This is a genomic window from Cohnella rhizosphaerae, assembly GCF_029525575.1.
Lineage (GTDB): Bacteria > Bacillota > Bacilli > Paenibacillales > Paenibacillaceae > Cohnella > Cohnella rhizosphaerae.
Genome location: NZ_JAPDIA010000007.1, coordinates 1 through 57,671, shown reverse-complemented (window position 1 = coordinate 57,671; position 57,671 = coordinate 1). Strand labels below are relative to the sequence as shown.

Below are 57,671 nucleotides of genomic sequence, written 5' to 3'. Positions count from 1 at the left end.
TGAGCACCGTCTTCGCTCTTCCCCAGTCCACCTTCGCTCCCCCTTTCCAAGGAAATTGCCTTTGCAGCCCGGATCAGTCGGCAAGGCGTACTTCGCCGCTTGCCATGCGAATCGCCCATACCGGATCCAGCGCCAGCTTGTCCTGCGCCAAAGTCGTTCGATATGCCGGGAACAGCGCATCGACCTGCTGCCCTCCCGCCGCTTGACGGATTTTAACCAGCAGCTGATTGCCTGAAATCAGGTTATACGGCTGCGCCGTCCCGACTTTGTCCCCCAGTACGAGCAGCGACCGTTCATAAGAGCTGACGACGCCCTGCTGCACGGCAAGCTGCATATAACCGAACCTGAATTCGCCTTCGGAGAGGAGCGGTACATCGCCGTAATATTGCTGGAACCGTATCGACGGGTCGGCGTCTTCCGCCCCGGTCGTGCCCGGCGCTTGCGTCAGGCGAAACGTCCCGTTCCATCCCCCCGTGCTGATTGACGAATTGGACGGCCGACGTGATGTTCTCGGCGGGATCGTCCCGCCCTTCGGCCCGCGCGACCGGATCTTTGTAGGACAGCCAGCCGCCGCCCTGCTCGACCTTGAGCCCGCGTTTGGTGTCCGTATAAATCTGCGCGCCGTCCTGGCTGTCCTCCATCATCTTCGTCGTCGTCGGATCGATGAACAGATTGCGCTTCATCTGATCGGCCGTATATTTGGTGAAGCTCACCTCCACACGGCTCAGCGCGAGCGACTGGTCCGGCACGTAGACGCCGTTCGCCCAGTAACTGAACGGCTTCCAGTACTGGCCGAAGCCGACGCTTTGCTCGACGTCCTGCGCGGTCAGATCGACCTGTGCCGCCTCGTACACTTCGGTACCGTCGGCGTTCAGGAAGAAGCTGCGCACCTCCCCCGCTGTCCGGACGCGCGAAGATCCAGATCCGGTCAACTTCGCCCTCCGAGAGGAGCGCCTCGCCGTCGATGCCTTTGAACGCGCGCTGGAGCATCGGGAAAGGGATATCCCGCCCGAAGCGGATCTCGATGCCCTCGTCCTGCCGACGCACCTGCTCCCAATCGATCGCGCTCGCCTCGGCCCGCTGAAAGCTTTTAAACTCCCTGCTCGACAGCTTGTCCAGCACCATTCTGTAGAAGGTATCGTGCGGATAGAAAACGGTGTGCTTGTCCTGCCCCATATGAATAACGAGCGACTCCGGGAAGAGCAGGTTCTCGACCTTTTCCTCGGGGCCGAGCTCCTCAGTCTTGACGTAGTCCTGCTCGGTCTTTACCTGCGTCTCCAGGTTCGGCATGCTATAGGCCAGGAAGTAGCTCTGCACCAGGCTGAGGACGACGAGCAGCGCGAGCGCGACGGATTTGACTTTATCGATCAAGCATACTCACTTCCTTCCTGCACCATCGGAAGCGTGACCGTCACGATCGTGCCCACCCCCGGCTCGGAATCCAGGAGAATGCTGCCGCCGTTGGCGCGGACGATTTCCCGGGCAATCGACAGGCCGAGTCCAGTGCCGCCCATATTGCGCGAGCGCGCCTTGTCCACGCGGTAGAAGCGGTCGAAAATATGCGCCAGATCTTTTTTGGGAATGCCGATGCCCGTATCGCGTACGGCGATCGAGAGCTGACCCGATTCGGTGGGGCCGGCGGTCAAGCGAACCGATCCGCCGTCGAGGGTGTACTTGATCGCGTTGGAAACGACGTTGTCGAGCACCTGGTCGATGCCGTCGCGGTCGATCCATACCTTGGCCAGGTTCGGATCGACCTCGACCTTGACCGTGATCGCCTTCTGCCGCAGTTGCAGCGAAAAGCGATCGACGACGTCCTCCATCATCTCGCCGACGTCGGTCATCTGGCGACGGAGCTGCGCCTGCTTGGAGTCGAAGCGCGACAGATGGAGCAGGTCATTGACGAGCCGAATCATGCGCTCCGTCTCGCTCCGGATGACGCCGACGAAGCGCTCCGCGAGCGGCGGCTCGGCGAGCGCGCCGTCGTCGAGCGCTTCGGTATAGCTCTTGATCGTCGTAAGCGGCGTGCGCAGCTCATGCGAGACGTTCGCGACGAACTCGCGCCGCGAATTGTCGAGCTTCTCCGCCTCGGTGACGTCGTGCAGGACGGCGATGACGCCGACCACGCCCTTGTCCCTGCGCCGGATCGGCGTGAGCGACGCGCGGAAGACGAGCTCTTCCTCGCTGACATCCTGCGCGCGCGAGATGAGGCGGGTCGACTCCTTGCCTTCGAGCGTGCCGGCGATGGCGGCCTTGTCGATGGCCAGGCACTCGGACAACGTCATTCCTTCGATTGCCTCCTGCCCGAGCATCATACGGGCTCGGCGGTTGGCGACGATGACGCGTCCGATCTCGTCCGTGGCCAGCACGCCGTCGTTCATGTTCGAGAGAATGGACGAGAGCTTCTCGTTCTCCTCTTCGTTAATGGATAGCGCCTCGCTAAGCCGCTCGGTCATCTCGTTGAACGCCGAACTGAGCTGTCCAATCTCGTCGTTGCCCAGGATCGGCACGCGCTCGTCGAAGCGGCCTTCGGCTACGGCGGTCACTTGCAACGTGAGCGCCTTGATCGGGGACGTGATCGTGCCGGACAGCAGAATGCCCAGCACCGCCGTCAATCCGAGCGCGAGCAACATCCCGGAGACGAAAATGCGGTTGATTCGCTCCACCGTATCGTAGAGATCGGACATGGCGGCAACGACGTAGACGGCGCCGATCACCCTGTCGCCGCTGAGGATCGGCTTGGCGATGACCTTTTTTGCGGATGCGGTCCTCGTCGATCAGCTCGCCGGTATTGTCGCTGATGCCCTGGAGCGCGCGGCTCACGAGCAGCGACGTATTTTTGCGTCCGATATAGCTCTGATGGGACTCCAGCGAGGTGGAGAGCACGCGACCGCTGGCGTCGAGCACCTGGGTCTCGGTTCCGTTTTGGTTGAAGAGGCTGCCGACCAGCTGCTTGAGCGACTCGATGGCTTCGTCGGAGCGGTTGCCCTCGCCGTCCTGCTTGGCGAACTCGCCCGTGCCGAGCATCAAGGCGAGCAGCTGCGCCTGCGTATTGATATTGGACGTGAAGCTGTCGATGAGCGACTTCTTCATCGTGCTGATAAAGTAAACGCCGATTAACTGCACCGCGATAAGAATGAGCAGGAGCACCATCATGATCAGCTTCGCCTGAATCGTGCGCAGCGGCGCGAACAGCTTCATCCCCCCGTACCCGCCCGCCATCTTGGGACTGCGCATCAGATAGCCGAGGCCTCTGCGGGTCATGATCAGCTCAGGCTTGCTCGGATCGTCCTCCAGCTTCTCTCTGAGCCGCCGGATCGTCACGTCTACCGTCCGTACGTCGCCGAAGTATTCGAAGCCCCATACGGCCTGCAGCAGATGCTCGCGCGTCATGACCTTGCCGCTGTTGCGCGCCAGATAGTGCACGAGCTCGAATTCGCGATGCGTGAGGTCGAGCGGCTGGCCGTTCTTGTAGACGACGTACATATCCGTATCGATAAAAAGATTGAACAGCTTGAGTCCCTGCCGCTCCGGCTCCGCCTCTTGCTCCGCTCCCCCCGCGCGGCTCGTCCAGCTTGCGCTGGCGGCGCAGATGCGCCTTGACGCGCGCGAGCAGCTCCCGCGTGCCGAACGGCTTGGTCACGTAGTCGTCCGCGCCGAGTTCGAGACCGAGCACCTTGTCCAGCTCGGTATCCTTGGCCGTCAGCATGATGATCGGCGTCGACAGCCGGCTGCGCACCTCGCGGCAGACGTCCATGCCGTCCTTGACCGGCAGCATCAGGTCGAGGAGAATCAAGTCCGGGTCGTGCTCGAACGCGAGCTGCACGGCCTCTCCGCCGTCAAAGGCGCAGATGACCTCGTAGCCCTCTTTTTCCAGGTTGAACTTCAATATATCGGCGATCGGCCGCTCGTCGTCCACGACCAGAATTTTGCCCGGCATGCGCTGGCCTCCGTATCCCTGTCCCGCTTCCTCGGATCTCAATCGTCCGGCGGCTATGATTAGCCTTATTTTAACATACCCTCGGTTTCTGCCCAACAGCGAACGCCCTCCGAAACGTGCGTTTCGAAGGGCGTTTCTATGGGTAAATGTTTACAAATAATCCGCGGGGTTCTTCAGCTTGCCGTTCAAGTAGACTTCGAAGTGCAGATGCGTGCCGAAGGAATGGCCCGTATTGCCCATCACGCCGATGGCTTCGCCCTGCTCGACGACTTGACCGGCCTTGACGTTAATCTTGCTCAGATGACCGTACAGCGTCTTATAACCGTTGTTATGATTGATAATGATGGCATTGCCGTAGCCGCTCATGCTGTCGTCCGCGAGCTCGACGACGCCGTTATCGGCGGCCTTTACGCTGCTGGAGCCGACCATGTCGAAGCCCTTGTGCAGCCTTCCCCATCGTTTGCCGTAGTAGCTCGTGATTTTGTGGCCCGCTACCGGCCAGATGAACTTGCCGGAGCCTTCGCTCGGCGTCACCTTCGTGCCCTTCAGCATGACGGTGGAGAGGGCGGGCGTCACCACCTTGGTCGATACCTGCTCTTCTTCGACGACGAGCCCGTTGCGCCGAAGCAGCTTGTAGGTGACGATCCGCTTGCCGTCGGACCCGGGTCTGACGATCTTCGATATGCCCGCTTTGAGCTCGTCCGTCTTGCGAATCTCGAGCGGCGCGTCGATCGTCTCCGTCTGCGTCACGGTCTCTTCCGAGCGGACGTTCAAGAGCGGCTCCTGGACGGTCAGGTTCAGTTGGTCGCCGATCTTGATCTTGTCGTTCTCGATCCAAGGATTGTTCTGGTAAATCACATCCTCGGATACCTGCTGCTCGTCCGCGATGCAGCCGATGCAATCGCCGGCCTTCACCGTGTAGACGCGCTGCACGGTATGTCCCGCGATCAGCCGTTTGACGAGCGCTTCGTCGTCTTCGACCTGGCCGGCGTCGATCTCGGCCGGCTCTCCGATGGCGACCGTCTCCTCGAAGGTCGCGCTGGCATCGGCCGCTGGCGCCGCGTCCTCGCCAGGCGCCGTCGCTTGTCCGCCGCTCGCAGCGGAAAGCTCGTCGCCGGTCGCCGAAGATCGGGCGCCGAAGGACAGCGACTGGACTTCCTTGGGAGCCGCCTTCTTCGCGTTTTTCGCGGCTTGCCGCTGCCGGAGGGGCCGGCGCATAGTGCGCCTTGATCCGCTCCAGGACGCGCGCGGCCGTCGCTTGATCCCGAACGACCGCGATCGCCTTGCCGTCGACCACCAGCTTGACGCCGGTCGGATGCGTCTTCAGCTTGGCGCCTACCTCGGCGGCGACTGCCGCGTCGTCGAGCTCTTTGCCGTAGGCTTCGGCATCCTTGTACGTGATTTGCCCGTCATCAATTTCGTACAAAATATCGCCGCCAGCTTGCGCCAGTTCGGCCGCCTTCGCGGCGACGCTGCGTTCGATGACATTGCGGTCGCCGACGTCCCCGATGTGCTCGCCGCCGATCCATACTTCCGAATATGACAACGTGTGGGCCTCGATATGCTGCTTGACGAGCACCGTGCCTCCGCCTGCCGCGACGACCGCCGCGCATAAGGCGATCGCGGTCTTGCGTCCCGCCCGGCGCTTGATCCAGACGGCCGCTCCCTTGACGGCTCCCGCAATCCGCTTGCTTCTGCTGCCGTTAATCATAGATAACTCCTTGATCGCTATGTAAGATGGATGGCCGCTTTACAAAAAGCGACATCTTCAACACTGTAGCATAGCGTCTAGCGGGCTATCAATGAAACGGCGCTTAGAATTCTCTCATCTGAAAAACTATTGCGCCTGCGGCGCCTTCAGCGCCTCCATCATCGTGGCGTATTCTTCGTCGCTCAATATGGGCTTAAACAGCGCTTCCAGTTGGGGCACTTCCTCGGCGGTCAGGCCGTTGCGAATCAACCCCGTGAGCTGGGCCAGTTGATCGCTGGTCAGCTTGCTGACGACGACAGAGTAAATCTGCTGCTTCTCCTCGTCCGACAGTCCGGAGACGGCCGAGGCGCCGTCGTCTCCATTCCACACAGGCATCGCCCCGTCGCCTTGCAGTTCGCCTTCGTTCGTTCCGTCCGGCGAGGCCCCCGCTTGCCCATTCGCTTGTCCGTTCGTCACCGAACCGCTGGGCTCCGGTCCCGGCTCCGGCGAAGGCACGCTCTCCGACTGGTCGCCTGGCGTTGGCGTCGCCGCGTCGATCCCTGCAGCCGTTCCCGTATCGGTTGAGGCTGTCGCTCCCTCGTCGCTCGGCGTTGTTCCCGCAGCTGCTTCGGGCGTCTCCGTCGGTGCCGGCGACGTGCCGGACGCCTGCGCGTCGGCGTCTCCGCCGGCTTGCGTCCCCGTTTCCTCCTGCGCCGCGTTCTTCTCGCCGTCCGCCCCCCACAGCTTGCCCCATACGCCGCTCATCGCGAACGGTTGCTCGTCAAGCGTAACGCCGTAATCCTTTAACGCCGTTTGCACGTAGCTCGTCACGATATAGCCCGTCGTCCAGATGCTCAAGAAGCTGACGAGCAGCGCCGCTCCGATCAATTGTCCCGCCCAACCGACCCACTTCCACATGATGCGCCCTCCTACTCTATGAAGATTCATAGCATCAGTATGGGCAACCCGCGGGATCGGCATTCCGCCCGGGACAAATAATAGCGCCGCAATGCGTTTGAACGGTATCCCCTTCGGTCAGGAACAGTCCCTTTGCAGCGTTTGAACGGTATCCCCTTCGGTCAGGAACATGGCCTTTTCGCACCTTTTAACGGTATCCCCTTCCGTCAGGGGTTCGGCGATTAACGGACTCTGACGTAAATACCCGGCATTTTATATTCGCGCGTGGGAGGCGGACCGAGGAGCCTTTATTCTTGTTTAAATCGCCATTCGCCCCATGCTTGCGGACTCAGCGGACGCTATTGCAGGGTTTCCAATGTTTTTAGACTTGATCCCGGTTTTTAAGGTCCCTCCAGTCCGAACCGACCGCAATAGAAACCTGTTTTTACGAAATAGCGCCCCCTGGGTCCGGTTCCCCAGTCTAACTTGCTTTCAACGGCTACTGTCAGTTGTAATTTGCACCAACCTACTAATCTTCCCTCCTACCGTCCCCGTAAGATTAATGCAGCCTGTAATTTGTGATGTTTATACTATACATTCATCTTAATCAAAAAAATCCCCTTCACCAGCCGCGGAAACCCGTGTCCTGACCGAAGGGGATATCGTTTAAAAGGCGTAAACCGGCTAATCTTCCCGCGTGCGCGAGGCACGTTTAGTACTTGAAACGTAAGCGCAGCAGCTTGCGCATGATCCATACGCTCAGCACGCAGCCCAGCACAAACCCGATGTCGTAGCCGATCCGTTCGCCCGCGCTTAGACCGAACCATTGCATGCCGAGCGTGCCCGTCAACATTGAAGCGCAGAGGATGAAGCCCCACCGCAATACCGACTCGCCGCTTTTAAATAACATCAGCTTGCCGTTGTTCTCCGTCGGATTGCGCTTGTACGCGAAGAGGCCCCCCGGCAAAGCTCGCGATGGTGATAACCAGCAACGACAGTGCTTGTGACCACGTGATCGCCTCGTATTGCACTGACGTATAACTAAAGAAGTTAAACCATACTCGCAGAAAATCTCCCCACATGAGCGGCGAATAGGATTCGGACCCGCCTTGTCGAGACATATAAATCCCATGCGCCTGCAACGAAAAATCGAGCAGTTCGATGAATAAGATCGGAAACGCGACCAATGCCCAGGTCAGAATCGTCTGGGAGGCGACACTTCCCGTAAACGCTCCGATGAGCAGCGCAAAGGAGTAGCCGGCCAACACGACAAGCAACGAATAGCTGAACTGAATGGCGAAGTAGTCGAGACGCCAGTAGTGCGAAGCGGGCGAGGCAGCCACGACGACGGCGTCAATCAGCGTATTCGCCAGAAGCGAGCCTCCGAACAACGCAGCGCCGAAGAGCCACTTGGCTAAAAAAGATGCGGCCGCGCGCGTACGGGAGGGAGAATAGCAGCTCCTGCGATCCGTTGCGCCGCTCCACGCCGAGCTGTACGAGCGCGAGCACGAAGGCGGCCAGCAACAGCCAGAATCGTCCCGCCACTTCGTGAATGCCATAGTTATAAATATAGCTATATACACTGTGACCATTGTGTACCGAGACCTTCACCATTCGGGGCGTATCCGCGCTCCATGACCAGCGGTTCATACGCTGCAATCCCAGCGTCAGAAAGTGTACGATCGGCACTGCAAAGATAAATAGCCGCGCCTGCGCATATTCTCTGCCGAGGAGCGGCCGCATGCTATGAAGCCAGGCATTCGCTTTAATCCACATTCGGTTCGCCTCCAAGCTTCCACACGTACAAATCTTCGAGCCGTACGGCCAGCGGCTCGATCAGCAGCGGATTCATCGCCTCCAGCTCGGCGACGGCGACACTGCCGGAAGCGCCGTTCAACAGCAGCGTATAGACGCGTCCGATATGGTCGAGCACCCGCACGTCTGGCGATCGCAGCCACGCTTCGGGCGCCTCGCCCTGAAAGACAACCTGCAGCTTCGTCACGATACCTTCGGCGACGCTTTCCGAGGCATGCGTCTCTACGCTGCCCGATCTCATAAGCAAAATCGTATCGGTCATCCGCTCCAACTCCTCAAGCAGATGCGACGAGACGATGAGCGACATACCGTCCGCCGCCGCCTCCATGAGCAGGGTGAGTACCTGCTTTTTGGCAATCGGATCAATGCCGTTGGTCGGCTCGTCCAGCAGTACGAGCTTCGCGCGCGTAGACAAGCCCAGCGCGGTGCTGAACATCATCCGCATGCCTTTGGAGAAATGGCGAATGTTGCGTTCGAGCGGCAGGCCGAACCGGATCATCGTCTCTTTGAAGTACAAGGGATCGAAGCGGGGATAAATCTGGCCGAACATATAAGCGGCTCCCCAACCCGTATAGCCGTACCATGCCTCAGGCGTGTCCGGAATGAAAACCAGCTCGCGCTTGACTTCCGGCTCCCGGTGGACGGACCTGCCTTCGAATATCACCTCTCCGCCGTCGGGGTCGAGGATGCCGGACAGCACCTTGAGAAGCGTCGTTTTGCCAGCGCCGTTGCGCCCGATCAAACCGGCTACCCGGCCCTCTCCGAGCTCGAAGCTAACGTTTGTCAGCACCGGTTTACCGTCAATCCTCTTGCGTAGATGGCTCGCCTCGAGCATCTCGATCCCTCCCGTATTGTTGCATTTCTTCCGTCAGCCATGCCAGCAGACGATCGCTTCCGACACCCAGATGATGGGCCTCGACCGCGATGCGTCGTAGTTCGTCCCTTAACCGCAGCAAGCGCTCCCGCTCCATGCCGGGCTCCTCCGCGGCCTTCGCCACGAACGCGCCTTTGCCCCGCAGCGACACGATGACGCCCTGGCGTTCGAGCTCCTGGTACGACTTGGCCACCGTGTTGTGATTGACGAGCAGCGTCGCCGACAGCTCCCGTACGGAAGGGATGCGATCGCCTTCCGCCAGCGCGCCCTTGGCGATCAGCGCTTTGAAGCTCTGCACGATCTGCTCGTAGATCGGCGTCGGACTTCTCTCATCGATGCGTATCATAGGCCAAGCGGGTCAGCTCCTTCATGTATGCCATTTCATCGTGTACCACTTTAACTAGTACACATTATACAATTATAAAAAATGGCATGCAAACCTCTTCCGGGAAATCAAAAAGCTCTCTCGCCCATCCGCGAGGGAGGGCAAGAGAGCTTTAATATCGCCAGGGGTTATGGCAGCTTGGCGCTTGCGATTATACGTAAATCTCCGCGACCTGGTTCGTCTGCTCGCGGTTGCGCCCGACGGAGAAGATCGCGATCGGGATGCCGGTCAGCTCGGAGACGCGCTGCACGTAGCGGCGGGTATTCTCCGGCAGATCCTCGAGCGTCTTGGCGCCCGTGATGTCTTCGCTCCAGCCCGGGAGCTCCTCGTAGACCGCTTCGCACTCGGCGAGCATCTTGAGGTTGGCCGGATAGTGCTCGATGATCTGGCCGCGGTAGTTGTAGGCGGTGCAAATCTTCACCGTCTCGAGGCCGCTCAGCACGTCGAGCGAGTTCAGCGACAGGCCGGTGATGCCGCTCACGCGGCGGGCGTGTCGGACGACGACGCTGTCGAACCAGCCGACGCGGCGCGGACGACCGGTGACGGTGCCGTACTCGTGGCCCTTGTCGCGGATCCACTGGCCAAGATCGTCATGCAGCTCGGTCGGGAACGGACCGTCGCCGACGCGGGTCGTGTACGCCTTGGCGACGCCGATGACCTGCTGAATCTTCGACGGGCCGACGCCCGACCCGATGCATACGCCGCCCGCGGACGGGTTGGAGCTCGTCACGAACGGATACGTGCCTTGGTCGATGTCGAGCATGACGCCTTGGGCGCCTTCGAAAAGCACCTTCTGACCGGCGTCGATCGCGTCGTTCAAGACGACGGAAGTGTCGGTCACGAGCGGGCGAAGCTCTTCGGCGAGCTTGAGGTACTCGGCGATGATCTGCTCGGCGTCCAGCTTGTCGCCGCCGTACATTTGCTCGATCACCTGGTTCTTCTCCTCGACGAGACGGCGCGTCTTGAGCGTGAACTCCTCGGCATCCATCAGGTCGGCGATGCGAATGCCGTTGCGGGCGGCCTTGTCCATGTAGCACGGTCCGATGCCCTTGCGCGTCGTGCCGATCTTGTTGTCGGCCTTGCGGTCCTCTTCGAGTGCGTCGAGGACGAGATGGTACGGCATAATGACGTGCGCGCGGTCGCTGATGCGCAGGTTTTCCGTGCTGAAGCCGTTGTCGCGGATATATTGGAGCTCCTCCACCAGCGCGGCCGGGTTGATGACCATGCCGTTGCCGATGACGCACACCTTATTTTCGTTAAAAATGCCCGAAGGAATCATGGTCAGCTTATACTTTTTGTTCTGAATGAGGATCGTATGTCCGGCATTGTTGCCCCCCTGGTAGCGGGCGACGACGTCTGCCTTTTCCGCCAGGAAGTCCGTGATCTTGCCTTTGCCTTCGTCTCCCCCACTGCGTTCCTACAACGACTACTGTAGACAATGCAATCCCTCCATCCGGCGTATCGGCGCTTGGCCAGCCGGCATGATAAATGCCGCCCGCACGGATGCGAGGATGCCGGGGGCGCTTCGTTCGAGCGCACGCGACAACGCACCGGAAGGAGTCATCTCCCCCCGATGGACGGCAAATGGCCGCTATCGCGGCATTGTCTAGTTTAGCAAGCTAAAGCGTTCAAGTCAAATAAAAAAAACCGAACGATCAGGAAAGACGATTCATGATCGTTCGGAAATGTTCGGTTTTTGGTCATCAGGAAGCGCTGCCGACCATCGCTTCCCCGTGCGCCCGGTCCAGACTGACGAACTTGTTGAAGTTTTTCAGGAAGACGAGCTCTACGGTGCCGACGGGTCCGTTACGCTGCTTGGCGATGATAATCTCGATGATGTTCTTTTTCTCCGTATCGTGGTTGTAGTAATCGTCCCGGTACAGGAACGCGACGATGTCGGCGTCCTGCTCGATCGAGCCGGATTCCCGAAGGTCGGACATCATCGGCCGCTTGTCCTGCCGCTGCTCGACGCCCCGCGACAGCTGCGACAGCGCGATGACCGGCACCTCGAGCTCCCGCGCGATCTGCTTGAGCGTACGCGAGATCTCGGAGACCTCCTGCTGCCGGTTCTCCCCGGCCTTGCCGCGGCCCTGGATCAACTGCAGGTAGTCGATCAGGATCATGCCGAGCCCCTTCTCCTTCTTGAGACGGCGGCACTTCGCGCGGAGCTCCGCTACGGTAATGCCCGGCGTATCGTCGATATACACTTGCGCCTCGGACAGCGAGCCGATCGCCATCGAGAGCTTTTCCCAGTCGTCGCCTTCAAGGAAGCCGGTCCGCATGCGGCCGGCGTCCACGTTGGACTCCGCGCAGATCATCCGCTGGACGAGCTGCGCGGCCGACATCTCGAGACTGAAGATCGCGACCGTCTCCTGCGCGCGAACCGCCACGTTCTGGGCGATATTGAGCGCGAAGGCGGTCTTGCCGACCGAAGGGCGGGCGGCCACGATGATCAGATCGTTGCGCTGGAAGCCCGACGTCATCTTGTCCAGGTCGATGAATCCGCTCGGGATGCCCGTGGTGCCGCCCTTGTGGTTGAACAGAAACTCGACCCGCTCGAACACGTCCATGAGCACGTCGCGGATGCTGATGAAGCCGTGCGCGGCGCGGCGGTTGGACAGCTCCATGATACGCGCCTCGGCGTCGTTCAGCAGCGCGCCGACGTCGTCCTCGGAGGCATAGCCGCTGGATACGATCTGCGTCGCCGTGCGGATGAGCCGGCGCAGCATCGCCTTTTCCTCGACGATCTGCGCATAGTAGTCGACGTTCGCGGCCGTCGGCACCGCGCTCGCCAGCTTGGCGAGATACGAGACGCTGCCGACTTCCTCCAACTGACCGCGATCGCGCAGCGTCGCCGTGATCGTGATGAGGTCCATCGGCTGATTGTCCTCGTTCAGATCGACCATCGCCTCGAAGATCCGCTGGTGGGCGACGCTGTAGAAGTCCTCCGTGTTCAGCCGCTCCATCGCCGTGATGAGCGCTTCGGATTCGAGCAGGATCGCGCCGAGTACCGCCTGCTCCGCTTCGAGGTTCTGAGGCGGTACGCGATCGAACGTCAGTTGATCGCCGCGTTCGCTCATGCCGTCATTCCTCCGTGACCTGCACGTTCAGCGTACCCTTGACGTCCGGATACAGCTTGAGCGGCACCTGGGTGACGCCGAGCGTGCGGATCGGTTCGTCGAGCTCGATCTTGCGCTTGTCGACCGTGATCTTCTGCTTCTCGAGCGCTTCGGCGATCTGCTTGCTCGTGATGGCGCCGAACAGGCGGCCGCCTTCGCCGGCCTTCGCCTTGATGACGACGGTCATCTCGCCGAGCTTGGCCGCGAGCGCCTTGGCGTCTTCTTTCTCCTGCGCCTTTTTCTTGTCGACGGAAGCCTGAATCTGGTCGAGCGTCTTCTTGGCGCCGTCGGTCGCGATCTGTACGTAGCCCTTCGGTAGCAGGAAATTGCGCGCGTAGCCTTCCGACACTTCCTTGACCTGGCCCTTCTTGCCTTGACCCTTGACGTCCTGCAGGAAAATTACTTTCATTCGAAAAGACCCTCTTCCCCGTTAATATCGTTCAGCACTTTCTTAAGCTTCGCCGCGACCTCCTGAACGGTACCCTGCGCCTGGCAAGCCGCGTTCGTCAGGTGGCCGCCGCCGCCGAGACGCTCCATGACGACCTGCACGTTCATCTGGCCGAGCGACCGCGCGCTGACGCCGACCGTGCCGTCCGGACGCTGGGCGATGACGAACGACGCCTTGATGCCCGTCATATTGAGCAGCGTATCCGCCGACTGCGCGATCAGCAGCTGCGGCACGGGCTTCGCCGGGTCTGCGACCGCGATCGCGATATAGTCGTAGTACGTCTCCGCGTTGCGGATGATCTCCGCTTTCTTGATATACTCTTCCAAGTCTTCCTTTAGCATCTTCTGTATAAGTGCCGGGTCGGCGCCGTTGCGCCGGAGGAACGAAGCCGCCTCGAACGTCCGCGAGCCGGTGCGCATCGCGAAGCTCTTCGTATCGACCGTGATGCCGGCGAGCAGCGCCGTCGCTTCGCGCACGTCGAGCACGACCCGCTCGTGAATGTACTGCAGCAGCTCGGTCACCAGCTCGCACGTCGAGGAGGCGTACGGCTCCATGTATACGAGCACCGCGTCCTCGATGAACTCCTCGCTGCGCCTGTGATGGTCGACGATGACGATCCGGTCCGTCTGCTGGAGCAGCTTGGGCTCGGCGACCATCGACGCCCGGTGGGTGTCGACGACGACCGCCAGCGAGCGCTTGCCTGTGAGCTGCGACGCCTGCTCGGGCGTGATGAAGCGGCGGATCAGCTTCTCGTCTTCCTTGAGCATGTGCATCATCCGCTGAATCGCGGGATTCACGCCTTCGAGCACGATGAAAGCTTCCTTGCCGACGTGCTGCGCCGCCTTGAGCACCCCGATCGCCGCGCCGATGGAGTCCATATCGGGCATCCGGTGGCCCATGATGATGATATGGTCGCTCTCCTTCATCAGGTCGCGCAGCGCGTGCGAGATGACGCGCGCGCGCACGCGGGTGCGCTTCTCCACGGCGTTGCTCTTGCCGCCGTAGAAGCTCTGCCGCTGGCCGAACTTGACCACCGCCTGGTCGCCGCCGCGGCCGAGCGCGATATCGAGGCTGCCCTGCGCCAGCTGGCCGAGCTCCGCGATGTTATCCGCGCCCGAAGCGAAGCCGATCGACAGCGTCATCGGCAGCTTCAGGTTCATCGTGATCTCGCGCACCTCGTCGAGAAGCTCGAACCTCGACTGCTCCAGCTGCTTGAGCGCCGCCTGGTTCGCGATGACCATATACTTGTCGGACGACAGCCGGCGCAGGAACAAGCCGTACTTCTGCGCCCACTCGTTGATCTCGCCCGTCACCTTGGACAGCATGAGCGCCCTTTGCTGTTCGTCCATGCCCTGCGCGACTTCTTCGAGATTGTCCATCATCACGATGCCGATGGCGAGCTTCTCGTCCTCGTAGCGCTTCGACAGCGTCCAATGCTCGGTCACGTCCGTGACGAACAGCATGCGCTCCGTCGGGCGGAACAGCAGCTCATACACGCGGCCGTTCAGCGTCGTCTCCCACCGGCCCAGCGTCTTATCCTTTTCCTTCGCCTGCTGAATGCCGGGGAACAGCTCCGACAGCGGCGCGCCGACGGCGGACGTCCGCTCCACGATGCCGGATATAAAGCCGTTGTGCCATTCGACCTCGCGGTCTTCGTTATAAAGAATGATGCCGAAGGGCAACCCGCCGACGACTTCCGTGCCGACGCCCCGGATGCGGGAGGAAAGCGTCAGCACGTAGTCGTTCCATTCCTTGCGAAAGGCCCGCTCCGCAACCAGCGAGAAGACGCCGACGGCGCCTCCAGCCGCCAGCGCGACGATCCCGAGCGGCCAGTAGAACCAGGTCAGCGCGGCCGTTAGCAAGAAGATGAGAGCGAGCGCCCAGACATTGTGCATGCCGTGCCACCGCTGAACGAGAAATTTGGGCATTGTCGCTTCGCTCCCCTACTTCTTGTCGAAATACCGGCGCAGCGGAAACGCCGTATCCAGCAGACCGATCAAATACAACGGTTGAATGAGAAACAACGGGATCGCGATCAGAACGGGCACGACGTTCGACCACTTCTTCTGATGCGCCAGGTAAAAGAAGAACGCGAGCGCCTGAATGCGGAACAGGAAGTCCAGCACGGGCACCGCATTGTCCGATGCCACCGCCCAGAAGTTGGAGCTGCCGGCGGGCATGGAAAACTGAATGATCCAGACGATCACGTACAGCAGCACCGTGCTCTTGGGCAGCATCCAGCTGCGCATCGGCGTCAGTCCGGACACGACGATGCCGGACCAGGCGAGCACCTTGCGGGAGATGCCGTGCGTGACGATCGCCAGCAAAAACGAGCAGAGCATGAGCAGCATCGGCAGCAGGCGCACCACGGCCTCGCCGAATGCCTGCGCGGTGCCCGTCCAGTCCCCCGTCAGCATGTCGCTGGCCTGAAGCTGCTGGATGCGCTCGTCCAGGAAGGATGCGAGCTGCGCGGTGAAGTCGATGTCGTACTGGATCGAGAACAGCGTCAGCTCCGTCACCAGCTGCGCGAGCAGGATGATGAAGCCTACGGTGACGACGGTCTTGGCGGCCACCCGCTTTTTGTATAAATGCCCCATGACGATCGAAGGCACGAGAAAGAAAAATCCGAACGTAAGCGCCAGCGCCCCGGAGCTGCCGAGGATGAGAAAAGCCAGCACGGCAATGCAAGCGATATGGACGGCAAACGAAACGGGCCGCAGCATCGTATAGAGCACGACCATCGGCGTCATCAACAGAAATATCGTAATACCGCTCAACGGGGTAGCGACGCTGAGCAGCATCAGCAGCGCCACGGCACTCCAGGCCAGCGACTTCAAGGCCGAGTTCAACGAGTTTTCACCTCTTGCGAATGTGTTCTTCCAACGCCGAGAGGTCGCGGTACTGCTCCTCCAGCTGATGTCCCTCCTGCTTCAGGCGGCTAAGCTTGTCTTCGACCGCCTTGTCGAGGTCGCGGTAGGAGATGCCCAGCCGGCGTCCAAGAATATAAGCGCTCGCGATAAGTCCTGACAGACTGTCGGTGATACGCGCGGCGCTGCCCTCCCACATGGCCTTGAACAGGCGGGACACCTGATCCAGCACCTCGCTCTTAAGCCATTCGATAGACCGGGCTCGCCCGGCGACATCCAGATTCTGATCGATTGAAGACAAGTCGTGTCCCTCCTCCGAAAAAATCCCTGTCTGACGGCTGCCGCATGCGAATATCGCGCCAAAGCTGTATCCATCATTATAGCACATAAACTCGCCGCTCCAACAATGGCATTTGCTAGTCGGACCGGCGCGAAGGCACACGATAAATTTACATCCCCCCGTGAAAATTCCGGTAAAATAATCGTTATGAAAACCATCCAATTTATCGTCGCGCCGCCCCCCCGATTCGTTAAGCCGGGATATCGAATGCTTTCGGATCGCCGAATATGCAGGCAATCGTCCGCTGGAAGTCAAGGTTTGTCCGAGCGGATACCCCGGCATGGTGTACCAGATGGCCGCGGACCGGACTGCCGCGATCGACATGATCGCCATTCGTTCCGGTCAAGCCGCGGATCTTCCCGCTCTGTTTCTTCACGGACAAGGCTCGGAGCCGAGCATCATGCGGTTTAAAGCGAAGCCGTACACCACGATCCAGGTCGTGTTCAAGCCCCATGCGCTTTACAGCCTGTTCGGGTGGGATGCGGGCGGTCATCTCCAGCGTCTGTTATTTCCCGGCCAGTTCGGCGCGTCGGAACTGGAGCGGGCGCTCGTCGAAGCGGCTTCGAACGAAGAACGTCTCGGCCTGCTCCATCGTTTCCTCGCAGGCAAGCTGGAGCTGAGCGGCAGACGGGACGAGCTTGTCGAGCGATCTCTCCGCATGATCCGCGAACAGATCGGCACGATCGCCGTACAGGATCTCACGACTTCGCTATCCATCTCCGAGCGTCAATTTCAAAAGCGCTTCGCCCGCGTCGTCGGCATGCCGCCGCATTTGTTCATTCGCGTCAGGCGCGTCAACGAAGCGCTGCGAATGATGCACTCGGGGCAGTACGAACGGTTGGCGGACGTCGCTTACGCGCTCAACTACTATGACCAGTCTCATTTTATCCGCGACATGAAGCTGTTTTCGTGGGTGAGCCCGAAGCACATCGCGATGAAGGTAAGCGAATTCCACCACGATCTCGCCGGCTCCTCTTATTTATAAAATGGACGGTTTTGTCCAATTTTTTTATCGCCCCGGCAGGTATGATTCCCTTATCCCCCACGGGAACCATAACCCGGCCGCGAAGGAGCGATGACGCATGCGCAAAATCAAAATGTTAAACCGGATATCGATCGACGGCTATTTTGCCAGCCCGAACGAAGAGAACTTCGGAATGGACTGGTTCGTCCACGATCCGGAGGTCGATCGAGCCGCCCATGAGATGGGGGGCAGCATGAATACGCTGATGTTGGGAGGCGCCACTTTTCGAGGTTTCGAGCGCTACTGGTTGCCTGTCCTTCACAATTCGCACGCGCCATCCCACGACAGGGAGATCGCCGCCGAGCTGGCGGGCATGACGAAGATCGTATTTTCCAGAACGCTGGCCGCATCGGAATGGGCGAACACGCGATTCTACGACCAATCTCCGTCGGAGGTCGCCAGGCAGCTCAAGCATAGCGCCGATACGGACATTCTTGTGCTGGGCAGCGGCTCGATCGTGCGGCAGCTTGCGCGCGACAAGCTGATCGACGAGTTTATTTTTATCGTCACGCCTGTGGTAGCGGGCGCGGGCAAGACGTTATTTCCGGACCGGGCGCAGATCGGACTCACGCTGATCGAGTCGCGGGCGTTCGAATCCGGCAATCTGCTGACCAGTTACGCCCTCGACCTTGAAAGGTGACGGAGCATCTTCGCCGGCCCGGGCTGCGCGCGCAGCCCGGGCCGGCCTCCCGCTACGCCGTCGGCCGGACGGTCCATGCGTCCGGTCCCTTCGGCTGCGCGCGCAGCCCCATCTCTTCCAGCACGGACAACGGCATAAAGTCTCCGTTATCGATCGATAGCAGCTCGACGCTTCCGCCGTTCCAGACCAGCCGATGTCCGCGTTCGAGCATGAGTTCGCCCGGCTGCGGCCCCGTCCGCGACGAGAACGGCGGCATTGCTTCCCGGATTTTCTTGCCGGCCTCGAGGTTCGATCCTTCCATGCGGGCTGCCTGCCCGGTCTCCCCGCGTTCGGCCGCCAGCGTATGCGTCCTGACGTCCCAGCTCAATGCATAACCCAACGCCTCCAGCACCCTTACGTCCGCATAAGTCCGGCCGCGATAAGCGACTGCCGGCACGGCCGCCAGCTTCGCTCCTTCTGCCGATTGCAGCGTGAGCGCGCCCGCTCCCCCCTGCCGGCACGCGGACGAACGCGCTGCGGATCGGCTCGCCGGCGCGAACGCTCTTGTGCAGCCCTAGGCCGTCCAACGCGATCCGGCCGCCGATCAGCACGTAGCGGATGCCCGCGGACGGCAGCTCCGGCCGCTCGACCGTGGACCGGTCTCCGATCTTCGCATAGTCGAAGATCACGATGTCCGCGTCCATTCCGCGCGCGATCCGCCCCTTTTTCCGCAGCGCCGGCGCTTGCCGTTCGAGACGCTTGGCCGGCATCAGCGACATCTTCGCCACGGCGTCCATGAGCGAGATGACGCGATGCTCGCGCGCGTACAGGCCGACCGTGCGGGCGAACGTGCCCGAAGCGCGCGGATGATTGTTGTTGCCCGGCTCCAGAATGGCATCGCTGCCGATCATGACGAAGGGCGCGGCCAGCGAATCCTCGATATCCCGCTCCGGAATGGCGTAAGCGACCGCGAGTTTTCCCTCTTTTTTTGAACGTGCCGAACGTCGTCTCCGTCAGGCGCTCCGACGTCCCCGCGATCTGCAGGTCCTTGTAAGTGATTCCGAAGCGCTCCTGCCAGCCCGCGTCGAACCGCGCCGAATTGAGATACGTCCCCCAATAGTCGTATGGATACGTGCAAGCGGTGATATCGAGCCCCTCCGCGCGCGCCTTCGCCAGCATGTCCAGCGACTGCTTCATGGAGAAGGTGCCGCCCGTGCTGTTGATGTGGTCGACGTGGACGGATGCGCCGGTCTCCCGCGCATAGCCGATAATCTCGTTCATCGCGTCGATGTTCGTGCCCGGCTCGGTCATGTCGGAGTATCTGGCGTGAAAATAGACCGGCACGTTGTACTTGTATGCGAGCCGCATGAGCGGCAGCACTTCTTCGGCGCCGATGCCCGGCACGTACTCCAGGCTGAACGAGATGCCGAGCACGCCGTCCTGCAGCGCCTGTTCCGCCTCGGCCGCAAGGCGACGGGTCTGCTCGGCCGTCGCCGGCGTGTACAGGCCGATGCCCTGCTTGTTGCGCGCCTTCGTATAGAAGAAGGAGGCGCCATAGTGGAGTGGCGTCTTCGCGCGCGCATAGTACGGGTACCACTTGCGGGGCGCGTCCGTGCCGCCGTGCATGGCGATATTGGACGTGACGCCGTCGGCGATCTTGTTCCAGACGCCGAGCGGGTTCGGGTCGTAGGACAGATTGTCGATAAAGCCCGGCGCGACCACCAGCCCGCGCGCATCGATCGTGCGCCGCCCTTTGACCGGCCGCTCCGTCACCAGCGCGATGCGGCCGCCTTGAACGGCGACGTTGACGCCGCTGCGGTCGAGGCCCGTCTCCGGATTGATCACCCTGCCGCCCGCGATGACAATGTCGTACACGCGACCCAGCTCCGTTGCGCTCGGCTCGTCCAAGGCAGATGCCGGCTCCGTCCTTTCGGCCTGCCATGTGCTTGCGCTCCCAGCCGCCGGCGCCGCTTTTTCCGGACGACTCAAAGAAGCGGCGTACCGTCCCGGATACCCGAACGGACTGCCGCTTCCTCTAACAGCCGCGGCAGCGACCGAGGCTGCCGCGAGGAGAGCGATCGAATAACCGACCGCTCTCCAGCGTTTTCTTTTATTCATGCGGGATTCCTCCAAGGTAGCTTCGAATGGCGTCCGCTGCTTGCGATGCCATCCTTTTCCACCTTTAAGCTTCCCGTTTTACCTTCTTATCATCCGTGCCGTGTCCGATCAGTGATCCGGCGCAATAGTCGATGATATCGCTGCGACGCACGATGCCGATGAACGCGCTGGTGTCGTCCACGACCGGGACGAAGTTCTGGCCCTTGGCGAGCGAGATGAGATCTTCCATATTGGCATCGATTTGGACCGGCTTGTTCGTCGTACGCAGAGGCACTTCAGATAATGGAATGCGAGCGGTCTGCTCGAATGATAGCCCTTCGCGATTTTTGAGATACCACAACAAATCGCCTTCCGTAACGGTCCCTACGTACTTCCCGTCCTCGCCGAGCACGGGCACGGCCGTATACCGATGGCGCTCCATCCGCTCGAGCGTCTGGCGCAGCGTGGCGTTCGAAGGCAGGCATACGACCTCCTGCTTCGGCAGGAGGAAAAACGCGATATTCATTTGTTCCTCTCCTCTAGCGCGTTGCGATTCGAATCCACCCCATTATACCACGCGTTCCGAAGTGTCTCCAAGGACGCAGCCGCCAGCGGCGCCAGATCGATCCATCCGCATCGGGCATCAGACCGTTTTGAAAATAGAAACGGCGCGCTGCAGGTCCTCTGCCAATACGGCCAACGATTGCGCGGCCGCGGCCGTCTCCTCGCTGGCGGCGGCGGATTGCTGGCTCGCGTTCGAGATGCTCTCCACCGAGCCGAGCACGCTGGCCGTCTGCGCGGACTGTTCTTCGCTTGCGGCCGCGATCTCGGACATCATATGGCTCGTCTTGTTGACGAGATCGCTGATGCCGTCGAACGCTTCGCCCGTGCTCCTGGAGTAGCTTGCGCAATCCTGCACCGCGCCGACGCTGCTTTTCGTATTTTGCTGCATGCCTTTAATAATCCCCGTAATTTGCTTGGTCGCCTCCGTGCTCCGCTCGGCCAGCTTCCGCACCTCGTCGGCGACGACCGCGAATCCGCGTCCTTGCTCTCCCGCCCGCGCCGCCTCGATGGCCGCGTTCAATGCGAGCAGATTCGTCTGGTCCGCGATATCGTCGATCACCTCGATGATCTCTCCGATCAGGTTGGAGTCTTCCTCCAGACGCGCCATGCTGGCTTCGACCTTGGACATGCTGTCGACCGAGGCCCTGATGATCTCTCCTCCGTCTTGGGCTTTCTTCATCGTCGTGTCGGATATTTCGTACGCCTTTTCCGTATTTCCCGCTACCGTATGTATGGCGGAGGATAGATCCTTGAACAGTTCGCTGATCGAAATGGCGGCGTTCGCCTGGCTCATGCTGCCGCTGGCGACCTCTTCCGTGCTCGCCGAGATCTCCTGCGACGCGGCCGACAGATTCTGCGCGCTGTCCGCGATCGACTGCACGGTAGACCGAAGCTTGATCACCGTTGTATTGGCTGCGTCGGCCAGTATCCCTATCTCGTCCTTCGTACGGATATCGGTCGTATGTCTCAGATCGCCGTCGGCTATCCGTTTCAGCAGCTCGACGACCTTGGCGATCGGACCGGATATGATTTTGGCGATCCAGTAGCCGAACATGACGCTGATCAGAACGCCAAGCGCGATGATGACGATCGTCGTGATCTTGGCCGAGTTGTAGCTTTTCTCCCCCTTGTCTCTCGCCGCTTCCGCTTCGCCTACGTTGATGTTGACGAGCTCTCCCAGTTTAGCCATGAACGCTTGGGCGGTGGTCGTATAATCGCCGTCGATGAACGCCTTCATCTCGTCGTTGGCCCCGCTTTTGTCCAAAGCCAACAGCTGCTCCGTCCTTTTTTGATACTGCGTCCATCCTTCCAGCAAGGGATCTATCTTGCTGGCGGACGTCTCCGACAATTTGGTTTTCTGGAAAGCATCCAATCCGGCTTGAACAAGCGCTTGCGTATCGGTTATTTTATCGCGAACGGTTTGTTTATCCGATTCGGCGTTGGTCATATACAGCTTGCGCACCTGCGTCCGTACTTCGTTCAGGTTCGACTGCGCCATTAATAGCTGTTGTACGGCGATAAGCTGGTTGTTGTACATGTCCTTCAGGTTGCTGTTGCTCGTACCAAGTCCGTTCAGTCCGTAGATCCCGACGATCGCCATGAGCAGCGCCATTACAATAAACGAAGCAATCAATTTGACGCTCGTTTTCAAATCGTAAAACCATTTCATGCTCTCCACCCCTTATGCTCGTTAGATTTTGCGATTTGTTTTCTGCTTTAGGCGTAGAGGCTCTCCATGACCTTATCCATGCTGATAATTCCGAAAAGGCCGTCGGCATGCTTGCCTATCGCGATAAGGCTGGATTGCTGTCGGTTTAAAGATCCTTCGGTTGTTTGTATCTGCTCGAAGGTGAGCACGCTGCTCACATGATCCACGATGATGCCGAGCGATGCCGTTCCATGCTGGACGACGACGATTCTCGTACGCTTGTCTTCCGTCTTCTCGGGAATGCCGAACAGCTTTCTTAAGCAAACGACGGGGAGAATGCTGCCCCGAAGACCCGTTATGCCTTGCACATAATAAGGCGCTTCCGGCAAGGGCGTTATTCGCTGCATTCGGATAATCTCCTGAATCTCCGATATGCGAATGGCGTAACGTTGTCCTGCCAGACCGCATTCCACGTACTGCTCCCTTTCGTCGTGCATTATTGGACTTCACCTCCCGGTTCGCCAGGCTGGCTGCGGACAGGCGTCGTGTAGAAAATGCGGATCTGGTCGGCCATCGAAGCGAAGCATTCGACGATCGGCAAGCTGAACTGAGATCCGGCATGGGCGAACAGCTCGGCGATAGCCTCCTCTATCGATTTTCCTCTGCGATAGGGACGATCGACGACCATGCTGTCGAAGGCATCCAGCACGCAGCACACCCTCGCGCCAAAAGGAATTTCATCCTCTTTGAGCATCGATGGATATCCCGTCCCATCCCACTTTTCGTGGTGATGACGAACGACGTCCATCGTCGTCAGCCCGATGTTTTCATTTCGGAGCAGGTACGCCCCCAACTGAGGATGCTCTTTGATCAGCCCCCCACTCCTTGCTGGTGAGGGGTTTGATCGAATCCAGGATTTCATTGGGAATGACCAATTTGCCGATATCGTGCAGCAGGCATCCGCTTACGATCTCCTGCCTTTGCGCATCGTCGATCGGCAGCAACGAAGTGAGCTTTTCCGCCAGCCAAGCTACCCTGAGACTGTGTCTATAGGTATCGGCGTGCTTGTCCCTTAGGGTTTCCAGCCAATTCATCGTCATGCCGGACTCTGGCGTCAGCTTGTTCAGCAATGGGATGCTATTGCGCATGTGGCCTCCGAATTTAATTTTTTTTGGGCAAAAATGCCGTTGAAATAAAAAAAGAATAATCGTTACCGCGATTCTCCTTCCGTTTTGTTTATTCGAACGATACGAATGTCGGACAATTATAGTTGTACGACCCAGGAAAGGCAGGCAGGCTAAGTATGGTGGAACACGCTTCAGCGACCTTAACCGATGATGAATCGGTCGGCACGATGGATGACGACGCTGTTGTCGATATCTTTTTTGTCCCTCTTCGAAAAGTCGGCCCACACGCAGCGGAATTACCGCAGGGCGATTCAGCAATTCAGAGAATTTCTAGGTGAAACCCCACTATCCAAGGTTACGTGGCGGGAAATTGAATTTTTTAAACTGGGTTTGACGCGAGGAACGTTAAATCGCACAAAAAAAACCGTTATCGGCAGCCAGCGTCGCCGCTCTCGTCGCGCCTCTGAAATCGCTATACAAGTGGGGCAGCGATCCGAATATCGGCGTGTTCCTCAAAAACCCGACTACGTCCGTGAAGCTTCCGTCCGTCAAAGTAACGAGCTCCCGCCATTTTCTTACGCTTGAAGAGCTCCAAATGCTGCTGCATGCGCTCCGTGCCCAGAGTTTCCGCAATTATTTGATCGGTCTTTGCCTGGCTACGCTCGGACTGCGGGTTTCCGAGCTGGCGGCTATTCGCCATTCTCACTTTCACTTCAATCCGTCCGAGACGACGGTATGGCTGAATGTCATTGCGGGAAAAGGGGGAAAAGCAGGGAGATCAAGGTGCCGAGCCAACTATGGAAGCATTTGTCCGATTATATGAAAGCCGGACCTGAAGGGATGATTACGGCAGGCGTTTCTTCGCGGCTGTTCGATCTATCGCCGAGGCACATTGAACGTATTATCAAGGAAGCCTCCAAGGCGCTGCACGGCAAGACGCCTACGCCTCACTGGCTCAGGCATACCAGCGCCACGCTCGCCCTGCTCGGCGGCGCCTCGCTGCAACAAGTGCAGGAGACGTTGGGCCATACGCATATTAATACGACCCAGCGCTATCTCCACACCGTCGAACAAATCAAGAAATCCGCGACCGACTTTGTGGAGGAGAGCATAACGGGATTGGGAAGTGGCGCCTAATCGCTTTTTTTTTAAAGGTTTGCTTGAATTCATATTGTCGGATTATGTCTATTGTCCTATAATGTATTGTAGTATTTTGTTTTTTTTTGGTATAAATTTAGGCCCAATGTCGTACAACTATAATTGTACGACATCGATTTACATAAGCAGTATACGTCATTACACCCTTACCCATACAGCGGATTTTACGCTCAACACGAGCAAATCCCCGACGCTGCCGCATTTGCAGAGGTCGGGGATTTTTATCGTAATGTATAGGTTACATGAGAGTCCGTCCGGGGGAATGGCTTTAGCCTTAGCGATCTATAGCGGTTAGTCGAAGCCTGATCGTGCGCAATGCCTGTCAACCGCCTATCCGCCGATATGCGCTGCTTCATCTCGCGAAGGGGAATTGCGCGATATCCCGCACTGGGCACGCCGGTCGTCGCCCGCGGTACACGTTCGCCTTAAAGCCTGCAATTATACAGTTATTTTCGCCAATATCGATCCTTTTAAACGAAAAACTGCAAATACGCATTTATTTTTCTTCATCGGTCTCTTTTTCAGCTTGTGCTTTGAATTTTCCTGTATATTTGCAGGCTTTTCATTATTTCCAGTGGGACGATCGGACATTCATGTACAAATGCAGGCTTTTCGATTCGCCCATTGATGAAAAACGCCGGCACGCCAAAGTCCGTCTGCCCTGCTTTCTAGAGCAAATATTAAAAGGCTATGCCCTCATGGAGGACATAGCCCTGGCTGTCGTTATCCGCAGCCTGTAAGGTCACCCGACTCAGTCGGTGGTGTAAGGCAGCAGCGCCATCTGGCGGGAGCGCTTGATCGCAACCGTCAGCATACGTTGGTACTTGGCCTTCGTGCCGGTCACGCGACGGGGCAAAATCTTGCCGCGCTCGGAGATGAACTTGCGGAGCAGGTCCAGATCCTTGTAGTCGACGTGCGTGATCTTGTTTACCGTGAAGTAGCAAACTTTGCGGCGCTTGTTGCGTCCGCGACGGAACTTGCGGGGCTCGCGTTGTTCGCGGTCGCCGCCTCCGCCCGGTCCGCGGTTCTCGCGGGGCGTATACGTGCGCTCTTCACGAGCGGCTGGTGCTTGTTGTTCGCTCATTTATAGTACCGTCCTTCCCTGTCTTAGAATGGCAAATCATCGTCCGATATGTCGATCGGCTTGCCGTCGTCCGCGAATGGATCCGATTGGTTGTTGCCGCCTCTGGAGCCGGAGCTGCGACCGCCGCCGGAGTTGCCTCCGCCGTAATTGCCGCCACCACCACCGCCATATCCTCCGCCGCCGCTATTGCCGCCGTTACCGCCTCCGCCGTACTCGTCCCGTCCTTGCGATCCGCCATCGCGGTTCGGCGATTCGAGGAAGCGTACGTTGTCTGCGATGACTTCGGTGACATAGACGCGGCGACCTTCGTTGTTCTCGTAGTTGCGCACCTGAATGCGCCCCTCGACGGCGGCCAGACGGCCCTTCCGAAGGTAGTTCGCGCATGTCTCGGCCAGCTGGCGCCAAGTGACGACCGGGATGAAGTCCGCCTCGCGTTCGCGTTCGCCCCCGCCGGAATCGCGGGAGAACGGGCGGTCTACAGCCAGCGTGAATTGGGCTACGGCCACGCCCGCAGGCGTATAGCGAAGCTCGGGATCTTTGGTTAAGCGTCCGATCAGAATAACACGGTTCAACATCTTCGGTCCCCTCCTGCGAGTGACGACTTGAACGGCGTTAGCCGCCGGGTATTGCGTGCTGTGCTGACTTAAGCGACTGCCTTAAGCGACTTCGCGTACGACGATGTGACGAATGACTTCGTCCGTGATCTTCAGTACGCGTTCCAGTTCGGTGACAACAGCCGGCTCGGCCGTGAAATGAACCAGCACATACGTCCCGTCGCGGTGCTTGTTGATCTCGTAAGCGAGGCGTTTCTTGCCTTGTACCTCATGCTTCGTGATCTCGCCGCCGTTCGCGATGATGCCCTGGAATTTCTCCGTGACAGCTTGAACGGACTCTTGGTCCACGTCCGGACGAATGATGTACATCAACTCGTAGTTGCGCATCTTCGTTACCTCCTTTTGGTCTTTGGCCCCCCGATTCGATACCGCAGAACCTGTCCGCGGCCGAGGAGCAAGGAGTATGCCTTTTTTAACGCATACCCGAATAATTTATCACATTCGCCCGCATACCGCAAGGTTTTTCCCGCAACACTAAGGCCGGGAGGTGATCATCCATGGGCGAACAGACACAGTTCGAACCGGGCGACCGCGCGCCGAACGGCGGTCATTACATGGAAGTCGGCGAGGACGCTTTTCACATGAACATCGAGGACCCCAAGCATGTGACGCTGGAGAAGGGCGAGCGCTTTCCGGAGACGACCAACCACAATCGCAAATGGAAAAGGGTCAAACAATTTTAAAGGGCGCGTATAACGCCGCCCGGGGCCGGACATTCTAATTACCGGCGACGAACAGAGAGGTGTTGGTTCCGTTGAACCTTTGCAGGCAACAACCCGCAGGAGGAACGTCGAAGACGGAGTAGGAAGCGAGGGGTTGTGTCGCAGACATGGTCCTGCAATGCACGTTATCGCGTTAGCGAACCTTCAACGAGCCGAAGCGCCGGGATGAACCGGCAACGTCACGCACGACAGGAAGTCCAGCTTCGATTAACGTCGCCCGGAAGACCCCGCGAGGGGTCTTTCGTCATGCTTTCGTCATGTGGTCGTTACCCCGGATTCACCTTGGTTCGATGTCGGTATCGGACAACCTGGGCGTTTTACTTTTTGATAAGGATGGTTAAACTGTGCTACACTATGGTTAAGTTATAGTTAAAAGGGGGGGCTGCCGATGACTAAAATGAATCCGACGCGCTCTGCCGGCGATCTGATCGCCTGGCTGCTGCTAGCCGTATTCATGATCTTCTCGACGCCTACTCCTACGTTGGAATCGACAGTCGGCGAATCCGCCGCATCTAACCTCCGCGGCACCGAGTTCCATACGCACGTTCAATCCCGCACGCCCGATTCTGCGGCACCCAAGCCGAGACCGGGCACTCCCATGCTGTTCCTCATATACGCTTTAATCTTGCGTTTATCCAGGCTTCCTTACCGTCTTCCCGCCCATCACCGCGCGCATATCGCCTCGGTGCACGTCCTGCTGCGCAGACGCCTGCTGCGGCCGCTTCAGTTTTCCTCCACTTACGTCTCCTAATCCGTCTATTTGACAGCAGCTCGCGCCTTCAATTAGGCAGCGTGTATTTCGGTCTGTCCTTTCTTCTCCCTCGTTTGACGCTTATTCGCGATTTTGTCTGCACCCTCATCTGCCGTCATTTATCGGCAGGTTTCTTTCCTTAGGCTCATTCATGAGCTGAACTTCCGCATACAGAAAGGATGTTGTCCATGGATATCAGAGAGACGGATCTGCCCGGCGTCGGGCGGAAGTATCGAATCCTCACGCGCAGCGGCGACCGGCTCGTCGTCGTCATTCACGACGACGGCCGCCGCGAGCTTTATCATTTCGAATACGACGACCCCGAAGACAGCATCTCCATGATCACGCTCGACGACGACGAGGCGCGTTCGATCGCCGCGATCGTCGGCGGCATGACCTACAAGCCCCGCACGCTCGAATCGATCGAGATCGCGCTTAACGACCTCGTCATCGAATGGTTCAAGCTGGAGGCCCGCAGCCCTTGCGTCGGCGTCTCGATCGGCGACCTTGGGATTCGGCAGCGCACCGGCGCCACGATCCTTGCGATCGTCGAGAAGGACCATGCCAAGCATATCACGCCCGGCCCCGACTTCATGCTGACCGCGGATTCCATGCTGATCGCCGCGGGCGAACGGGAAAACCTGAAGGCGCTCAAAAGCATCCTGACCGGCGGGGGAGGGTTAATATGGACCATCTCGTGCTGGAAGTCGGCTTGGCCGTGGCACTGATCGCCCTCGCTGGACTCATTTCCGCCAAGCTGCGTTTTTCGGTCATTCCGTTTTATATCCTGATCGGCATGGCCGTAGGACCCCATTCTTTTAAACTTTGGCATCTCGACTTTCGCTTCATCGAGAGCGCCTCGCTGATCTCGTTCATGGGAAGGATCGGCGTGCTGTTTCTCCTGTTCTACCTCGGGCTGGAGTTTTCCGTCGGCCGGCTGCTCCGGTCCGGCAAGTCGATCGCGTTCGGCGGCACGATCTACATCGCGATCAACTTCACGCTTGGCCTTGCGTACGGCTTTTTGACGGGCTTCCCGCTGGCGGAGACGCTCGTCATGGCCGGTATTACGACGATCTCCTCCAGCGCCATCGTGGCTAAAGTTCTTGTCGATCTCAAGCGAACGGCGAATGCCGAGACCGAACTCATTTTGGGCATCATTATGTTCGAAGACGTCTTCCTCGCCGTCTATATCTCGATTTTGTCCGGCCTCGTCCTGAGCGATTCTTCCTCCGTCTGGGGCGTCCTCGGCTCCGCGGGCATCGCCTTCGCCTTCATGCTCTTCATGCTGGTCGTCGGCCGCAAGTGCGTGCCGCTCCTGAACAAGGCGCTCAGCGTCCGCTCGAACGAACTGTTCGGCCTCATCGTCTTCGGCGGTCTCTTCCTCGTCGCTGGCTTCTCCGAGACGATCCACGTCGCCGAAGCGATCGGCGCGCTGCTGTTCGGCCTCGTGCTGGCGGAGACCGAGCATATCAAGCGGATCGAACATTTCATTCTGCCTTTCCGCGATTTCTTCGGCGCGATTTTCTTTTTCAGCTTCGGCCTCACCATCGACCCGCTGACGCTTGCGGATGCGCTCTGGCTGTCCCTCGGCGCCGTCGTCGTCACTTTGATCGGCAACTATGCCGCCGGCCTTCTGGCGGGCCGCAGCGCCGGTCTGTCGAGCAAAGCCTCCTCCAACGTCGGGTTAACGATCGTGGCCCGCGGGGAGTTTTCCATTATTATGGCCAACATGGCGAAGGCCGGCGGCCTTCTCGTCATTCTCCAGCCCTTTGCCGCCTTGTACGTCCTCATTCTGGCGATTCTCGGTCCGCTGTTGACGAAAGAATCCAAGCACATTCACAAGCTGATCGGGAAGGTGTTCAGATGGAACCGTTCGGCGGACAATCAGGCTGCGTAGCGAGTGAATCGGTCTTATCCTAACTTATCCCGATTTTTGAGCATCTCCATCTCACCGAATCAGGAGGACAGCTATGGATATCTCCAAAAACGCTTCTCGCATCCCGTCGCTCGGCTTATCCCTTAACCGTATCGCATGCGTGACCAGCCGTCGGGCGGACGACATTCACGAGGCGATCTCGGCGCAGCTCAAACTAAAACGCGTATGGGCGCACGGCGATACGCTCGGCTATCCCGTGTTCCGAATCGAAGCGGTCGCCCTCTCCCGGATCGCCCGAGACATCGATCCGGCTTGCTCGATCGAGGTGATTCCGCTTAGAAGAAGATGAACGCCGTCCCATGAAAAAAGAAGAGACCCGCATGTTGTATTCGGGTCTCTTCTTTATTGCGCAAAATTGCGCAAAACGGCCGCAAAAAAAGCGGCTCCCGGATGGGAACCGCTTGATGACTTATGTATGGCGGAGAGGGTGGGATTCGAACCCACGCACGCCTTGCGACGCCTAGATGATTTCGAGTCGGATTGTTGGCGTCTGTACTCGTAAAAAAGCCCGTCATATCAACGTTCAGCGAGCGGTCACATTACGGAGATGGTCATATATTTGGAGATTCCGGATATTTTCGGAGCTAACTACGGAACTCGTAGAGGAATATGTTATTTTCCGCTTAAACAACGGAATCAAACCGGCAACCGTTAACCAGAATATACGGACATGGAAGGTATTCGGTAACTTGCTAGTTGAGCGTCAGTACTTACCGTGAAACGCTTTGAACGTAAGCCAACTAAAGGCGAAGAGGTCCGTTATTGAGACATTCAGTCGTGATCAATTGAAGCGTGTAATATCTCTGAACGATCGAAATACATTCTGTGGTCTGAGAAATTACACTATAATGATGCTTTGGCTTGAGACAGCTATTCGACGAGATGAGGCACTCACTATTCGTCTTAACGATATTGAATGGAATCGCGGTCTAATCCTTATTAACGGTAAAGGTCGGCGCCAGCGCTATGTCCCATTCCAAGAGACATTTAGCAAGATTCTACGCCAATATATAAAGGTTCGCGGAAAGTTAGACATGGACGTATTATTTGTCAGTGAATTTAATGAACCATTAAAAAGTCTCTCAGTAAACGACTACTTCAAGAAACTCGGACAAAAAGCGCGCTTACCATTACGTTGCTCTCCTCATACGTTCCGATATACGAGCGCGCGAATGTACATCGAGAACGGCGGAGATTCGTTTAGTCTTAAAGATATTATGGGGCATTCGACACTTACCCAAACATTACATTACGTTGATATGTGGGGGAAAAACGTAGCGGAGCGCCACTCTTTATATAGTCCATTAAAACAACTTCTACAGGGATAGTGGACTAATATATCAAAAATCGCTTTTCAATGCAACAAAAATGTTGCGTTCCCTTTGCTTTTGTAGCAAAATAAAAAGAGACCGTTATTTGCAGATAACGGCCTACATGACTAAAGCGAACGAAGCATTAGTGTTTCGAAAATAGGGGCCTTGTCCGCCAAGACTAGGGGCCTCTTTTTCGTTTATTTAATCACCAGTGCGATAATCGATACAGCAACACCGAGCAGGGCCACCACTAACATTCCAAAATTAATCAGGATGGTTATAAGTTCACTCGTCTTCAGTTATTTTTCCTTTCTCTTCGGTTCGCCCGTCATATTTACATTATACAACATCTTCCGTGCACCCACACATAACAATCGTCGACCGTCGCGGTAAGTTTTCGCCTAATATTTAGTCATTTACTTTTTTACTTTTTTAATAAGTTCGTTAATGGGCTAAACCTCGCGTGCTGCTCCGCAACAGACTCCGCACTCAATTGTACATACTTACGCGTAGTGGCGATCTCAGCGTGTCCTAGAAGCTTCTGCAGGTGGAATACGGACATTCCGTTCTCTGCCGCCATTGTAGCGAAGTTGTGGCGCAATACATGCGGTGATACCGATCGGTCGAACTTCGCCTTCTTCGCGTAATTATCGAACATCTTTTTGCAATGTCTTCTCGTTTAATGGTTCTCCGTAATTCGTTGTAAATACGTAAGTCGATTCAAAGTGCCGTTCAGACTCGCAATAAACTGCCGCATCAATCTGGCCGTTTCCGTGGACAAGGGCAAGACGCGACTTTTACGATTCTTATTCTTAACCACCGGCAAAACGAACTGCTTCCGTATGAAGTCGATTTCTGGCTTCTCGACCGTGCATATTTCGTTTAGTCGCATTCCCGTATCCAAGATTAAGACGAGGACGACGTAAACCCTCCACTGCGCCCACCGCGTTTGATCCGGAGCTTTCAAGAATCGCTGCAGCTCCTCACGCGTCAAAGGAACCACCGTATCGACGTTCTGGCGCATCAGAGACACGTTTAGAGCCCCGGATTATGACCGATAACCTCCTCGCGGCTTAGAACGTCCTCAGAACGTGTATACGGACGTTTACGGAGGCTGGTGAGAGTCCTTTACGGCCGGCTGCATACTCCGATTTAAACGGATGGCCTCCGTAATACTCCTTATCCTTCGCGCAACATCACGGTTGTGATAGCGGAAACTTCTACGTTACCGTGACGCTCCTCCAATCATTCCGCGAAGTAACTCATGTTCTTTATGTAGCCGCCAAGCGTTCTCTCCTTCAAGTTGCTTGCGAGCTTAATCCGCATTACGTATGGATTGCCTCGCGTAGCGTACACGAGGGGAGCCCGATCTCCGCGATCGGCTGGCGGCTTGATACCGTTTTTTTACCTGTGCGCTTATCCATAAAGAAAAAACCTCCCACGCTTATTTCGCGTAGAAGGTCGAATCAGTTAGGCGTTATGTAATCAGCTAGCGCTTTAACGTATATTTCGCGGTCAGCTATAGTAGTACATTCCGCATTGAAAACCGCATAATAGCGGGCTTTTGCGAGTGGTGGCGGAGAGGGTGGGATTCGAACCCACGCACGCCTTGCGACGCCTAGATGATTTCGAGTCAACCCCCTTGGACCACTTGGGTACCTCTCCGCAGCAAGGAATATCGTATCACAGTTTCGGACAACTTGCAACCCTGATTTTAGATCGGTTTGGACGCGTTTATTCCGCTTCTTTTTTCGGCGGATTCCGCTTCTTCGCGCGGCGCTGCCTGCAGCATTTTTTTCATGCTTTTCTCGAACTTCGCCCGCGGCAGCAGGATGCTGTGCTTGCACTTGACGCACTTGATCCGGATATCCATCCCCATTCGGATGATCTCCATCTCGTTGGCGCCGCAAGGATGCGGCTTCTTCATCTGAACGATGTCGCCGAGTCCGAACTCCTTCCTCTCCATCCGTTAGCTCCCCGCCCTCTCCATCGCTTCGATCGAATAATAACGCGGATTGCCCGCAGCTTCGAACGCCTTTTTAACCTCCGCATTCAGGTGCCTGGATACGGTCGCTTGCGTGTTGGGCCGGCACAGCACCGTCAGTCGCAGGATCACGTCGCTCGCGGTTATCGACTGAATGCCAAGAAACTCCGCCCTGCCCACGATATTCGTATCCTCGAATTTCGCCGCCGCGCTTTTGACGATCTCCGCCATATGGTCCAGATTCTCTGTCGCGGCTACGGACACATCCACCACGGCGAGCGCATTGTTAACCGAGTAGTTCGTCACGTCGGAGATGTTGCCGTTCGGCAGAATATAAATCTCGCCGGTCCAACTGCGAATCCGCGTCGCCCGAAGCCCGATCATCTCCACCGTTCCTTTGAACTTGCCTCCGACTTCGATGACGTCGCCGACGGAGAAGTGATCTTCGAGGATGACGAAAAATCCCGTGATGACGTCCTTCACCAGACTCTGTGCGCCGAAGCCGATGGCCAGACCGATCACGCCCGCTCCCGCGAGCAGCGGCGCAAGATTGATGTCGAACTCGTTGAGCACGAGCAGCAGCACGATGAAGTTGATGATATACGTCGCCGTATTCTTAAGCAGCTTGCCCACCGTCTGAACTCTTCTCGTCCTGAGCTTAAGCCGATTCGACGCTTTCGGATTCATGAAGTTATCGACGACGCGATTGATCACGATGCGGACGATCCGGCTGACGATAAGGATAACCAGAATTCGCAGCACGACCTTCAGCACGCTCATCCACATGTGGGTATCGCTTAACGAATCCCAGATATCGTCTAAAAACTGCTGCCATAGCGTAAGCTTTTTTTCAATGGACTCCCCCCGCACCTTCCAATAAATAAGGCTGTGGATATCGGGACATTGCCGCTTCACCTCACTGATCGATTCGTTCGTAGCCGGTATGCGCCGGCTTGAACAAGCCGCGAATTTCTACCTTCTCGTCGGCGATAATCCTTTTGACCTGCTCCAAAGCTTCATCCGGAAATTCGATCGACAGCGCGCAGCCTGCAGTGATCTCCTTCGGCGTCGGCCGGATATCGATCTCTATCTCGGCGTATTCAAGCAGCATCTCCGCCCTCAGCGCCTGCTGCGTCGAGTCGAACGCGATCAATATAGGATCCATAGCTTCTCCCTCTTCTTGCTTGATTGCTAGCGTGCAACCCGAACAAGTATAAATTGTCCCTCTCGTCCATATACTACTACTATTCCATGGAGGAGGCGAAGCGGACGAATGAATGGCGCTTGGGATAAAAGGGCCGGCTATGCGGCGGAAGCCACCGCGCTCTCTTTGAAAATACCCTATAACGAACCTGCCGTCATGCAGCGGCTGTCCGAGCGGCTCACGCGCGAGCTGCTTCACCTTCCCTCCGACCGGCAGATCGTCGTCGTCTGCGTAGGCACCGACAGGTCTACCGGCGACGCGCTGGGTCCGCTCGTCGGGACGACGCTGGCCAGGCATGCGCAAGGCATGTTCGACCTGTACGGAACGTTGGACGAACCTGTACATGCGATGAATTTGAGCGAGACGCTCTACACCATCATGAGAAACTCCAAGCAGCCCTACGTCATCGCTATCGACGCTTGTCTCGGACAAGTCGCCAGCGTCGGCTGCATCCATCTCGCATCGGGTCCCGTACGTCCGGGTGCCGGCGTGAACAAGGACTTGCCCCCGGTGGGCGATATCCACATGACGGGCATCGTGAACGTCGGCGGTTTTATGGAATACTTCGTTCTTCAAAATACGAGACTTAATCTGGTCGTGAAGATGGCCGACATCATCGCCGGCTGCATCTCCACCGCCATTCGCAATATTCGCGGCGCCCCTATGCCTTATGCGCTGCCTGATTGATCGCGGATTTTTCCTCCGGGGTCAAGGGATAGCTCGATTCGCCTCCGGATAGCGGCTTCGCGTACAAAAAAGGTTTGCTCCCGGCTATGGATGCCCGTCAGGACGACGCCGTCCTGTCGCTCGTCGACGATCGCGATCGCGAAGCTGATCTCGCCGCCTTGGTCCGAGAAAGCGTTGAACCGATGAACGCCTACGCGCCCTTTGAGTGCCGCGAGGCGTTTTTCTTGATCGGCCATCGTCGCTTCCTGCTCCGCCTGTTTGGCTTGCACGGCCTCCATGCGACCGTGAACCTTCATCAGTACATCCTCAAGGTTTGGCACGCCTGACTCGCCGATCATGCGCTTGTGGGCCCTTGCGAGCCTCGATAATTTCACGCTTAAGATTATGACCCAGATCAACAATATGAAAATCAGTATGCCGGCGCCTCCGAGCGCCGCCAAGCTTGCATCCTCGCCCATTCCGTTCACGTTCGATTGCTCCCCCCGCTCTCCGGATCGACGGCCCGCGCATGCCCGACCGCCGTCCGTCATTGTGCAGACCTTATGTCCGCAGCGTTTCTCCGATTTCCTTTACAGCTCGTACCAACGATACAATATCCGATTGCTGCGTAAAATATCCTGGGCTGGCTCTTACTGCCCCCGTCTCGGTCGTCCCTGCGCTTTCGTGTCCAAGCGGCGTGCAATGGAAGCCGGATCGTACGGCGATCCCGAACTGGCGGTCCAATAGAAACGCCGTCTCCGACGGATCGACGCCATCGAGCGTGAAGGCGACGATCGCCGTACGCTCGATCGCCGGACCAGGCCCTAATAGGCGGACGCCGGGTATCTCGGACAGCCCCGCCATCAGCTCCCGGGTCAGGCTCAACTCCTTCGCGTGGATGCGCTGCACCGTCTCGCCAAGGACGAACCGCACGCCCTCCGTAAGCCCCGCTATGCCGATCGTATTGGGCGTGCCTGCCTCATACCTGTCCGGCCTCGTAGAAGGCTGCTCGGGCGATTCTGAACGGCTTCCTGTGCCTCCGTGCATGAGCGGCTCGAGCTCTAGCTCCGGCCTGATGTACAAGCCCCCCCGTACCTTGCGGACCCATCAATCCCTTATGTCCCGGAAAAGCCAATAGATCGATATTCATGGCTTCCACGTCGATCTCAAGCACGCCCGCGCTTTGCGCGGCATCGACGAGCAACGGTACGCCCGCTGCTCGCGTGAGGGCGCCGATATCACCGATCGGCGTTATCGTTCCCAGCAGGTTCGAGCTGTGCGTGAGGGCGACGAGCTTGGTGGACGGGGTGATCGCTTGCCGAATATCGTCCGGATTCAGGATGCCATCCGTCCCGACCGGTACGTAGGTCACTTGAATGCCCAGCTTGCGCTTCAACGCTTCGATGGGACGTCTTACGGAGTTGTGCTCCATCGCGGTCGTGACGATGTGATCACCCGGCGATAGCAAGCCTTGGATCGCTTGGTTCAGCGCATGCGTCGTATTAAGCATGAAGGCGATATCGTTCGGGTTCGCGATCTTGAACAAGCGCGCCAACATTTTTCGGCCTTCGAACAGCACTCTGCTCGCTTTGACGGCCATCTCGTGACTGCCTCGGCCTGGGTTGGCGGCAGACTCCCGCATCGTCTTCTCCATGGCTTCCATCACGCCGGGAGGCTTCGGCCAGGAGGTTGCCGCATTGTCCAAATAGATCAACGGTCGTTCCTTCATCGCACTGCCTCCTTCGTTCGGCACACCTTTATTTAATTGAACAGTTCTGCCAAGTAAAAACGGCTTCGCTCTTGGCATTCCAAGCGCGAAGCCGTTTTATTCTCCGCTCCGACACGAGCCTTCGATCGTGGATGGCAGATCTTATGCTTTGATCGCTTGCAGAATCTCCAGCAGTCGCTCCAGATCGCCTTTGCTGAAGTAGGCCAGTTCGATGCGTCCCTTGTCTTTGTTCGGCTTGATTCGCACCGTCGTTTGGAATCTTTCGCGGAGCGTCTCTTCGATTTCTTCGATGTAGGGATCGCGCTTTTTGGCTTTCGCTTTGACGGTTTTACCTTTAACGACTGCATCCATTTGCTGCACGGCATTTTCGAGCTCGCGGACGCTCCAGTTGTTTGCCAGCGTCTGCTTGGCCAGATCTTTCCGTTTGGCGTCTTCTTTGATGCCCGCCAATGCTCTTGCGTGACCCATCGACAATGTTCCACGTGAAACATGATCTTTAATCTCATCGGGCAGCGCAAGCAGCCGCAGGAAGTTGGCAATGTGAGAACGGGACTTGCCCACTTTTAAAGAAAGCTCTTCTTGCGTCAACGCGAATTGATTCATAATGGATTGATAGGCAATCGCGACTTCAATCGCGTTCAGGTCCTCGCGCTGTACGTTTTCGATCAGCGCGATCTCCATGACTTGTTGATCGCTATAGGCGCGGACGACCGCTGGAATCGTCGGGTTGCCTAAGAGCTGCGATGCTCTGAAGCGCCGTTCGCCTGCGATGATCTCGAAGCCGCGGAGTGCCGTGCGAACGATGATCGGTTGAATAACCCCATGTTCGCGGATCGATTCCGCCAGTTCCTTGATAGCTTCTTCTTCAAACGTCTTGCGCGGTTGATAGGGATTCGCGCGGAGCTGCGCCAATGGAATCTCTACGATCTTGTCGTCTTCCTTAATGGATAGAGACGTAATCAACGCATCGAGACCTTTACCTAGCCGCTTGCTCATACGTAATCACTTCCTTCGCCAGCTCGAGATAAACCTCGGCCCCTTTGGATCTTGGATCGTATGTGATGATCGATTGCCCATGCGATGGCGCCTCGCTGAGACGAACGTTGCGCGGGATCACCGTCTGATAAACCTTTTGTTGGAAATATTTCTTTACCTCTTCGATGACCTGAATGCCCAAGTTGGTACGAGCATCGAACATCGTAAGCAGAACGCCTTCGATTTGAAGCGAAGTGTTCAGATGCTTCTGTACGAGACGAATCGTATTGAGCAGCTGACTCAACCCTTCCAGCGCGTAATACTCGCATTGAATTGGAATAATGACCGAATCGGATGCCGTCAGAGAATTAATCGTCAGAATACCCAACGAAGGCGGGCAATCGATCAGAATATAATCGAATTCATTGCGTACCATAGCCAGCGCCTTTTTCAGGCGAACCTCGCGGGAGATGGTCGGCACCAGCTCGATCTCGGCACCTGCGAGTTGAATCGTCGCAGGAATGAGCTTCAGATTCGGCAGAGCCGTATCCACAATCGCCTGTTTGGGGTGGATCTCGTTGATTAAGATATCATAGATGCAATATTCCACATCGGCTTTATTGATACCGACACCGCTTGTCGTATTGCCCTGAGCGTCGATGTCCACGATGAGCACTTTACGTCCCAACGTCGACAGACATGCGCCAAGGTTGACAGCCGTTGTCGTTTTGCCGACACCGCCCTTTTGATTGGCAATGGCAATAATTTTGGACAACCCGTTCACCTCATCGTCAGCCGCCTAACTTGCTGGATTCTCATAGCTCCCAACTAGCTTGGATTGCTGTTGTTTTTCTTCGGTATCTGAATGACGATCTCGATGTGATCTTCCAGTTCGCGTTCGCTGGATTTGATCGGAATGCCCGATCCCGTCACCATGTCTACCGATTGCCGTATCGTATTAATAGCCAGTCGAATATCCTTGGAGAAGGACACGCGCCGGGACTTCGCGGGTTTAATCGCCTCCAGGAGAAAAGCGACGCGCGTTTCCGTTTGTTTCACATTGAGTTCTTTCTCGATGATTTCCTGTAAAAGCTTGTCCTGCGCTTCTTCTGTCGGAAGGGCCAGCATAGCGCGCGCATGACGTTCCGTAATTTTACGTTCCATCAGTGCCAATTTCACGTTCTCGCCCAGCTGAAGAAGACGAATCTTATTGGCAATCGTAGATTGACTCTTCCCTAACCGCTGAGCCAAGCTTTCTTGAGTCAACTGGTGCAGATCGATTAGCTTCTGATACGCGACGGCTTCCTCAATCGAGGTCAACCCTTCACGTTGAAGATTTTCGATCAACGCCATCGAAGCAGCTTGGGAATCGTTAATTTCTCTTACGATCGCCGGGATGTGTTCCATGCCCAGCTTGGTGACCGCCCGCCAGCGGCGTTCTCCCGCTATGAGCTCGTATTTGCCTTCCCGGACACGGACTACGATCGGCTGGATGATGCCAAGCGTCTTGATCGTCTGACATAGCTCGTCGATCCGGTCGTCGTCAAAGACAGACCTGGGTTGATAAGGGCTCGGGACGATATCCACGACGGCAATCTGCCGAACTTCTTCCTGGCCGCTCCGTTCGGACAATCCGAACAAACGAGATAACGGTTCTCTCATGTCTTCCATCCCACCACGTTCATCTGTAATGAGGTTCCGGTAAACGCAAATTCGCATCCATTCTAGCAGCCAACAATAGACGAATAGCGTCTGGCACAGCAGTCTACTATTCGACCCGTATCTACAACCGATTCGACAGAACCATAACAGACAGGATTTCGCATACAGAACTGACCGTTCAAGGCGTTCTGCGCATGCAGAAAAGGCAAGGATTAAACCATGCCGGAGGTTCCAAGTGACGAAAAAAGCGCCGCCATTTCACGCCTCCGAGGCGCATATGCGGCACGACGATTTTGCAGTACTATATATATTCTCTATTGTACGCCTGATTCCTTCTCTTGAAAAGAGTTTCCTCGCTTTAGAGGGGGATTTGTTCCACGTGAAACACGAAAATATGGCGATTTTGTTTCACGTGGAACATGCGTCTTAGATCAGAGGCTGCTTCAACGGGATTCCGGCTTTGCGAGGATATTCCTTAGGCGTCCTTCCCAGCTTGCCGATGACGATGAGTTGACGTTCGGATTGTTCAAGCGGCAGTTTAAGCTCCCGCGTATATCTAAGCTTCGCGTTCAAGAGGCGTATACTCTTGACGCTCTCTTCCAGCTCTGCTTTATGATCAGAACCTTTCATCGCAATGAAGTGTCCATCGACTTTGGCAAAAGGTAGGCATAATTCATTCAATCCCGCCAGCCGGGCGACGGCGCGGGCCGTCACGAGGTCGTAGCGGTCTCGATGCTCGCCTAATCGGCCAATGTCCTCCGCTCGACCATGTACAAGCGTAATGCTGCTCAAGTGCAACTCATCCGCTACCGTTTGGAGAAATCGAATGCGCTTGGCTAGCGAGTCGACGATCGTTACTTCCAATTGGGGAAATGCGATCTTAAAAGGAATGGACGGGAAGCCGGCTCCCGCCCCGATGTCAGCCAGACTGCGAGCCGACACCGCTTCAGGAAGTACGGCCAAGGTCAACGAATCGTAGAAATGTTTCTCGTAAACGGCGCCGCGATCCGTAATGCCCGTCAAATTCATTTTTTCGTTCCATTCCACAAGCAAACGGTAATACGATTCGTATTGATCGAGCTGAGCATCGCTCAGTTCGATTCCTAGATCCGCTTCTACCCGTTCGCCAAACCAACGCTGCAGTTCGTCCGCCATTAGCTGCTCCTAGCCGCCGTCACGCGATTGTAGTGCTCCAAGTGAACGAGGAGGATCGACAAGTCTGCCGGCGTGACGCCGGAAATTCGCGATGCCTGCCCGATATTAAGCGGACGGATCTGATGCAGCTTCTGCTTCGCTTCTGTGGCCAGGCCGTGTACTGCGCTGTAATCGATATCGTCCGGAATGCGCTTCTTCTCCATCTTCGCCAGCTTCTCCACCTGGGCGAGCTGCTTTTCGATATAACCCGTATATTTGACCTGAATCTCGACTTGTTCCTTCATATCCTCGGACAACGCCACAGGAGAGGGCGAGAAATGCTCGATGTGCGCATAGGTCACTTCAGGACGACGAAGCAGCGTGATGCCGTCGACCGTATTTTGAAGCGGCGCCGAATCGATCGAAGCCAATAGCGCTTGGGTAGCTTCGTCCGGACGAATCCGGACTTCCTTCAGTCGCGCAAGCTCCGCCTCCACCTTCTGCTTCTTCTCCTCGAACAAAGCAAACCGTGCGTCCGAAATGAGACCGATCTCCTTGCCCAACGGAGTGAGCCGCAGATCCGCGTTGTCGTGACGGAGAAGCAGTCGATATTCCGCGCGGGACGTGAGCAGACGATATGGCTCGTTCGTTCCCTTGGTGACGAGATCGTCGATCATAACGCCGATATAGCCTTGCGAACGGTCAATGATGACCGGTTCCTTATCCTGCGCTTTGCGCGCGGCGTTAATGCCGGCCATAATGCCTTGTCCCGCTGCTTCCTCATAACCCGATGTACCGTTAATCTGTCCTGCCGTGAACAGGCCCGATATGACCTTAGTCTCAAGAGACGGCCACAGCTGCGTCGGCACGACTGCATCGTACTCGATCGCATAGCCGGTACGCATCATCTCCACCTGCTCCAGGCCGGGAATCGAACGAAGAATTTGAAGCTGGACGTCCTCGGGCATGCTTGTAGACAGACCCTGCACGTAATATTCCTTCGTGTTCGCTCCCTCGGGCTCCAAGAAGATCTGATGCTTCGGCTTGTCGGCAAAGCGTACGATCTTATCTTCGATCGACGGGCAGTAGCGCGGGCCGGTACCCTCGATCGCGCCGGAAAACATCGGTGCCCGGTGAAGATTGTCGTTAATAATCTTGTGCGTCTCTTCGGACGTATAGGTGAGCCAGCAAGGCAACTGCTCGCCTGCGCGCTCCGAATATTCCGTCTCGTAAGAAAAGTAATTCGGCTTGTCGTCGCCGGGTTGAATCTCCGTCTTCGAAAAGTCGATCGTGTCCTTGTGTACGCGAGGCGGGGTGCCCGTCTTAAAGCGTACAAGCTTCAAACCGTTTTCCCGCAGCGACTCGGACAGCTTCACCGACGGCTGCTGGTTGTTCGGTCCGCTCTCGTACATTAGCTCGCCCATGATCACTTTGCCGCGCAGATAGGTGCCCGTCGTGATCACGACCGTCTTGGAACGATACTCAGCGCCTGTCTTCGTGATGACGCCACGGCATACGCCGTCTTCAACGATCAGCTCCTCGGCCATGCCTTGGCGGAGCGTCAGCTTCTCCTCCCGCTCGATTGTCTCCTTCATCGCATGCTGATACAAGAACTTGTCGGCTTGCGCGCGAAGCGCGTGCACTGCCGGTCCTTTGCCCGTATTCAGCATCCGCATCTGAATAAACGTCTTGTCGATATTGCGCCCCATCTCTCCGCCAAGCGCGTCGATCTCGCGAACGACATGCCCCTTCGCCGGTCCGCCAACCGACGGATTGCACGGCATAAAAGCGATCATGTCGAGATTAATCGTCAACAACAGCGTCTCGCAGCCCATTCGCGCAGCCGCCAGCGCTGCTTCCACACCTGCGTGCCCGGCGCCGACGACGATGACGTCGTACTCGCCCGCTACATATCCCACTGTGGATACACTCCTTTACAAGTTGTAAATATTTATTTCCCCAAGCAAAATTTTGAAAATATTTGATCCAGCAGCGATTCCGAAGCCGTGTCGCCGACGATCTCTCCAAGCGACTCCCAGGCCGCAGCGATATCGATCTGAATCAGATCGACGGGCAACCCTTGCTCCGCGCCATCGATCGCGTCCTGCAGCGAACGCGCCGCAGCATGCAACAATGAGATGTGCCGAACATTGCTAACGTAAGTGGCATCCCCAGATTCGATGCCGCCGCTCATAAACAGCTTGGAGACGGCCCGTTCGAGATCTTCCATGCCCAAGCCTTCCTTGGCTGACAGGGAGACGATCCGCTCGGCCGGATAGCGTGAGCGTACCTCTCCCTCTTCGAGACGGGGCGCCAGATCCGACTTGTTCAAAATGACGATCGTCGGCCGGTCCTTCAGCTCCTCCAGCAGCCGCCGCTCCTCCTCGTGAAGCGAATCGCTTCTGCTTAGCACGAGCAGAATCAGATCCGCATCGCCGAGGGCGCCGCGCGACCGCTCTACGCCGATGCGTTCGACGACATCCTCCGTCTCTCGAATGCCCGCCGTATCGAGCAGCCGCAGCGGGATGCCCGACAGCGTGACGGATTCTTCGACGATGTCGCGCGTCGTACCGGGAATGTCGGTCACGATCGCGCGATTCTCCTTCACCAAGGCATTCAAGAGCGACGACTTGCCCGCATTGGGCCGCCCTACGATCGCCGTCACGATGCCCTCCCGCAGAATCTTCCCCTCCGCGGCCGTCTTCAGCAGCGTCTCTACCTGTCGGAGCACGGCACCGCAGTGATCCCGGATGACGCCGGCCGTTACCTCCGCCACATCATGCTCGGGGTAATCGATATTGACCTCGACATGCGCAAGCAGCTCGATCAGCTGCTCCTTTAGCGGCACGAGGCGCTTCGACAGCGCACCCTCCGCCTGCTTGCGCGCCACTTGAAACGCCTTCGAGGACTTCGATCGGATCAGGTCGATGACCGCTTCGGCCTGGGCAAGATCGATGCGGCCGTTCAAAAATGCACGCTTCGTAAACTCGCCCGGCTCGGCCATTCGAATGCCGCTGCGAAGCAACAGTTCAAGCACCGACTGGACCGCGACGACGCCCCCATGGGTGCTGATCTCGACGACATCCTCCGCCGTAAACGAGCGCGGTCCTTTCATCACGGTCACGAGCACCTCGTCGAGCACGTCACCGGTCGCCGGATCGCGAATCCATCCGTAGTGCACGGTGTGCGTCGGCACGTCTCGCAGATCCTCGCGCGACTTGAACAGCGGCGCTACCTTGCCGATCGCCTCCGCGCCGCTCACGCGGACGACCGCAACGCTGCCTTCCCCAAGCGCCGTCGCGACCGCCGCTATCGTATCTTCGTTCATATCGTTCCCTCATTTAACGTTATGCTCATAAAAACTCCAACCCCTGCCATAAACAAAAAACGCAATGGTCCGCTTGCCTCTGCAAGCCATTGCGTTGGACATTCATTCACTTGATAGCAATGACGACACAGCGGTTCGGTTCATCGCCTTGACTGTAGGTGCGCACGTTCGGATGGCCTTGAAGTCTCGCATGGATGATCTTCCGTTCGGAGGCGCTCATGGGCTCCAGCACGATGTCCTTCCTCGTCTTTACGGCGCGCAGCGCCATTCGGTCGGACAGGGCTTCGAGCGTCTCTCTGCGTCTCTGACGGAACTGCTCCGCATCGAGAACGATACGCAGGTGACGATCCGAATGACGATTCGCGACGATGTTCGCCAGATACTGAAGCGCATCCAGCGTCTGGCCTCTGCGTCCGATCAACATGCCCAGATTGGCGCCGGATAAGTTAATCGAGACATCGTCCCTGCCGTCGTCCCGTTCGATCGTCACGGCCGAATGCATGGCGTCGGTTACTTCCTGAAGAAAAGCGACCGCATGATCGACGCCGTCCGGCAGCAGCTCAAGCTGTACGCGGGCTTCCTTGGCGCCGATCAGGCCGAACAGCCCCTTGCTGGGCTGCTCGAGCACGGTCACTTTAACGCGGTCCTCACTTACCCCGAGAGTGACGAGGCTTTTTCTTACCGCTTCCTCCACCGACTTTCCTGTTGCTTCGACCTTTTTCATCTGCGATGGCCTCCTTGCCGTTGCCTTGCGGCTCGGCTTTGCGTCCATACATGAAATAGTTCTGCGTGATGGTGTAGATATTACTGTAGATCCAGTAAAGCGGAAGCGCGGCCGGGAACGAGAGCGCCATGACGAAGATCAACACCGGGAAGATCAGCATCAGGCCCTTCATCGCCGCCATCTGCTGCGGCTGCTGGGACTGCATCATTTTCGATTGAACAAAAGTGGTCAGCGCGGCGATGATCGGAAGAATATAATACTTGTCCGGCTTGCCGAGCTGAAGCCACAGGAATGTATGCTCATAAACGTTGGCGTTGACGGTAATGGCGCGATAGAGCGCGATAAAAATCGGCATCTGAATGATCAGCGGGAAACAGCCTGCGAGCGGATTGACCTGATGCTCCTGGTAGAGCTTCATCATCTCTTCCTGCTGCTTGCGGGTGTCGTCCTTGTGCTTCTCGCGGATCTCCTTCATCTGCGGCTGCAGCTTCTGCATCGCCTTCGTGCTCTTGTACTGCTTGATCATGAGCGGCAGGATAATCGTCCGCACGATAATCACGAGCAGAAGGATCGCGAGACCGTATTCGCCGCCGAACCACTCGGCGAACTTGTCCAGCATAAGCGAGAACCAATACACGACATTGCTGTCCCACCAGCCGTGGCTATTGGCCAGATCTTCGGTCGTCTTCCGCGTCGTCGGCGGCGTACATCCGGACAGGAAGACCATTAAGGAAACCAGGAGACCGGAGACCATCCAAAATTTGCGATTGCGCAACAACAAACCTCAAAACTCCCCCTCTAAAATACCCCGCCCTGGCGGAGCCGTGACTTTGAACCCGAATCGGGACTTTGCGGGGATCCCGGAAATAGGCGAAACGACAGAAAAAAGGATCGCCGTTCATGCATCCTTACGAATTCGCCGTCCCGGAACCGAGGGGCAGATCCGTCTCTTTCAAAGCCCAAAACACAAGTCAACTATACCATAAGATTATTGGCAATGGAAAGCGCGCGGGGCGCCGCCCGGCGCCTTCGGCTTCCCTCCGCCGGGACCCGGACGATACGGCTTCCTGGCCTGCTGGGGAGGCGGCGTCGAACCTTTGGTAAGACCCGCTTTGCGGAGCACGTGTAGAACGCTGCGCTCCATCTCTATATAAGGAAGAGTTATCGCCGGCTTCCGCACGATCAGGATCAAATCGGTGCCTTCGACGATGCGCGAGCCGTTAAGCCGCACGATCTCTTTAATCATGCGCCGCATGCGGTTGCGGACGACGGCTCCCCCCCAGCTTGCTGCTGACCGAGATGCCGAGCCGATACATCCCCGGATCCGGCTTGCGCCGCCAGTAGACGACGAACTGCGAGTTCGCGAAAGATTTTCCGCTTCTATAGATACGGCTGAAGTCTTCCTTGTTTCGCAGCCGCAGTTTTCTTTCCATCCTCATCCCTCATCGCCGGATTATGGACTGAAGTCCGTTCATCAGTTATTCCCATATACATGAAAAAAAGACCACCTCACGTGGTCTTTATCCTTAAGCGGACAATACTTTGCGGCCCTTTTGACGGCGAGCGGCGAGAACCTTGCGTCCGTTCTTCGAGCTCATCCGGCTGCGGAATCCGTGTACCTTCTTCCGCTTGTTCACGTTCGGCTTAAATGTCGGTCCCACTTCTTGATACCTCCCTTACAAAAAGAACTCATATGTCCATTTATTTAACCATAAAGGAGCCCGGAAGTCAATGAAATCGAAAACGGGCCGTATCGGAAGATATTCACATGTGCATAAAAAAAGAGAGAAAAAAGACTGTTCGATCATTTTGTCGAATCTTCGCACAGAATATCAACAATATCTTGTGTTGTGCACAGAATTCATCCACAAGTTATTGAAAATGTGGATAACAGGGCAAATTCCGTTGAATTAAGCGGGTTCATCTGCTATGATAAGTTCACCCATTCGACGTGGATAACGGCTGTTAAACCTCTTTTTTATCAACACCCTGTGTATAAATCTGTGAACAAAATCCCTTCTTATGGACATCTCGCTAAAGAATAAAGAGGAATTGTGTGGATAACTTGTTGCAAAGGACATCCTTCGACATCGCCGCCCTCCCTCTTGTCCGCCTGACGGGTTAAAGGAGTGACTCCATGTGGACAGCCGTACGAGCGAGATCTGGCAGCAGGTCTTGTCGGTCATCCAGACAAAATTAAGCAAACCGAGTTACGATACGTGGTTCAAAGCCACCAAAGCGAATTTCATTAGCGACGAGACCGTGGTTGTAACCGCTCCCACCACCTTTGCGGCGGAATGGCTGGAGAACAGGTACAAGAAGCTCGTCTCTTCGACGTTGGCGGATTATCTCGATCACCCGGTCGAGGTCCGGTTCGCGATCGAAGAGTTCCGCTCTCCCGAGCCGCCCGCGCCGTTCCCGGCCGTGCCCATCGTCAAGAACGCGGGGCCGGAAGAACCGGTCGGACACATGCTCAATCCGAAGTACACCTTCGACACGTTCGTCATCGGCGCCGGCAACCGGTTCGCGCATGCCGCTTCCCTCGCGGTCGCGGAGGCGCCGGCCAAAGCATACAATCCGCTTTTTCTTTATGGAGGCGTAGGACTGGGCAAGACGCACTTGATGCACGCGATCGGCCATTATATTTTGGAGCACAACCCGTCTTCGAAGGTACTGTACATATCGTCGGAGAAGTTCACGAACGAATTCATCAACGCGATCCGGGACAACCGCGGCGAGAGCTTCCGCAACAAGTATCGCAACATCGACGTGCTGCTGATCGACGATATCCAGTTCCTCGCCGGCAAGGACGGGACGCAAGAGGAGTTCTTCCATACCTTTAACGCGCTGCACGAAGAGAGCAAGCAGATCATCATCTCCAGCGACCGCACGCCCAAAGAGATCCCGACGCTCGAGGAGCGCCTGCGCTCGCGCTTCGAGTGGGGCCTCATCACGGATATCCAGCCGCCCGATCTCGAGACGCGCATCGCGATCCTCCGCAAGAAGGCGAAAGCGGAGAACCTGGACATTCCGAACGAAGCGATGGTGTACATCGCGAATATGATCGATTCGAACATCCGGGAGCTCGAAGGCGCCCTGATTCGGATTGTGGCTTATTCGTCGTTGACGAACCAGGACGTGTCCACGCATCTCGCCGCGGAGGCGCTCAAGGACATCTTGCCGAACGGCCGCAACCGTCTCATCACCATTCAGGATATCCAGCAGCGCGTAGGCGAATTCTACGGACTTAAACTCGAGGATTTCAAAGCGCGCAAGCGTACGAAGGCCGTCGCCTTCCCGAGGCAGATCGCCATGTATCTGTCCCGAGAGCTGACGGACTATTCGCTCCCCAAGATCGGCGACAACTTCGGCGGAAGAGACCACACGACGGTCATCCACGCCCACGAGAAGATCACGCAGCAAGCTGAAGGTCGACGCGGAGCTGTACAAGATCGTCGGCAACCTGACGGAAAAGATCAAAAACCTGACGTAGACGCAAACCCCGATATCCACCTGTGGACAAAAATGCCGCATTTAAAACGTGAATAACGAAAAAACCTATGCACAACTCATACACATGTGGATAGGTTGTCGTTTTCGGCTTTTTTTGGGCTTATCCACATATTCACGGTCCCTACTACTACGACTATCTTTTAAGACCATACCATTAAGGCGAATAGACGAGGTGATCCCGTTGAAATTGACGATATTGCGCACGGAGTTAAACGAGGCGGTTCAAAACGTGTCCAAGGCGGTATCCGCACGCAGTACGATACCGATCCTGAGCGGCATTAAAATAGACGTGAGCGATCGCGGCGTCACCTTGACCGCCAGCGACACCGACATTTCCATTCAACACTTTATTCCGCTCGAATCCGCGAGCAAGACGGTCGTAAAGGTCGAGCGTCCGGGCAGCGTCGTGCTCCCGGCCAAGTTTTTCGTCGAGATCGTCAAGAAGCTGCCGCATGAGGAAGTCAATCTTGAAGTCGGCGAACGCTTTCAGACGCTTATCCATTCGGGCGCGACCGAGATTCAGCTCGTCGGCCTCGATCCGGAGGAATTCCCCCGTGCTTCCGATATTGGAAGAAGACCGCGTCTTCTCCATTCCGGGAGACTTGCTCCGTTCGATGATCCGCCAGACGGTCTTCGCCGTCACGACCAACGAATCGACGCCGATTCTGACCGGCGTGCTCTGGGGCCTCCAGGAGGGCGTACTCAAATTCGTCGCGACCGACCGGCACCGCTTGGCCACCTGCAAGACCAACATCGATACCGATCCTGCGCTGAAGTTCGCGGGCGTGGTCATCTCCGGCAAGACGCTGAACGAGCTGTCGAAGATCATTCCCGACCAGAATACCCTCGTCGACATCGTCGTCGCCGACAATCAAGTGCTCTTCAAGCTGGGCGAAGTGCTGTTCTTCTCCCGCATGCTCGACGGCGCTTATCCCGATACTTCAAAGATTATTCCAAGCCAGTTCAAAACAGAACTCGTCCTGAACACAAAATCGCTCAGCGAAGCGATCGACCGCGCTTACCTGCTCTCGCGCGAAGAAAAGACGAACATCGTTCGCCTGCTCACGACGGACGACGGCAATATCGAGATCAACTCGAGCTCCTCCGAGCTCGGACGCGTTCAGGAGCACCTGGAAGTCACGGATTTGACCGGCGAGCCCCTGCGCATCGCCTTCAACTCCAAATATATGCTGGACGTGCTTAAAGTCGTCGACAGCGAACAGCTATACATCGGCTTTAATGGCGCGATGAGCCCGATCATCTTCAAGCCGCGCGATCACGACAACAGCCTGCATCTCATTCTTCCTTACCGGACGACGAATTGAGGAGCGACTCATGACGGAAATCGAGATCTCGACCGAATATATCCAACTGCAGCAGCTGCTTAAGCTGGGCGATTGCATCGGCTCCGGCGGAGAAGTGAAGCATTTCCTGCAAGAGACAGAAGTGCTCGTGAACGGAGAAAAGGAAAACCGCCGCGGACGCAAGCTGCGACCCGGCGATGTCATCGAGGTGTCTGGCTGCGGCAGCTTCGCCGTTCGCGCCAAGCCGTAGTCTGCGCCGGGGCGGCCGTCAAACGGAAGAGCTGCCGCCGGACAGTCCAGAGAGGAAGTCCCGCATGCAGCTGAACAAGATCGCACTGCATGGCTACCGCAACTTCGGCGAACTGTCGCTTGCGACGGCCGCAGGCGTCAACATCATCATCGGGCCCAATGCGCAGGGCAAGACCAACCTGCTTGAGGCCATTCACGTACTCGCGCTGACCAAGTCGCACCGTACGGCCAAAGATCGCGAGCTGATCGGCTGGAACGAGACCTCAGCCCGCATCGAAGCGGAGATCGAGCGCAAGCTCGGCAAGGTCACGCTGGAGCTCCAGCTCTCCGCGCAGGGCAAAAAGGCGAAGATCAACGGGCTCGAGCAGCGCAAGCTCAGCGCATTCGTCGGCACGGTCAATGTCGTCCTGTTCGCACCCGAGGACCTCGACATCGTCAAGGGCGCTCCCGGCATCAGGCGCCGGTTCATGGATATGGAGATCGGCCAGGTGCATCCGGCTTACCTGCACGACTCCCTCCAATATCAGCGGATCCTCCAGCAGCGCAACAATTACCTCAAGTCCACGGACGCATCGAGGGCCTCCGCCGAGATGCTCGACGTCTGGAACGAACAATTAGCGTCGTCCGGTGTTAAAATGATGCAGAGAAGGCAAAACTTTATTTATAAGCTGCAAGGATGGGCTGAGAAGATCCATGCCGGCATCACCGGAGACAAGGAATCGCTGACCGTCGTCTACAAGCCCTCTCTCGCCGCGGAGGAAGGGACCTCGCCCCAAGATCAATCTTCTTTATTGCAACAATTTATGTTAAAGTTAACACAAGGCAAGGAACAGGAATTCCGCCGCGGCACGACGCTCATCGGTCCGCATCGGGACGATTTGGCGTTTGCCATTAACGGCAGGGACGTGCAGACCTTCGGCTCGCAGGGCCAGCAGCGGACGGCGGCGCTGTCGCTCAAGCTGGCGGAGCTGGAGCTCATGCGCGAAGAGATCGGGGAGTATCCGCTGCTTCTCCTCGACGACGTCTTGTCCGAACTTGATCAGGAGCGGCAGACCCAGCTCATCGAGACGTTTCAGAACCGCGTGCAGACGTTTATCACGACGACGGGACTGGAGAGCGTCAACATGAGCCGGCTCAAGGATGCCGCCATCTATCATGTACGCGGCGGTACCGTGCTGCCCTAAGGCAGGGAATGTGGAGGGGCTCAATATGTACATTCATCTGGGCGGGGAGAAAATCGTCCGGACTTCGCAGCTCGTCGCGATCTTCGATATCTCGATCGAGCAGTCCTCGAAGCTGTCGCGGCAGTTCGTGGCGCAAGCCCGGAAAAACCGTATCGTGGAGACGATCGGCGAGGAGGATCCGAAGTCTATCGTCGTCACCGAGGAAAGAGTGTATTATTCGCCCATATCGTCTTCTACCCTCAAGAAGCGGGCGCATCATCTGGTCGATCTGTAGGAGCAGCGCGTCAACGTTAAGAAGGCGGTGGAAGATTTGTCCGTGAATTCGCAGCAGAACACATACGATGAGAGTCAGATACAGGTACTCGAAGGATTGGAGGCCGTCCGCAAGCGTCCCGGCATGTACATCGGGTCGACCAGCGGCAAGGGTCTCCATCACCTTGTCTGGGAGGTCGTCGACAACAGCATCGACGAAGCGCTCGCAGGCTATTGTACCCGCGTCGACGTCATTATACATGAAGACAACAGCGTGACTGTCATCGACAACGGCCGGGGCATACCGGTCGGCGAGAACGTCAAGCTGAAGAAGTCGACCCTCGAGGTCGTCATGACCGTCCTTCACGCCGGCGGCAAGTTCGGCGGCGAAGGCTACAAGGTATCCGGCGGCCTGCACGGCGTCGGCATCTCCGTCGTCAACGCCTTGTCCGAGTGGGTCAGCGTCACCGTCAAGCGCGACGGCAAGATCCATCAGCAGGAATACCGGCGCGGAGCGCCGCAATACGACATCAAGATCATCGGCGAGACCGAGGACACCGGCACGCAGACGCGCTTCAAGCCGGATCCTGAGATTTTCACCGAGACGACGGTGTTCGAGTACGACGTGCTTGTCGGACGGATCCGCGAACTTGCGTTCCTGAACAAAGGCATCCACCTCACGCTCACCGACGAGCGCTCCGGCATGCACGATTCGTTCAAATACGACGGCGGCATCAAGGAATTCGTCCAGTACCTGAACCGTACGCGCGAGGCGCTGCACGAGCAGCCGATCTACGTGGAAGGCACCAAGGAAGCCATCGCGGTCGAGATCGCCATGCAGTACAACGACGGCTATACGGAGAACATCTATTCGTTCGCCAATAATATCAATACCCACGAGGGCGGCACCCACGAATCGGGCTTCAAGAGCGCGTTGACCCGGATCATCAACGACTATGCGCGCAAGATGGGCTTCGTCAAGGAGAGCGAGTCGAACCTCACCGGCGACGACTGCCGCGAAGGCTTGACGGCGATCATCTCGGTCAAGATCCCGGAGCCGCAGTTCGAAGGCCAGACGAAGACCAAGCTGGGCAACAGCGAGGCGCGTGGCATCGTCGAGTCGCTTTTCGCCGACAAGCTGCTGGAGTTCATGGGCGAAAATCCGGCCGTCGCGCGCAAGGTCGTGGACAAGTCCCTTCAGGCTTCCCGGGCGCGCGAAGCCGCGCGCAAGGCGCGCGAGCTGACTCGCCGCAAGGGCGCGCTCGAGGTGAGCTCGCTGCCGGGCAAGCTGGCGGACTGCTCGTCCAAGGACGCCTCGATCAGCGAGCTGTACATCGTCGAAGGCGACTCCGCAGGCGGATCGGCCAAGCAAGGCCGCGATCGTCACTTCCAGGCGATCCTGCCGCTGCGGGGCAAGATTCTGAACGTCGAGAAGGCCCGGCTGGACAAGATATTGTCCAACGCGGAGATCCGGGCGATCATCACGGCGCTAGGCACGGGCATCGGCGACGACTTCGATATCGCCAAGGCGCGTTATCACAAGATCATCATCATGACCGACGCCGACGTCGACGGCGCGCATATTCGCACGCTGCTCCTCACCTTCTTCTATCGCTACATGCGGAATCTGATCGAGGAGGGCTTCGTCTACATCGCGCAGCCGCCGCTCTTCAAGATCGAGCGCAACAAGGTGGTCCGCTACGCGCAGTCCGAGGCCGAACGCAACGCGATCATCGCGGAGTTCGGCGAAGGCGCCAAGGTCAACGTGCAGCGGTACAAGGGTCTCGGCGAGATGAACGCCGATCAACTGTGGGATACGACGATGGATCCGGACAGCCGTACGATGCTTCAAGTGCGGATCGAGGATGCCATCCGGGCCGATTTGATCTTCGATACGCTGATGGGAGACAGCGTCGAGCCGCGGCGGGATTTTATCCATCAGTACGCCAGGTACGTCAAGAATCTGGACGTGTGAGGCTTCGGCACCCGCCGGGCGCAGCGATGCGTTCAGCGGGTGCTTTTTTTTGCGGCCGCTATCGTTTGACCAAGCGGCGTCGTTTGGACTTCGCCGATGCGCGGGGGATGCGGCGGAAGCGTCCGTAAGCCGTCGCGTAGCGGCGAATGCGCCGGTATACGCTGCGATCGGGCAGACGCAGGAAGATATAAGGGTCGGGCATCGTGTTGACTTCCAGAATCCAGGGCTTCAGATCCACGTCCACCGCGACGTCGATGCCGATCTCCTTCAATCCCGGAAAACGCCTGCCAAGCGACGAAGCGACGTCAACGCCAAGCTTCGATAGTTCCATTCGGTAGCTGCGGCTCGTTCGCTCCGCCTTTTCCAAATGCGTCGTCATCAGCGTCTCCATCGGCAGCGGCGTGCCGCCGGCGTGGTAGTTCGTTACGATTTTGCGCGGGTGGGCGAGTCTGCCGATGATGCCGGTCGTCTCCCATTGTCCGGACGGATTCATCTGGACCATGACGCGAAAGTCGAACCGGCGGCCTTCGTGCTTCAGCAGCTCGATTCCCTGTTGGGACAAATACGGCCGAGGCCGTTTGACCTTCAACAGCGCGTCGAACATGCCGTCGAAGTTCGGATAGGACAGTTGCTTTTCGCCGGCCTGGAGCGTGTAGGCATCATCGGATCCCGTCGATTTGCCAAGGCGAATGACGCCTTTGCCGAAGGTGCCGTTCACCGGCTTCACGTAGATCATGCCATATTCGTCAAGCATGCTGCGAACGGCATCCCGATTGAACGGCCGGGTGTCGGGCACGAGACCGCGCAGCTCCGAAGATGCCAGCATCGCTTCGGTTTTCGCCCATTTGCTGCTGATCCGCCTGATCGGCATGAGCGTTCACGCCACCTTTCGCGCCATCAATATGGTATAATGTTTTCATTCATCCTTTTTTTAGAGTATGACGCTTCTGCCGCGGGTGACCACGGCGATTTGACAATAGTGCAGGGATATTGAAGGAGGATCAGCATGGCCGAAGAACAGCGTTCCCCCCTCCGCGACCGGGATATCGGCGTGGAGATGCGGGAATCGTTCATGGATTACGCAATGAGCATCATCGTCAGCCGCGCGCTGCCCGACGTCAGAGACGGGCTGAAGCCGGTACTTCGCCGCATTCTGTACGGGATGTCGGAGCTCGGCATGTCTCCGGACAAGCCGTTCAAGAAGTCCGCGCGTATCGTCGGCGACGTCATGGGCAAGTACCACCCGCACGGCGACTCCTCCATTTATCAGACGATGGTCCGGATGGCGCAGGATTTCTCGCTTCGCTATATGCTCGTCGAGGGTCACGGCAACTTCGGCTCCATCGACGGCGACATGGCGGCGGCCATGCGTTATACCGAGTCGCGGCTGTCCAAGATCGCTATGGAGATGCTGCGCGACATCAACAAGGAGACCGTCGACTTCGTTCCGAACTACGACGGCGAAGAGCAGGAGCCGGACGTGCTTCCTTCGCGTTTCCCGAACCTGCTAGTCAACGGCACGACGGGTATCGCGGTCGGCATGGCGACCAACATTCCGCCTCACAACCTGACCGAGGTCATCAACGGCACGCAGGCGCTGATCAAGAATCCGGAACTCACGGCCCTTGATCTGATGGAGTACATCACGGGACCCGACTTCCCGACCGCCGGATTCATCCTTGGACGCCAGGGCATCCGGCAGGCCTACAGCACGGGACGCGGTTCGGTCACGATGCGCGCCCGCGCCGAGATCGAGGAGAACGGCGGCAAAGCCCGGATCATCGTTCACGAGTTGCCCTATCAAGTCGTTAAGGCGCGCCTCGTAGAGAAGATCGCCGAACTCGTGCGGGACAAGCGGATCGAGGGCATCACCGACCTGCGCGACGAGTCCGACCGCAACGGCATGCGGATCGTCATCGAGCTGCGCCGCGACGTCAATCCGAGCGTGGTCCTGAACAATCTGTACAAGCAGACGGCGATGCAATCGACGTTCGGCATCAACATGCTCGCGATCGTGAACAAGGAGCCGAAGGTCCTTAACCTTCGCGACGTGCTCCATTACTATATTCAGCACCAGATCGAAGTCATCCGTCGCAGAACCGAGTACGATCTGAAAAAGGCGCAGGCGCGCGCGCACATCCTCGAAGGTTTGCGCATCGCGCTCGACCATCTCGACGAAGTCATCGCGCTCATTCGCGCTTCGCAGACGACGGAGCAGGCTCGCGAAGGACTCATGACGCGGTTCGGCCTGTCGCACGATCAAGCCCAGGCGATCCTCGAGATGCGCCTGCAGCGCCTGACCGGACTCGAGCGGGAGAAGATCGAACAGGAGTACCAAGAGCTCATGGTCAAGATCGCCGAGTATCAAGCGATTCTAGCCGACGAAGGACTCGTGCTGGAGATCATCCACGACGAGCTCGAAGAGATCAAGCAGCGGTTCGGCGACGACCGCCGCACGGAGATCACGACGAGCGACGAGGAGATTCTCGACGAAGACCTGATCCCGCGCGAGGACGTCATTATCTCGATGACGCATTCCGGATACGTCAAGCGCCTGCCGGTCACCACGTACCGCAGCCAGCGGCGCGGCGGCCGCGGCGTCGTGGGCATGGATACGAAGGACGACGACTTTATCGAACGGCTTTTCGTATCCAATACGCACCAATTCCTCTTGTTCTTCACGAACAAAGGACGCGTATTCCGCCTCAAAGCGTACGAGATTCCGGATTTGAGCCGGACCGCGCGTGGCACGCCGATCATCAACCTGATCCAGATCGAACAAGGCGAGACGATCAATGCCGTCATCCCTGTCGAGTCGTTCGAGCCGAATCAGTACCTGTTCTTCGCGACGAAGTGCGGCATCGTGAAAAAGACGCCGCTCGACGATTATGCGAACATCCGCAAGGTCGGCCTGATCGCGATTCTGCTGCGCGAGGACGACGATCTGATCGGCGTCAAGCTGACGGACGGCAGCCGCGAAGTCGTGATGGGTACGGCGCAGGGCATGTCTATTCGTTTCTCCGAGGAAGATGTACGCTCGATGGGACGTTCTTCGACCGGCGTGAAGGGGATTCAGCTGGATGAAGGCGACGAAGTCATCGACATGGATATCGTCGATCCGGAGCAGACCGTGCTCATCGTAACCTCCAAGGGTTACGGCAAGCGGACGCATCTGAGCGAGTACCGCACCCAGACGCGCGGCGGCAAGGGCATCAAGACGCTGAACGTCACCGACAAGAACGGCGCGATCGTCAGCCTTAAGGTCGTCCAGGATGAAGAAGACTTGATGATCATGACGTCCGGCGGCACTTTGATTCGGATGAGCATGTCCACGATCAACACGATGGGCCGGATTACGCAGGGCGTCAAGCTGATCAACATCAAGGATGAAGATTCGGTAGCGACGGTAGCGAGAGCGCCGCGCAACGAAGACGAGGACGAAGATGCGGAAGAAGCCGAAGGCGCATTCGCCGATGGCGCGGAAGATGCTGAATAAGGAACGGATTTAAGGGAGGCTACGTCGTGGCTGTGCTGCCGATATCGCAAGTACAGACAGGAGATCTATTGCTGCGCGAAGTGCAAACGTCATTCGGCAATATGCTGTTTCCGGAGGGCCGGACGCTGAGCGCTCGCGATCTCGAGATCCTGCAGGCGTACCTCATCCCGGATGCGGACATCAAGAGAGCGGGGCTTGAGGAGTCCGAACTGCTTGAGGTCGAGGAAGACAAGTCGCTGCCGCTGTCCTCGCTCCATCAGAACTTCCTGAAGATGGAGAGACTGCTGAAACATACGTTTCAGATGATGGGTCCGGGGCAGAAGCTGCCGATCTTCGAAATTCGAGGCGGACTCAAGGATCTGCTCGATCATATCGACGAATATCATGTGCTTACGTTCGTACCTCCATACGATCCTGCTGCGGAACCTTGGATCCGCGGCAGCGTATTGACGGCGCTGACGGGTTACCAGCTTGCCAAGTGGATGAAGCTGCCGGAGAAGGACTGGGTGGCGGTGGCGCTGTCCGGATTGCTGCACGATATCGGCAATACGCGGATCGATTCGACGATTCTTCGCAAGCCAGGACGGCTCACGACCGACGAGTTGACCGAAATGCGGCAGCATACCGTCTATGGTTACAAGCTGCTTGAAGGCGTCACGTCGCTGAACCAGGGGATTATCCTTACCGCCCTGCAGCATCACGAGCGGATCGACGGCAGCGGCTACCCGATGAAGGCGACTGGCGATAAGATTCATCCGTATGCGAAAATCGTGGCGATCGCGGACATGTACCATGCGATGACATCCGCTCGTACGTATCGGACGGCCCAATCGCCGTATATCGTGCTTGAGCAGTTGCAGAAGGAAGCGTTCGGGAAGTTGGATCCTTTGATGATCCAATGCTTTATCGAACGCAACACGCAATTTCACAATGGCATGCTCGTGCAGTTGAACGACAATCGGGTCGGAGAGATCGTGTTCACGGACAGAGCGAACCCGACGAGACCTATGGTATCGATCTTCGGCGATATCGTGAACCTCGCCAAGGATCGCCATCTCTTTATTACCGCGGTATATTCATCCTAAAGGATGAAGCAAATCAAGGGACCGGACAGGGAAGATGTCTGGTCCTTTGACTTGTACTTGCTATGTATATGAAGGGTGCTTATGGCGCCTCAATCGCGCAATGTGATTCTGCGACCGTGGGTTAAAACTTCTAGAAAGAAATATTCAAATTATGCTTGCAATCGTCTAGGCGCCT

General features: G+C 57.4%; 54 protein-coding genes, 1 tRNA gene and 11 pseudogenes. 19 read left to right on the top strand and 47 right to left on the bottom strand.

The window, feature by feature from the left end:
• Positions 1–73: 73 nt before the first annotated feature.
• From OMP40_RS18060 to OMP40_RS18040, 6 genes and pseudogenes are all read right to left on the bottom strand, one after another.
• Complete coding sequence (locus OMP40_RS18060) at positions 74–334, bottom strand: hypothetical protein (RefSeq protein ID WP_338131173.1); 261 nt, start codon at positions 332–334, stop codon at positions 74–76.
• Positions 294–932, bottom strand: coding sequence for a two-component system activity regulator YycH (yycH, locus tag OMP40_RS40205; RefSeq protein ID WP_338131172.1), 639 nt, complete (start codon positions 930–932; stop codon positions 294–296). The genes OMP40_RS18060 and yycH (OMP40_RS40205) overlap by 41 nt, the downstream gene beginning before the upstream one ends.
• Positions 933–939: 7 nt before the next feature.
• Positions 940–1,317: pseudogene (gene yycH / locus OMP40_RS41905) on the bottom strand (two-component system activity regulator YycH); the annotation flags it as partial.
• 50 nt (positions 1,318–1,367) lie between these two features.
• Positions 1,368–3,201, bottom strand: a pseudogene (locus OMP40_RS18050) (ATP-binding protein).
• 9 nt (positions 3,202–3,210) lie between these two features.
• Positions 3,211–3,940 (bottom strand): annotated as a pseudogene (gene yycF / locus OMP40_RS18045) (response regulator YycF); the annotation flags it as partial.
• A 150-nt stretch (positions 3,941–4,090) separates the two neighbouring features.
• Positions 4,091–5,158, bottom strand: a complete 1,068-nt coding sequence (locus OMP40_RS18040) for a LysM peptidoglycan-binding domain-containing M23 family metallopeptidase (RefSeq protein ID WP_277533499.1) — start codon at positions 5,156–5,158, stop codon at positions 4,091–4,093.
• 1 nt (position 5,159) lies between these two features.
• Here OMP40_RS18040 and OMP40_RS18035 point away from each other — a divergent pair, with 1 nt between their 5' ends.
• Positions 5,160–5,483, top strand: a complete 324-nt coding sequence (locus OMP40_RS18035) for a hypothetical protein (protein ID WP_277533497.1) — start codon at positions 5,160–5,162, stop codon at positions 5,481–5,483.
• A gap of 294 nt (positions 5,484–5,777) precedes the next feature.
• Here OMP40_RS18035 and OMP40_RS18030 read toward each other — a convergent pair whose 3' ends face one another.
• From OMP40_RS18030 to OMP40_RS17975, 12 genes and pseudogenes are all read right to left on the bottom strand, one after another.
• Positions 5,778–6,548: a hypothetical protein gene (locus tag OMP40_RS18030; protein WP_277533496.1), complete on the bottom strand. Its 771-nt coding sequence runs from the start codon at positions 6,546–6,548 to the stop codon at positions 5,778–5,780.
• A 691-nt stretch (positions 6,549–7,239) separates the two neighbouring features.
• Positions 7,240–7,437 (bottom strand): hypothetical protein, encoded by a 198-nt coding sequence (locus OMP40_RS18025; protein ID WP_277533494.1) that lies wholly within the window; start codon positions 7,435–7,437, stop codon positions 7,240–7,242.
• Positions 7,427–7,918, bottom strand: coding sequence for a hypothetical protein (locus OMP40_RS18020; protein ID WP_277533492.1), 492 nt, complete (start codon positions 7,916–7,918; stop codon positions 7,427–7,429). The genes OMP40_RS18025 and OMP40_RS18020 overlap by 11 nt, the downstream gene beginning before the upstream one ends.
• Entirely contained in the window at positions 7,881–8,303 is a 423-nt protein-coding gene (locus OMP40_RS18015) for a hypothetical protein (protein ID WP_277533489.1), read from the bottom strand. Before OMP40_RS18015 ends, OMP40_RS18020 begins: the two co-directional genes overlap by 38 nt.
• A complete protein-coding gene (locus OMP40_RS18010) occupies positions 8,293–9,132 on the bottom strand; it encodes an ABC transporter ATP-binding protein (RefSeq protein ID WP_277533487.1) in 840 nt (279 codons plus the stop codon). Before OMP40_RS18010 ends, OMP40_RS18015 begins: the two co-directional genes overlap by 11 nt.
• A gap of 10 nt (positions 9,133–9,142) precedes the next feature.
• Entirely contained in the window at positions 9,143–9,562 is a 420-nt protein-coding gene (locus OMP40_RS18005; protein WP_277533485.1) for a GntR family transcriptional regulator, read from the bottom strand.
• Positions 9,563–9,752: 190 nt separating this feature from the next.
• Positions 9,753–11,040 (bottom strand): annotated as a pseudogene (locus OMP40_RS18000) (adenylosuccinate synthase).
• Positions 11,041–11,304: 264 nt separating this feature from the next.
• The gene (dnaB, locus tag OMP40_RS17995) at positions 11,305–12,681 is read right to left on the bottom strand and encodes a replicative DNA helicase (protein WP_090116839.1); all 1,377 of its coding nucleotides are present in this window, start codon (positions 12,679–12,681) and stop codon (positions 11,305–11,307) included.
• 4 nt (positions 12,682–12,685) lie between these two features.
• Positions 12,686–13,129 (bottom strand): 50S ribosomal protein L9, encoded by a 444-nt coding sequence (gene rplI, locus OMP40_RS17990; RefSeq protein WP_217596516.1) that lies wholly within the window; start codon positions 13,127–13,129, stop codon positions 12,686–12,688.
• Positions 13,126–15,096, bottom strand: coding sequence for a DHH family phosphoesterase (locus OMP40_RS17985; protein ID WP_277533479.1), 1,971 nt, complete (start codon positions 15,094–15,096; stop codon positions 13,126–13,128). The genes rplI and OMP40_RS17985 overlap by 4 nt, the downstream gene beginning before the upstream one ends.
• Before the next feature lie 15 nt (positions 15,097–15,111).
• Positions 15,112–16,017, bottom strand: coding sequence for a DUF2232 domain-containing protein (locus OMP40_RS17980; RefSeq protein WP_277533478.1), 906 nt, complete (start codon positions 16,015–16,017; stop codon positions 15,112–15,114).
• A gap of 7 nt (positions 16,018–16,024) precedes the next feature.
• Entirely contained in the window at positions 16,025–16,336 is a 312-nt protein-coding gene (locus tag OMP40_RS17975) for a MazG-like family protein (RefSeq protein ID WP_420871997.1), read from the bottom strand.
• Positions 16,337–16,577: 241 nt separating this feature from the next.
• On the opposite strand from OMP40_RS17975, the gene OMP40_RS17970 reads away from it, so the two are divergent.
• Both OMP40_RS17970 and OMP40_RS17965 read left to right on the top strand, forming a co-directional pair.
• On the top strand, positions 16,578–17,360 hold the full coding sequence (locus OMP40_RS17970) for a helix-turn-helix domain-containing protein (RefSeq protein ID WP_338131211.1): 783 nt from the start codon (positions 16,578–16,580) through the stop codon (positions 17,358–17,360).
• Between the two features lie 97 nt (positions 17,361–17,457).
• On the top strand, positions 17,458–18,039 hold the full coding sequence (locus OMP40_RS17965; protein WP_277533474.1) for a dihydrofolate reductase family protein: 582 nt from the start codon (positions 17,458–17,460) through the stop codon (positions 18,037–18,039).
• 52 nt (positions 18,040–18,091) lie between these two features.
• Here the strand turns inward: OMP40_RS17965 and OMP40_RS17960 are convergent, their stop codons facing one another.
• From OMP40_RS17960 to OMP40_RS17930, 7 genes and pseudogenes are all read right to left on the bottom strand, one after another.
• A complete protein-coding gene (locus tag OMP40_RS17960; protein WP_277533473.1) occupies positions 18,092–18,475 on the bottom strand; it encodes a hypothetical protein in 384 nt (127 codons plus the stop codon).
• 193 nt (positions 18,476–18,668) lie between these two features.
• A pseudogene (locus OMP40_RS17955) lies at positions 18,669–18,929 on the bottom strand (amidohydrolase family protein); the annotation flags it as partial.
• A 1,271-nt stretch (positions 18,930–20,200) separates the two neighbouring features.
• Entirely contained in the window at positions 20,201–20,641 is a 441-nt protein-coding gene (locus OMP40_RS17950; protein ID WP_277533472.1) for a CBS domain-containing protein, read from the bottom strand.
• A 117-nt stretch (positions 20,642–20,758) separates the two neighbouring features.
• Positions 20,759–22,348 (bottom strand): methyl-accepting chemotaxis protein, encoded by a 1,590-nt coding sequence (locus tag OMP40_RS17945; RefSeq protein ID WP_277533471.1) that lies wholly within the window; start codon positions 22,346–22,348, stop codon positions 20,759–20,761.
• 47 nt (positions 22,349–22,395) lie between these two features.
• Positions 22,396–22,824 (bottom strand): chemotaxis protein CheW, encoded by a 429-nt coding sequence (locus OMP40_RS17940; protein WP_277533470.1) that lies wholly within the window; start codon positions 22,822–22,824, stop codon positions 22,396–22,398.
• Entirely contained in the window at positions 22,824–23,180 is a 357-nt protein-coding gene (locus tag OMP40_RS17935) for an HD-GYP domain-containing protein (protein ID WP_277533469.1), read from the bottom strand. The genes OMP40_RS17940 and OMP40_RS17935 overlap by 1 nt, the downstream gene beginning before the upstream one ends.
• On the bottom strand, positions 23,155–23,475 hold the full coding sequence (locus OMP40_RS17930; RefSeq protein WP_277533468.1) for an HD-GYP domain-containing protein: 321 nt from the start codon (positions 23,473–23,475) through the stop codon (positions 23,155–23,157). The genes OMP40_RS17935 and OMP40_RS17930 overlap by 26 nt, the downstream gene beginning before the upstream one ends.
• Positions 23,476–24,102: 627 nt before the next feature.
• Here OMP40_RS17930 and OMP40_RS17925 point away from each other — a divergent pair.
• Positions 24,103–24,591: a tyrosine-type recombinase/integrase gene (locus OMP40_RS17925; RefSeq protein ID WP_420871996.1), complete on the top strand. Its 489-nt coding sequence runs from the start codon at positions 24,103–24,105 to the stop codon at positions 24,589–24,591.
• 772 nt (positions 24,592–25,363) lie between these two features.
• Here the strand turns inward: OMP40_RS17925 and rpsR are convergent.
• From rpsR to rpsF, 3 genes are all read right to left on the bottom strand, one after another.
• A complete protein-coding gene (gene rpsR, locus OMP40_RS17920; protein ID WP_217596509.1) occupies positions 25,364–25,696 on the bottom strand; it encodes a 30S ribosomal protein S18 in 333 nt (110 codons plus the stop codon).
• Between the two features lie 23 nt (positions 25,697–25,719).
• Positions 25,720–26,271, bottom strand: a complete 552-nt coding sequence (gene ssb / locus OMP40_RS17915; RefSeq protein ID WP_277533466.1) for a single-stranded DNA-binding protein — start codon at positions 26,269–26,271, stop codon at positions 25,720–25,722.
• Positions 26,272–26,352: 81 nt separating this feature from the next.
• Positions 26,353–26,637: a 30S ribosomal protein S6 gene (rpsF, locus tag OMP40_RS17910; protein ID WP_277533465.1), complete on the bottom strand. Its 285-nt coding sequence runs from the start codon at positions 26,635–26,637 to the stop codon at positions 26,353–26,355.
• Between the two features lie 170 nt (positions 26,638–26,807).
• Between rpsF and OMP40_RS17905 the strand changes: the two genes are divergently transcribed.
• The 6 genes from OMP40_RS17905 (at position 26,808) to OMP40_RS41900 (ending at position 31,047) form a co-directional block, all read left to right on the top strand.
• Positions 26,808–26,993, top strand: a complete 186-nt coding sequence (locus OMP40_RS17905) for a YjzC family protein (RefSeq protein ID WP_217596506.1) — start codon at positions 26,808–26,810, stop codon at positions 26,991–26,993.
• A gap of 427 nt (positions 26,994–27,420) precedes the next feature.
• Positions 27,421–27,783 carry a hypothetical protein gene (locus OMP40_RS17900; RefSeq protein ID WP_277533464.1) on the top strand — a complete coding sequence of 121 codons (363 nt, stop codon included), beginning with the start codon at positions 27,421–27,423 and terminating at the stop codon, positions 27,781–27,783.
• A gap of 188 nt (positions 27,784–27,971) precedes the next feature.
• Positions 27,972–28,511, top strand: coding sequence for a cation:proton antiporter regulatory subunit (locus tag OMP40_RS17895; protein WP_277533463.1), 540 nt, complete (start codon positions 27,972–27,974; stop codon positions 28,509–28,511).
• Entirely contained in the window at positions 28,469–29,680 is a 1,212-nt protein-coding gene (locus tag OMP40_RS17890) for a cation:proton antiporter (RefSeq protein ID WP_277533462.1), read from the top strand. Before OMP40_RS17895 ends, OMP40_RS17890 begins: the two co-directional genes overlap by 43 nt.
• Before the next feature lie 73 nt (positions 29,681–29,753).
• Positions 29,754–30,008 (top strand): hypothetical protein, encoded by a 255-nt coding sequence (locus tag OMP40_RS17885; RefSeq protein ID WP_277533461.1) that lies wholly within the window; start codon positions 29,754–29,756, stop codon positions 30,006–30,008.
• A gap of 436 nt (positions 30,009–30,444) precedes the next feature.
• The gene (locus tag OMP40_RS41900; RefSeq protein ID WP_420871995.1) at positions 30,445–31,047 is read left to right on the top strand and encodes a tyrosine-type recombinase/integrase; all 603 of its coding nucleotides are present in this window, start codon (positions 30,445–30,447) and stop codon (positions 31,045–31,047) included.
• Positions 31,048–31,456: 409 nt separating this feature from the next.
• Here OMP40_RS41900 and OMP40_RS41895 read toward each other — a convergent pair.
• The 5 genes and pseudogenes from OMP40_RS41895 to OMP40_RS17865 all read right to left on the bottom strand — a co-directional run bounded on the left by OMP40_RS41895 (position 31,457) and on the right by OMP40_RS17865 (position 34,181).
• A pseudogene (locus OMP40_RS41895) lies at positions 31,457–32,056 on the bottom strand (tyrosine-type recombinase/integrase).
• Positions 32,057–32,606: 550 nt separating this feature from the next.
• Positions 32,607–32,697 (bottom strand) — tRNA-Ser (locus tag OMP40_RS17880).
• A 49-nt stretch (positions 32,698–32,746) separates the two neighbouring features.
• Positions 32,747–32,998 carry a DUF951 domain-containing protein gene (locus tag OMP40_RS17875; protein ID WP_277533460.1) on the bottom strand — a complete coding sequence of 84 codons (252 nt, stop codon included), beginning with the start codon at positions 32,996–32,998 and terminating at the stop codon, positions 32,747–32,749.
• A gap of 3 nt (positions 32,999–33,001) precedes the next feature.
• The gene (locus tag OMP40_RS17870) at positions 33,002–33,931 is read right to left on the bottom strand and encodes a mechanosensitive ion channel family protein (protein WP_277533459.1); all 930 of its coding nucleotides are present in this window, start codon (positions 33,929–33,931) and stop codon (positions 33,002–33,004) included.
• A 1-nt stretch (position 33,932) separates the two neighbouring features.
• Positions 33,933–34,181 (bottom strand): DUF3343 domain-containing protein, encoded by a 249-nt coding sequence (locus OMP40_RS17865; RefSeq protein ID WP_277533458.1) that lies wholly within the window; start codon positions 34,179–34,181, stop codon positions 33,933–33,935.
• Between the two features lie 108 nt (positions 34,182–34,289).
• Between OMP40_RS17865 and yyaC the strand changes: the two genes are divergently transcribed.
• Positions 34,290–34,907, top strand: a complete 618-nt coding sequence (yyaC, locus tag OMP40_RS17860; RefSeq protein ID WP_420871994.1) for a spore protease YyaC — start codon at positions 34,290–34,292, stop codon at positions 34,905–34,907.
• Here yyaC and OMP40_RS41890 read toward each other — a convergent pair.
• From OMP40_RS41890 to rpmH, 13 genes and pseudogenes are all read right to left on the bottom strand, one after another.
• Positions 34,882–34,974 (bottom strand): hypothetical protein, encoded by a 93-nt coding sequence (locus OMP40_RS41890; RefSeq protein ID WP_420871993.1) that lies wholly within the window; start codon positions 34,972–34,974, stop codon positions 34,882–34,884. The two genes, yyaC and OMP40_RS41890, sit on opposite strands and share 26 nt — an antisense overlap.
• 67 nt (positions 34,975–35,041) lie before the next feature.
• A pseudogene (locus tag OMP40_RS17855) lies at positions 35,042–35,365 on the bottom strand (DUF4446 family protein); the annotation flags it as partial.
• A gap of 82 nt (positions 35,366–35,447) precedes the next feature.
• Positions 35,448–36,615: pseudogene (locus tag OMP40_RS17850) on the bottom strand (aminotransferase class V-fold PLP-dependent enzyme).
• Between the two features lie 141 nt (positions 36,616–36,756).
• Positions 36,757–37,611: a ParB/RepB/Spo0J family partition protein gene (locus tag OMP40_RS17845; protein ID WP_277533457.1), complete on the bottom strand. Its 855-nt coding sequence runs from the start codon at positions 37,609–37,611 to the stop codon at positions 36,757–36,759.
• Positions 37,592–38,365: a ParA family protein gene (locus OMP40_RS17840; protein ID WP_090116856.1), complete on the bottom strand. Its 774-nt coding sequence runs from the start codon at positions 38,363–38,365 to the stop codon at positions 37,592–37,594. Before OMP40_RS17840 ends, OMP40_RS17845 begins: the two co-directional genes overlap by 20 nt.
• 53 nt (positions 38,366–38,418) lie before the next feature.
• Positions 38,419–39,252, bottom strand: a complete 834-nt coding sequence (gene noc, locus OMP40_RS17835; RefSeq protein WP_277533456.1) for a nucleoid occlusion protein — start codon at positions 39,250–39,252, stop codon at positions 38,419–38,421.
• A gap of 426 nt (positions 39,253–39,678) precedes the next feature.
• Positions 39,679–40,407: a 16S rRNA (guanine(527)-N(7))-methyltransferase RsmG gene (gene rsmG, locus OMP40_RS17830; protein ID WP_277533455.1), complete on the bottom strand. Its 729-nt coding sequence runs from the start codon at positions 40,405–40,407 to the stop codon at positions 39,679–39,681.
• Entirely contained in the window at positions 40,407–42,305 is a 1,899-nt protein-coding gene (gene mnmG / locus OMP40_RS17825) for a tRNA uridine-5-carboxymethylaminomethyl(34) synthesis enzyme MnmG (RefSeq protein WP_277533449.1), read from the bottom strand. The genes rsmG and mnmG overlap by 1 nt, the downstream gene beginning before the upstream one ends.
• Positions 42,306–42,337: 32 nt before the next feature.
• The gene (gene mnmE / locus OMP40_RS17820) at positions 42,338–43,714 is read right to left on the bottom strand and encodes a tRNA uridine-5-carboxymethylaminomethyl(34) synthesis GTPase MnmE (protein ID WP_277533447.1); all 1,377 of its coding nucleotides are present in this window, start codon (positions 43,712–43,714) and stop codon (positions 42,338–42,340) included.
• A 106-nt stretch (positions 43,715–43,820) separates the two neighbouring features.
• Positions 43,821–44,438 carry an RNA-binding cell elongation regulator Jag/EloR gene (gene jag, locus OMP40_RS17815; protein ID WP_277533445.1) on the bottom strand — a complete coding sequence of 206 codons (618 nt, stop codon included), beginning with the start codon at positions 44,436–44,438 and terminating at the stop codon, positions 43,821–43,823.
• On the bottom strand, positions 44,362–45,192 hold the full coding sequence (locus tag OMP40_RS17810; RefSeq protein ID WP_420872014.1) for a YidC/Oxa1 family membrane protein insertase: 831 nt from the start codon (positions 45,190–45,192) through the stop codon (positions 44,362–44,364). Before OMP40_RS17810 ends, jag begins: the two co-directional genes overlap by 77 nt.
• Before the next feature lie 336 nt (positions 45,193–45,528).
• Positions 45,529–45,871 (bottom strand): annotated as a pseudogene (gene rnpA / locus OMP40_RS17805) (ribonuclease P protein component); the annotation flags it as partial.
• A 93-nt stretch (positions 45,872–45,964) separates the two neighbouring features.
• Entirely contained in the window at positions 45,965–46,099 is a 135-nt protein-coding gene (gene rpmH / locus OMP40_RS17800) for a 50S ribosomal protein L34 (protein WP_090116863.1), read from the bottom strand.
• Between the two features lie 478 nt (positions 46,100–46,577).
• Here rpmH and dnaA point away from each other — a divergent pair.
• The 6 genes and pseudogenes from dnaA to gyrB all read left to right on the top strand — a co-directional run bounded on the left by dnaA (position 46,578) and on the right by gyrB (position 52,915).
• Positions 46,578–47,931: pseudogene (gene dnaA / locus OMP40_RS17795) on the top strand (chromosomal replication initiator protein DnaA).
• Between the two features lie 201 nt (positions 47,932–48,132).
• A pseudogene (dnaN, locus tag OMP40_RS17790) lies at positions 48,133–49,276 on the top strand (DNA polymerase III subunit beta).
• A gap of 10 nt (positions 49,277–49,286) precedes the next feature.
• Positions 49,287–49,505 (top strand): S4 domain-containing protein YaaA, encoded by a 219-nt coding sequence (gene yaaA / locus OMP40_RS17785; RefSeq protein ID WP_277533442.1) that lies wholly within the window; start codon positions 49,287–49,289, stop codon positions 49,503–49,505.
• Positions 49,506–49,569: 64 nt separating this feature from the next.
• The gene (gene recF / locus OMP40_RS17780; protein WP_277533440.1) at positions 49,570–50,688 is read left to right on the top strand and encodes a DNA replication/repair protein RecF; all 1,119 of its coding nucleotides are present in this window, start codon (positions 49,570–49,572) and stop codon (positions 50,686–50,688) included.
• 25 nt (positions 50,689–50,713) lie between these two features.
• Positions 50,714–50,962, top strand: a complete 249-nt coding sequence (remB, locus tag OMP40_RS17775) for an extracellular matrix regulator RemB (RefSeq protein WP_090116868.1) — start codon at positions 50,714–50,716, stop codon at positions 50,960–50,962.
• Positions 50,963–51,004: 42 nt separating this feature from the next.
• Positions 51,005–52,915, top strand: a complete 1,911-nt coding sequence (gyrB, locus tag OMP40_RS17770; RefSeq protein WP_277534866.1) for a DNA topoisomerase (ATP-hydrolyzing) subunit B — start codon at positions 51,005–51,007, stop codon at positions 52,913–52,915.
• Positions 52,916–52,973: 58 nt separating this feature from the next.
• Here gyrB and OMP40_RS17765 read toward each other — a convergent pair whose 3' ends face one another.
• Complete coding sequence (locus OMP40_RS17765) at positions 52,974–53,786, bottom strand: YheC/YheD family protein (RefSeq protein WP_277533436.1); 813 nt, start codon at positions 53,784–53,786, stop codon at positions 52,974–52,976.
• A gap of 135 nt (positions 53,787–53,921) precedes the next feature.
• On the opposite strand from OMP40_RS17765, the gene gyrA reads away from it, so the two are divergent.
• Both gyrA and OMP40_RS17755 read left to right on the top strand, forming a co-directional pair.
• Positions 53,922–56,411: a DNA gyrase subunit A gene (gene gyrA, locus OMP40_RS17760; RefSeq protein WP_277533435.1), complete on the top strand. Its 2,490-nt coding sequence runs from the start codon at positions 53,922–53,924 to the stop codon at positions 56,409–56,411.
• Between the two features lie 26 nt (positions 56,412–56,437).
• Positions 56,438–57,496 carry an HD-GYP domain-containing protein gene (locus tag OMP40_RS17755; protein WP_277533434.1) on the top strand — a complete coding sequence of 353 codons (1,059 nt, stop codon included), beginning with the start codon at positions 56,438–56,440 and terminating at the stop codon, positions 57,494–57,496.
• Positions 57,497–57,671: the final 175 nt, after the last annotated feature.

Bases quoted from the DNA above. Each gene is read 5' to 3' on its own strand.
- yaaA (WP_277533442.1), top strand. From the start codon at position 49,287: ATGACGGAAATCGAGATCTCGACCGAATATATCCAACTGCAGCAGCTG.
- OMP40_RS17845 (WP_277533457.1), bottom strand. From the start codon at position 37,611: ATGAGCAAGCGGCTAGGTAAAGGTCTCGATGCGTTGATTACGTCTCTA.
- dnaB (WP_090116839.1), bottom strand. From the start codon at position 12,681: ATGAGCGAACGCGGCGATCAACTGACGTTCGATCGCGTACCGCCTCAG.
- OMP40_RS17945 (WP_277533471.1), bottom strand. From the start codon at position 22,348: ATGAAATGGTTTTACGATTTGAAAACGAGCGTCAAATTGATTGCTTCG.
- OMP40_RS17865 (WP_277533458.1), bottom strand. From the start codon at position 34,181: ATGGATCCTATATTGATCGCGTTCGACTCGACGCAGCAGGCGCTGAGG.
- noc (WP_277533456.1), bottom strand. From the start codon at position 39,252: ATGAGAGAACCGTTATCTCGTTTGTTCGGATTGTCCGAACGGAGCGGC.
- OMP40_RS17985 (WP_277533479.1), bottom strand. From the start codon at position 15,096: ATGCCCAAATTTCTCGTTCAGCGGTGGCACGGCATGCACAATGTCTGG.
- ssb (WP_277533466.1), bottom strand. From the start codon at position 26,271: ATGTTGAACCGTGTTATTCTGATCGGACGCTTAACCAAAGATCCCGAG.
- rplI (WP_217596516.1), bottom strand. From the start codon at position 13,129: ATGAAAGTAATTTTCCTGCAGGACGTCAAGGGTCAAGGCAAGAAGGGC.
- remB (WP_090116868.1), top strand. From the start codon at position 50,714: ATGTACATTCATCTGGGCGGGGAGAAAATCGTCCGGACTTCGCAGCTC.
- mnmE (WP_277533447.1), bottom strand. From the start codon at position 43,714: ATGAACGAAGATACGATAGCGGCGGTCGCGACGGCGCTTGGGGAAGGC.
- OMP40_RS17890 (WP_277533462.1), top strand. From the start codon at position 28,469: ATGGACCATCTCGTGCTGGAAGTCGGCTTGGCCGTGGCACTGATCGCC.
- OMP40_RS17765 (WP_277533436.1), bottom strand. From the start codon at position 53,786: ATGCCGATCAGGCGGATCAGCAGCAAATGGGCGAAAACCGAAGCGATG.
- gyrA (WP_277533435.1), top strand. From the start codon at position 53,922: ATGGCCGAAGAACAGCGTTCCCCCCTCCGCGACCGGGATATCGGCGTG.
- OMP40_RS17940 (WP_277533470.1), bottom strand. From the start codon at position 22,824: ATGCACGACGAAAGGGAGCAGTACGTGGAATGCGGTCTGGCAGGACAA.
- OMP40_RS17885 (WP_277533461.1), top strand. From the start codon at position 29,754: ATGGATATCTCCAAAAACGCTTCTCGCATCCCGTCGCTCGGCTTATCC.
- OMP40_RS17905 (WP_217596506.1), top strand. From the start codon at position 26,808: ATGGGCGAACAGACACAGTTCGAACCGGGCGACCGCGCGCCGAACGGC.
- OMP40_RS18060 (WP_338131173.1), bottom strand. From the start codon at position 334: ATGCAGCTTGCCGTGCAGCAGGGCGTCGTCAGCTCTTATGAACGGTCG.
- OMP40_RS17895 (WP_277533463.1), top strand. From the start codon at position 27,972: ATGGATATCAGAGAGACGGATCTGCCCGGCGTCGGGCGGAAGTATCGA.
- OMP40_RS17950 (WP_277533472.1), bottom strand. From the start codon at position 20,641: ATGAATATCGCGTTTTTCCTCCTGCCGAAGCAGGAGGTCGTATGCCTG.
- rpsR (WP_217596509.1), bottom strand. From the start codon at position 25,696: ATGAGCGAACAACAAGCACCAGCCGCTCGTGAAGAGCGCACGTATACG.
- yyaC (WP_420871994.1), top strand. From the start codon at position 34,290: ATGAATGGCGCTTGGGATAAAAGGGCCGGCTATGCGGCGGAAGCCACC.
- OMP40_RS17810 (WP_420872014.1), bottom strand. From the start codon at position 45,192: ATGGTCTCCGGTCTCCTGGTTTCCTTAATGGTCTTCCTGTCCGGATGT.
- OMP40_RS17965 (WP_277533474.1), top strand. From the start codon at position 17,458: ATGCGCAAAATCAAAATGTTAAACCGGATATCGATCGACGGCTATTTT.
- OMP40_RS18025 (WP_277533494.1), bottom strand. From the start codon at position 7,437: ATGTTATTTAAAAGCGGCGAGTCGGTATTGCGGTGGGGCTTCATCCTC.
- OMP40_RS17875 (WP_277533460.1), bottom strand. From the start codon at position 32,998: ATGGAGAGGAAGGAGTTCGGACTCGGCGACATCGTTCAGATGAAGAAG.
- jag (WP_277533445.1), bottom strand. From the start codon at position 44,438: ATGAAAAAGGTCGAAGCAACAGGAAAGTCGGTGGAGGAAGCGGTAAGA.
- recF (WP_277533440.1), top strand. From the start codon at position 49,570: ATGCAGCTGAACAAGATCGCACTGCATGGCTACCGCAACTTCGGCGAA.
- OMP40_RS17930 (WP_277533468.1), bottom strand. From the start codon at position 23,475: ATGCGCAATAGCATCCCATTGCTGAACAAGCTGACGCCAGAGTCCGGC.
- OMP40_RS18015 (WP_277533489.1), bottom strand. From the start codon at position 8,303: ATGTGGATTAAAGCGAATGCCTGGCTTCATAGCATGCGGCCGCTCCTC.
- rpsF (WP_277533465.1), bottom strand. From the start codon at position 26,637: ATGCGCAACTACGAGTTGATGTACATCATTCGTCCGGACGTGGACCAA.
- OMP40_RS18005 (WP_277533485.1), bottom strand. From the start codon at position 9,562: ATGATACGCATCGATGAGAGAAGTCCGACGCCGATCTACGAGCAGATC.
- rsmG (WP_277533455.1), bottom strand. From the start codon at position 40,407: ATGGCGGACGAACTGCAGCGTTGGTTTGGCGAACGGGTAGAAGCGGAT.
- OMP40_RS18030 (WP_277533496.1), bottom strand. From the start codon at position 6,548: ATGTGGAAGTGGGTCGGTTGGGCGGGACAATTGATCGGAGCGGCGCTG.
- OMP40_RS18040 (WP_277533499.1), bottom strand. From the start codon at position 5,158: ATGCGCCGGCCCCTCCGGCAGCGGCAAGCCGCGAAAAACGCGAAGAAG.
- OMP40_RS17900 (WP_277533464.1), top strand. From the start codon at position 27,421: ATGACTAAAATGAATCCGACGCGCTCTGCCGGCGATCTGATCGCCTGG.